The sequence below is a fragment of the Cysteiniphilum halobium genome (assembly GCF_003574425.1).
Lineage (GTDB): Bacteria > Pseudomonadota > Gammaproteobacteria > Francisellales > Francisellaceae > Caedibacter > Caedibacter halobius.
In genome coordinates, this window is the sequence record NZ_QLIU01000022.1 from 57,672 (window position 1) to 115,342 (window position 57,671).

Sequence of the window (57,671 nt, forward strand, 5' to 3'; positions counted from 1 at the left end):
ATGCCTTTTATAATATTTTGCCCGAAAAAACAAGACCAGCAAAAGACTCAGAAGCATTTCAACAGCAATTTAAAGAATCAGGTTTCTTTAAGTTGAGTAGTGATTTAACAGAAAAATTCATCAGACTCTTTCATTATCGTGAATCACTATTGTTCGGAAAGCAGCACAATATGCCTATCGATATGCGTACTGAATTTAAGGATTTATCAAGCACGGATGAATATAAAATTGCCGTTGAAACCTACTTTTTGACTGAACTTGATAAACTATTTGTTAATACATTTAAAGATATTTATGAGATTCATGATGAAAAGATTCAAAACGATAAAAATAGTTATGGTATTACAAGAGGCATTAAACGCTATTTTGATGACGTTGATCCGGATAGCTTCACGCAAAAGTTACAGGTGAACTTTTTGACTCAAGTAAGTAACTTTTTTGTTAAACAGATGGATGAACCAACTGTTTATGCACAATACCCTTATTTAGCAGCAAGTGCGCTAGGGCTTGCAACAGGTGCTTTGGCATTAGCTGTTGCACCAGCAGGTATTGCGTTTGTTTCAGGCGCTTTAATGGGTGCATTTGTTTATTATTTGCCGTCAAATATTGAGTCATTAATGTATAGTCATGGTAAAGAAGAGCGTCAAGCACTTAAGAAAATTACACAAGCAATTAATGACGAAGCAGTCAAACTTGAAATGCAAACCAAACAAGTCACACCCACCTCAAATAGTAGCGTCAGTCAATTACAAAATTATGTCACTAATCAATGTGATGGTTTTGGTCATGGCTTGAATTATGGTTATGGGTCTGGATATGCTTCTATTTTGGTTGGATCGACGCAATCCTGGCTTCAGGAATATGCTAAACGTTATCGCCATAGCAAACGTATTGAAACTGATCTGGGTGCAAAGGCGATTGAACCAATTAGCAAGACCGCTGATCGTCAAGCAATAAATTTTACCAAGTTACTCACGGCAAATATCAATGATCCCACATTTAAAAAATGTATCCAAAAAACTCAAGCATATTTAAGCAATCGTGACAACAGCAATTTTATCGAAAAATTTGGGGTAAAAGCAAAAGTCAAAGATCAGATATTAGAAATTGTTGCTACTTTGCCGAACGATAAAGTATTACCTCAGTATTTAATTGACTTCTATGTTAATGAGCTTGGTGGTATTGTTCATGATTTGACACAAATATGTCAGCTGAAAATAACTGGAGCTTTAACAGATGCGGCTAAAAATATTAATAAAGCTTTTGGCGATATACTTTCAGATAAGCAAACATTTATTTTAAAAGGAGATATCACGTTACGTCATCTTTTGGCATTGCCTGCAGACGAGAAATTGCCAGAGCTTGATGAAAATAATATCGATAATTACTTAACTCAGTCGAGAGATTTCTTATTTTCGTTACTAAAAAAGCCAGACATTGATTTAAACACAGAAAATCACCTTGAGCAAGCGTTTGACTATAGCAATGAGTTTAGTGTCTACCATACATTACTACTTAAACAATTAGCAAAGTTGATTGATCCAAATAATCAGTCAGTGAGTGATGCAACAAAGTCAAAAATACATCTCTTTCTTAAAGAGAAGTTGTTTGTTGACTATTCAGATTTGTTAAGTCAAGCATTTACTGATGCCTTATTAACTGGAAATAATCCAACGCTCGAAAGTATGAGTGAATCAATGCGTAATGCGATGGCTTATACTAGGCGATTCTACTCTCCTTATGCACTGATCATGGCAGAGGCAGGAGAGTTTGTGCATAATGATCGTTATCTACTTTTTGCGTTGCATAATAAGCAGGTTAATTTTATGCCTGAAGCATCAAAGGCGTATATAGATAAACTGAATAAAGCGATAGAATCAACGGCACAATTTATTGAAAATATCAAAGATAATCAAATTCTTGTTGGTACTGGCGCATATGGTATTTATCTATATGAAGCACAGCAGGAAATTACAAATACCATCAATAATATTAAGCAATATATAAAGGAAAACCCTAGCCACAATCAAGTCGATTTAAATAAGGTAGTTGAGAAATTAAATACCTATAAGCAGGAGATAGATCAGAAGCTTTCCTTGCAAAATATGCATTATGACAATCCGCAGTATTATCAGCTGATTGATGAGATGATAACCAAGGTGCAAGCCTATGAAAAATCTCAGTACGGTGCTATAACGCGCTTTATGAATGATACAAATAAAATAAAGATAGCAACAACTGTTCTTGAAAACCTTAAAGCACTAAAAAATAAACCCATTGAACAAGTTAAGTTTGATGATATTTTTAAGCTTTCTGAAACAACCAAGCAGAATAGCAAAGACCTTCAAGATTTAAAAAGTAAAGTTGGTGACTCATTACTTGATGGAATTAGCAGACTTTTAGAACACTTTAGGGTGTATATTGATCAGTTAGCGGGCGCGTCAAAAACTAACCAAAGTGAAATGAAGATGGTGAGTAGTGATGGAAATATCGAGACATTCTATGAGGCCAAGAGTAATGATTTCTCTGAGGATGATATCTATGAAGACTGTAATTTTGAAATAGGAGAAAGTTGGGAATTTATATCTATATTTGATCAGAGTCCATCTGATAAAGGCAATCAGTTAAAAAATAGTCAGTAAATAAAGGGATAGTATACTCATGGCAAACGATGTTGAAAAAAAGTCAACTCTCATTGAGCCTATTAAGAAGGGTGTAGACTATGCGAATAAACTAAACTTACCATTGGTAAATAGTACTATAAAACCTATTGTTCTTTATGGGATGTCTTTGATGATGTCTAGGATAATACAGGTTGTTTCTAATGGTTATTTACCAAGTGATAAAACACATGAAGCGATAGAAAACACCCTTACATTTTTACTGGGAAGTGTTGTCTCACCATTAGCCGCAAATCAACTATATAAAATAGTGGGGGATTTTTTTGCGATTAAAAATATCGATAAAACAGACAAAACTGAAATTAGTGATGCTGAGAGTCTCAGGCGTTTAGCTTTGTTTTCGAACTTAGCACTGAGAATCGATGGCTCATACCCTTACGTAAATAGATTGCTAGATTGGTCTTTAAATTTATATAACTTTCGGGAATGGATTTATCTGGTGACAGGAAGCCATCCATTGATGTTTGGTAAAACGTCCTTAGACGCTTTTGATATTGATTTTTTTAACTCACATAATCTAGATTATGCATTTGTAAGCTGCAAAGATGTGCAAGGGAGAACGTGTTTTGAGACCAAATTTAACGTACCTTTGATTGCAAAATTGTATCAGCATAAAGTAGGTTACCTACCGGGCAAATGGTGCAAGAATAATGATAAGTGGGTATTTGCAACAACGGTTTCAAAGGATGAATTAATTCGTGAGTGTGATCAAAGATACCAGCAAAGTTGGTTTACAGGAGGTGGCAAAATATCTGATGTGTTTGCACTAACGACGTTTGGTCAACCATGTGATATTCACTATTACAAACCTATATTGTTAACGAGGGATAGTGGAAAAGGAATCGAGGATTTAAATAATCTGGCAAATAGAGTGAGTTATCAATCATCAACACCTGTATTGGTTAAGTTTGACCAAACTAAAAAAATGCATGCAGCAAATAGCGATCGTTTTATTCATGACTTAAAGCAAGTTGCAGATAATAAATATGAAAATATTTTTTGGGTAAAGCAACAGGAAAGTGTTAAAGAAAAGACTTTTTCAAAGTGATGTTTTGGGAGTTAATTCATCAGATAATCAAATTGTCCAATCAAGAGACTATCTATTGAAACATTAAGTGATAATTTGTAACTTTAAGCATGCCTGTTTAATCACAGCGATCTAAAAATTAATCAAAAATTCATTAATCAAGAAATTATTAATCAAAGGAGATAAAGATGGAATATCAAAAACTGTTAGAAGCTATTAAAGCAATAATAACTGATGAGGAAATTAAAAACCAGGTAATTGATTCTGTAGATGAGTTAGAAGCAGAGTATAAATCTAAGTTAATGGACTTAGCTAAGGACAATAGTGATCTAGAAGAAGCTTTTAACGAGGCGATAAAGATTGCGGAAGAATACAAAAGCCAACATGAAAGTGACAATCAACAGATAAATGATCTTAATGAAGCCTTAATTAAGAATCAACAGCAATTTGATAAAGTAATTAAAGACTTTTATCAGGAAAATGAGCTACTTCAAGACAATAATTTCAAACTACAAGATGAGCTAAATAATATAGGAAATAAATTTAATAAAATGGAAAGTGTACTTAGCTTAAAAAAGGGAGAGTTAGAAACCGTCGAGTTTCAGCTTGCAGAAGTAAAGAATGAACGGCAAGAATTATTGACACAACACCAAAAATCAGAAAAAAAATTAATCAAAGACATTGAGGAAAAAAACAATAAGCTCAAAGAAAAAGCTGAGTTAATTGATGTTCTGGGAGAGAGAGTTGATCAACTTACTAACAGCAACCAAAAGCATCAACAAGAAGTGTTTTTAAACCAGAAAAAGGTTGAAGAGTTAAATAAGGAAAACAACGCTTTACGCAAAGAGAGCACTGATAAAGATCTTTTAATTGAAAAGTTGCGAAATGAACTTAAAGCATTAAAGGGTGATTTAGATGATACGAAACAAGCTTTAAATGATGAAAAGCAGGCAAATGCTGAAATGACTAAAAAACCATCAGAATCTAATGGTCTAACTTTAGATGAGGTTTTGAAAGAACAAAGTTATACAATAGAAAACGTTATACGTGAAAGTTTCAAAGCTCCTGACTCAATCAACACAGATTCTGCTGTAGGCAAAAACTTTAAGGAAGCTTCTGTAAACTTCCAAAAAGAGTTTATGAGTTCTCAAAATACTTCTCAACAAACAGGAGATTTTTGGAGCAGCTATGGCAGTAGTATAGCTGCTGTTATCAGTGCAGGTGCTGTATATGCTGTGGCAAGTATATTTGCAACTCCTGCAGTGGCAGGGCTCTTGGCAGGTGCATCAGGGATGGGTGTGAAAGCTTACAATGCGAGCGATAAAAATCAGAACCTAATGCCTAATGGTGCAGTGAGTGATGGTAACTTAAAAGATAGTCCTAGCAGCCAATCATCTATGAAAATGTTCAATGGTTATGAATCTACCAGTGATAATGTGGTTAAGCATGACCAAAGTCTGCAAATACGATAAAAAGTCAATATAGTAATGATCAAGGTGATGTTTTATCTATTCATACTACAAAAAGTGAGTACTTCGATGATGACAATGATATTTTTAACAAGACCATAGAAAGTGTTGTTTTAACCAATAACAATGCTGATCAAGGCATGCCTATGTTGTTCAATACGCCTAAAGAATGCGCAAGTAAAAAATAATTAAGAGGAAAAATAAAATGCTAAAAGTACTTTTAGTCCATAATTCATCTAATGAAGATGACAGGCAGTTAGTAGAAAAATTAGGTTTTAATTATCAAAGTGGATTGAGTATTAATGGCATAGATTTTCTGAAAATACATGATATGAGAATATGGACAACTGTTGGCGTAGAAAGATATGGCACTATCTCCAGACAGATGTTCAAAGGAGTAGGGCTTGTTGTGGTTTCACCGAATATGTCAGATAGAGTTCAGCGTGTAATAACTGAAAATTGCGAAAGGGATCAAATATCTTGTTGGCGGCTAAATGCAGGTGAAGCTAACCTTTCTAAAAATGAACTGCTGGAGTTAATGCGAGAAAGAAAGGGGGATTTTACGCAGGAAAAAGTATCAAATTTGCTATTATCTCAGTCCTTGAAAAGCAAAAGTAATAATGCTCCTAATGTCAAATACTCTGATTTCATAGCCTCTGAAATTACAGGTTTTATAGCTGATGTACCTATTAATTCAGATTTATTAAATAAATTGAAGGAAAAAAATCATAATATCCTAAAAAATGGGTTAGCAGTTCATAATGTTGAGGAAAGGTTAAAAAATTTGCTGCAATTTATTCACTCACATACTGACTCACCAGAAAGTGTTAATAGTATGTTAGGCACATACACTTATTCTGTAGAGTACAATGGCAAAAGCTATAATGTCCCTTGGAGTTTAATGCACGCTTATAATGCTAAAGTTATAGGTAATTATGATGATATAATGGTTATAAATGGCTTAAAGGCAGACTTAGCAAAGTCTAATGCCAGTGAAATCATTGCCGATAAACTGTGCTCACCAATGTATGGTGTGCTATACAACAATAAATATGGTGTTTCTGAGAAATATATGGACATAGTTAAATCTCCAACTGAATTGTATAAAAAAATCAAGTATTCGGATAAAAAAATTGAATCCAGTGACGGCTTTAAATTGTTTGATGGGGATAGTAATCTTTTAAAAGAGAGTCAAGAAAATTCATATCATTTGAAGTGATTTTCCGAAAATAACGTTCTTATTTGTGCCATTTTATGACAAAAAAATAATATATTTCACGTAAATAATTATAAAAATATATCATTAGACTTTTTATTACCCACCTAATTGGCAAAGTTATTTTAGGATGCCATGCGAGAAATTTTCTATTGGTAAAAGTAGAGGCTTGGGGTGTGCTTAAAAATAATATCTTACTATTTGGTCTGCATAAAACGCAGATGCAGCAATTAATTTTGAGCTTACCAAATTGCCGTTTCCTCATATGTCAGCACACTTTACAATTACAAAAACAGATTAAAACACAAAAAATTTCTCTTTTAGTGATGTCAGCATTTGATGGACATCAAACAAATATTGCTATATGCGATAGGCTCTGTAAGCAATGCGCCAAGCTTCCTGTCATTGTCGTAGGAGGTGTTGAGGATACTGAATTAGAAATGTCCTATTATTGTGCTGGTGCTGTCGATTACTTGTGTGGAGATATGAATATCAAAATACTCTCACAAAAAATTGAATCAACCTTGCGGGTATTAAAAGCTGATCAGCAATTTAACCAGTCCGAAGAAGTTATTATTGGCGATTATCGGCTTAATACGGATAGGAAAATTCTAATTGACTATAAGGGGGCTCAGTATAAGTTGACACAGTCAGAGTCATTAGCGCTTGATTTGTTGGCACAGCATCGAAATCAAGTTGTTTCAAGAGATGAGCTTTATTGGTGGGTATATGATCGCCCTTATGATGGAATGGATAGAACCATTGATGTTTTGATGAGTAAGTTAAGGAAAAAACTGCATATTCAAAAAACAAAGGAGCCATTGATTAAAACTGTTAACCGAGGGGGGTATATGTTGAATGTACCTTGTTGTTAACAAATGGGTACATTATATCAAGTGCATTTTAGATTTTCGAGTGTTGTAATTAATCCATAACGTTTGATGGGATTAGATGGATGAAATTCAGAAAATTGATTTTAGTTGGGCTTTTCAGCATGACAGGAATGGCATTTGCAAATATTGCTGTAGATAGTCTTTATGATATCTGGTCTGAAGATAAGCCTGCTTTTTCAAAGACTATTCATAATAATGATTCAAGTAAGACAGCCTATGTCAAAGTTGAGTTGTTGGAGGTGACGAATCCTTTGTCTAAAGATAAAGTCGAGAAAATACTATCTTCTAAGGAAATGTCAGAAGGACTGTTTATTACCCCAAGTAGACTAATTATTCCACCGGCGCAGTCCAAAAATATTCGTTTTTACCATCCAAAAGGCAGGAGTAAAGATCAGATTAGTTACTATCGTGTCAATATGATGCCAGTACTACCAAAAAAAGAAGATGGATTTGAGGTTACTGACAAAGAAGTATTGGCAGATAGCGAGATATCTGCAGGTGTTGGAATTATGATCGGGTTTTCTAGTATATTGGTCGTCCAACCGAAAAATACTGTTTATCGGACCAATGTCAAACTCAAAGAGAAGCGTATTGAAATTCACAATAACGGCAATGCACTGATTGAAGTTGTAGTTAAAGCACAATGTAAACCAAAAGAGGTGCTACAGAAGTTATCTGTAGATTTAAAGCATTGTGATACGCACAATGTATATGAGCAAACATACAGAATATATCCATCGATTCCTAAAATGATAGATACAGAACCTTTTGCTGACAGTGTTGAGATTGAAGTTTTTGAAAACGGCAAAAGTATGCGTAAGAAAAAGTATTCAGTTACCTAGTTAGGTACTAATTCAATTTTTATCAAACAGAGTTTTTAATTTATTTGGTAAGTCTTGTACTTGCTTAAAGGTTAGAGCTCATATTATCAAACCAAAAGGAGAAAGTGTTATGTTAAAAAGTAAGAAAATCTTAACGGTAAGTGTTATGACAGCGCTGTCAGGTGGTGCATCTTTTGCCAACACAGACGATAGCGTTACAAAACAGATTACAGTTGAGATTGAGGTGGGTCCAAAAACATTAGGTGATAAGTTAAAGATATCGGATGAGAAATCTGCTAGACCCATTGAGAAAAGAATTGCATCTGATATATCGAAAACAACTTCAGAGATTACTAGCTTTATTACGTGGCAAGATAGTACAACAGAAGGCATTGTTGTGACAGTTTCTGGGGAGAAAGAGGATGGATCATATGTCATCAAATCGGGTGAAAGCAAAATGCCTGTGGCTTTTACGATAGATGGTAAAAATATTGATGACACTTCTGGGGATGGCAAAGAGCTGATGCTAAACCCAGGTGATGCTAAAACGTTAACAGTGACCTATGGTGATGGCGCTAGCAGATATCCATCAGGCAAATACTCAGGAAACTTTACCTTTAGTATTTCCCAATCATTTGCAAGTTAAGAGACATAGTACTGGTTAAATATAACTTGAGCTTGTCCTAGTATGAACGTTGGCTGAGCGTAGTCGAAGCCATAGTACAATGTTATAAATCCGTACTTTTTATCCTTGTCATGGGAAATTATACCGTGGCGAGTTGTTCGGTGATGAAGAATGCAATCGAGAGAATTATTTAGATGAAATTAAAAAAGCTTAAGCAGCTTTTGTCATTTGTTTGGATAGGTTTGTTGCCTTTACCAATAGAGGCAACCTCTGCTGTTTTTTTGGATGATAAATTCAAAAAAGGCGTTGAAGGTCTAGAAACTATCCCAGAAGATTTTGCCTCACAATTAGCTGATGCTATTGAAGTGGATGTCTCTATCTTGGGTGTTGAATTGGGGCAGCATATGGTCCGACTAGATAAAGGTAAAATTTTCCTTGAGTCAGATGGTTTATTTGACAATGCCAGTGTTCGTCTGAAGGATGGTACGCGATTGATTCTAAATCAATTATTTTCTGAAGGGATTGATTCCAGTCAAACCATTGATTGTTCACCTACATGGGAGCAAAGTGGTTTGTGCCAGCGCAATTTACCTTTTATGATGACACAATTAGATTTAAATAGTATGCGTTTGAAGCTATGGTTGCCTGCTGAAGCATTTAGCTATCAGTCACAGCAAAATGATAAATATCTTAGTGCGCCTGAGGTTAGTCATCTAAGCTCATTCTTTGGTTATCGATTTAATTTTAATTATGCAGACCATAGAGACACCAATTATTACCTTGAGCTCAATAATGTTACAGGTTTTGGACGCAATCATTTAAATAGCAGTGTCTTTTTGCAACAAAGCAAGCATCAAAGCAGTGATCTTAGAGTGAATAATATCTATTGGCAATACGATAAAGAGAGAATTTATTCACGTTTAGGCTATTTTAACAATGCTAATTTCTATAGTGGCCAAAACACGTATAGCTTGAACTATATGTTTAATGGCAAAGGGGTGATCAGCGAGCTCGGTAGTTCTGATAATTTATCGTTGTCATCACAAAAAGCTTCACTTATTCCGATACCTTTGTTTATCAATGCCAACTCAGTAGTCAATGTCTACAAAGATGGTCGTTTGATTTCGGTGCAGAATTTCAGTGCAGGCAATCACTTATTACAAACAGAGAGTTTTCCAAGTGGTATTTACCCGGTCAGAATCGAAATCACTCAGGCAGGTCAAGTCGTTCAAACTGAGATAGCGATGATTAATAAGCCATCGTCTTTATCAAAACTTCACGATAATAATCAAAACTATCGTGTGTGGTTAGGTGTAGTAGCTAAAGATCAAGAGTCAGCAATTAAGGCGCCTTACTTGGGAGGTAGTTTTGCAACTGCGATCAATAAGGCAACAATTATGAACTTTGGTGGTTATGGTGTAAATAACTTGGTGGTTAGCGAATGGGATACCGAAGTTTATTTGCCTTTAAATACACAAATAACGCAAACAGTTGCCGTAGACTCTGGGGCTGACTATGGTTATAACCTACAGTTGTCTAATACCTATTTTAGATATTTTTCAGTGAGTGCTTGGTACAATACAAATAGCAAAAGTGATAATGCCTATAGCTCGTTTAAATCACGTTACAATAGAGTTGGGCTATCACCTTATCTAAATTTAGAATCGATCAAGTTAGGGTCAATCTCAGGTACTTACAGTTACAGTTTCCATACGAATAAGGATAATCTCAATGCATCGTATTTTCATACGTTGTATCAGCGACATAACTGGTATGTTAATGCATCGATAAGTTATGATAGAAGTTTTCAAGGGGACGGTGAAAAGCAGAATAACTATGCCTTTATGCTTAATATTTCTTATACCTTTGATAGTGGTAATACGCTAAGTGATTACGTACGTTATTCACCAAATGATAAGCAGATTTCTAATGGCTTAAGCTTAAGGCCAAATATAGAAAATCAGCATATAAAATATATCAATGCTAATGTTGATTACCGTAAAGATTATGTCAATGGTATGTTGTCAACAAGTCTGTCATCCAGTTATCTGCAAGGTGATTTAGCAACGTCGGTGGTCAGTCAAAATAATAATGAAAACTATTCTGCTTCAGGTAGTCTCTATGGCGGCATAAGTGTCACGCCACAAAGCATTGCATTGCACAACGATCACCGTAGTAAATCGGGTGTGATTATTCATCTGGATACAGAAGATAAAAAACACAAGATGGCAGCACAGATCAATGGTGTAAGTTATCCAATTTATAAGGGGAATAACTTCATTGCATTACCTCATTACAAACAATACAAGGTCTCATTGAGTGATCATCAAGATGAGGCGCAATTGCTACATTACTCAGATAAGCGTGAGCTTGTCAGTCTTTACCCAGGCTCTATTTATTATATGGCAAGAGCAGCATTTCCAGTGGTTGAAGTTGTTGGTCAAGTTGTTGATGGCAAAGGCAATCCAATTCGCGGTGCCAAACTATTCAGCTATGGCGATATGGCAACTTATAGCGACGAGTCAGGATTTTTTGTCACAAGTGTTAGTAAGGTAAAACCTGCGTTAACGATTGCAACAAAAGCCGAGAGATGTGCTTATGATTTAAATGTAAATGAAATAACAAGTGCTCAACCTGGTTATTGGGTTGGGGTATTTACGTGTTGAGGTGTGTGATGGTGAGAAAATATTCTAATATATTATTGGTAGGATATTTATTAATGAGTTTTTGCTATATAAGTGCCAATACAATAAGCATTAACGTTGATTTGTCTGAGAAAAAGATTACACAGACTGGGGGAATTGTAACTTCTCAGGTGACATTTGATCGTCAGCTAATTTTTGATGTAGGGCAGCTAGATTTAAATGGAAAAATAAATCGATCTTTAAATGGGTATTTTAAGTATTATTGCGGATACTACTTTTACAGTTATTGTAATTCTAACTCTAAAGGTACAGTATCTAACAAGATCAGTTTAAGTTGTAACAATGGTGTTGAGTTAACTGGTACAGTGACCTCAGAGGGTGATAATTTTTACTTAAAATCGTCTAATGTAACAGCATACGATAAGAGTCCTGATTACTTAAATATTCGTTCTTATGATTTATATCATATTAAGAAATTGCATTTTATATTTGATAATATTCAGCTTGCTGATTCATCAGGAATTTCAAGTTGCTCAGGTAAAATCAAGATTAATGGCAGCTTTTGGCTTGACCAATATCAAAATCAACATGATCGTAATCCGGAGGGGGAATCGAAGAAAATTAAAGTCGATAATCAAATACAGATGACGCTTAATTTTTTACCTTACATGAAATTAAAAGCATCGTCATTATATAAGGTTAAACTCACTGAAAATAGTAGCTCTGGTAATTATAATGCAACGGTTATTATACCTTATGTTACTAATGCCAATAACGTTATAGTCAAACTTAAAAGTTGTGACAGTCATCAAGACGGTTGTGCTTTGAAAAACGGTGATGGCGAACACATTCCATTGAAATTGAAAATAAATGGTCAGGAATTGAATAAGACGGATCAGGATCGATCGATCGCTATAAGCCAAGCCTCCAATGAACTAAATGTCGATTTAATTGCGGCTGCAGATGCGGTTAAAAAGGCAAAGCCCGGCAAGTACACAAATAAGATTGTGTTTGTACTTACGGCAAACTTTTAGGGAGAGATGGCAATGAACAAAATAATAAAATGGGTAGGATTTTTTATATTTCCGTTGAGTTGTATTGCTTCTAATACAGCAGAGATTACAATCGATAGCGAGCTTGAGGTAAAGCCTTGGTTTACTGTTCAAGTCAATGACCGCAATATTAATTTCACATCACAAGTAAAGGCGGTTACCCAAAACTGTTCTGTAGCTAATGAGGCTGGCTATGTTTATGCAGGTAAATCTTCAAATATAAGTTTTCTAAGCAATATTCCCAACCCTAATTATCGCATAAGATGTGATCAAGCAACGATGAACCATCATGGATCTTCACATACAATTACTTTAGAGAGTTATATTTGCATAGAAACCCAAGCGAAACCGTTAGGAAGTAAGATTAGTCCAGTGCTAAAAAAAGGCGCTGAAGTTTTGCTTCTAGTTAAAAAAGAAGATGGAGGAAATACCTCTTATCTAAAAAGGGGTGTCTATAAAGGGCAATTTGTTTGTCATGTTTCGGTAGACTATTAGGGGGAAGTTATGATGCGAAAAACGATTATTTTTTTAAGTGGAATACTGTTAGCACTTGTATCTATTGGGGGTTCACTTCCGCCACAACAGGTTCAGTTTAATTTAACGCTTGATACTAGTACAATGCCAACAATAGAAGTTGACCTATCCAATCAGCATATAGGCATGGGATTGCTTAAGCTTGATAAAGATCAGAAGCTACCTGCTTTTAAATCTGCAGAACTACAAGGGCAAGTGTTGTTAACTAATAGTAATGCACTTGAAGTTTCAATAACGTGCGAGAATCAAAAGGATGGAGCTTGTTTTTTGCATGCGGTGGATAGAGGAGGTGCATGTCCTGCTTGCAAGGTAGCGTATAAGGTATGCTTGCTTATTGATCATAACAATCCATTTTGTAATGCAAGTGTTTTAAATAACCAAACGATTACAGTCGCTCAAAATAAAATGATGCCATTTAGAGTTTATGTTTATGGTGATGGTGGTGATGAGATTACATTGCGTTCAAAAAATGAGAAATTTATCGGAAACTTTTTGCTGACATTTAAAGCCAGTTTTATTTAACACACATAAGGAGAAAAATATTATGAGAAAAAAGAGTGCTTACGCTTACTTATTATCAGGTTTAATGAGTATGAGCAGCATTGGTTATAGCAATAATATAGATAGTGGGGTGGATTCTGGTGAGCTTATTAAAATTCCAGCTAACTATACTTTGCATGAGCAAGTATTAGATCCAGACTTTGATAAGGAATTAACAAGAAAAACATACCATAAAGAGCAGTTAGATAATTTGCTATCTACGGATACAGGTTTTTTGTGGCTTCAATCAACAGCAGGCAAAAATTGGCTGGTAAGCAGTGTTGGTCATAACTGGTTTGTATCAGATTCGTTGGTTGTTAACCGTTGGTTAGATACAGAAGATGCAAAATCTTGGGTATTAACAGATAAAGGGCAGCAGTCGATGACTGTAAAAGTAAATTCGCTTTCGGATGAAAAAGAGCTTAATTTGCATTCTGTAGATGCTAAGTGGTGGCCAAGTTTCGCGAGTATTGTTGCTTATGGAGCAGCAGGAGTTGGTGGTGTTGCCGGCTACAAATACTATGATGGTGGCGTGAAACAAAAACTTACTGCAGGAGCTGCAATGGCGATAGCTGGATTAGCAGCTCTTAAACTAACTCAATCACTAGTAAATGCTTGCACCAGCTTTCAATCAGCCTTGGATAAAGTATTCATAACAAAAGCAGGGCAGCAATGGTTGTATACCGAAAGTGGTATTAAGTGGCTAGTGAGTCCACAAGGTTCTCAGTGGCTTATGGATTCAGAAGGTCAGGATAGATTAAGCTTATTGGAAGGAAATAAAAATGGTCACAGTGTTGCAAAGGGCATTATACATAATGGGAATCCTAATAAGATCAATCAAGTCGTACAACAAATGGAACAAGTACTACTTAACAAAGTCAATAAGACAAATGCAATCTCGGGCTATTGGTATGCTTCTGACTTAGATCAATTTTTATCTACTTATGTGGGTGGATTGTGGTTAGTAAGTTCCACAGGAGTGTCATGGCTGCAAACTTATAATGGTAGTGAGTGGCAGGTCGATGCAAAAGGTAAGATGCGTTCAATTTTTAAGGAATGGTTAAATAAAGATTCCACTGTAGAAGGAATTAAAACCAATGCAGATTTACAAAAGATCATTCTTGAGCATATTGAGGCTATGGATAATCATGATGATTCCAAAAACTGGTATTATGATTCCGAATTGTCGCAATTTATATCCTCAAAAGCTGCTGGTATGTGGTTAACAACTGATGTTGGTAAACAGTGGATGAAAGATAATAGTAACTGGCAAAATTGGTTAAAAAGCGCCAGAAATGGTTGGCTTTGGGAGCATTCTGTTATTAAATGGTTAAACACACAAGCTGCTGTAGAATGGATACAATCAAATGATGCAAAGACCCAGTTTGAAACTATTTTAAATCAGTGGAATGCTGAGAAGTGTAAAGATGGGTGGATATACAACTCTAGCTGCTCTGCGGTGAAAAATACAAAAGCTGGGAAGTTATATTTAAAATCTCAGGCTAAAAAATAATAAAACTGTTCATTCGACTTTGGACATACCAAAGTCTACGTCAAAAGAAGAGTCATTAATTTCATTTATTAACTATAATACCAACGGTATCTTTCAGTAACATATTTGTGGTCAAATTCTACTCGTAGCCTGATTATCCACACTCCTCAGGCTTTTTGAATCAAAGCATTGATTAAACAAAACTCAGCAATTTACCTTGATAAGTGTTTTCTATGCGGTCGTAGAAGAGTACACGGACTTAGCCCGTGGGTATCTATTGATAGAATAATAGGTTAGGTGTTGATGTTGCGCTTGGTGACATAGTCTAACATCTTGTAGCGTGACTTAAATAAGGGTCTATGCGTAAATGGTTATGGGTTGGTTGGTTTCTCAAGTAGTTATTTGATGTGGTAATTAAAGGGCTGATCATTGTTATGTTTTTTGTAGTTTAAGGGGAAATATGGGCTTTAAGTCTAAGCGCTGATTTATATCGGGATAACTCTATCAATATGTCCGATAGTGGCTTTGGATATTGAGTTTCAAATATGAGCTGTGTACCTTGGGCTTACAGGAAAATCGCACATAGCTTTTGATTAAATTAAGTGTTTTGAGTTCGTGATAAGGGTGCTGTTATAGCAGATTAATCGTGAACAAACCAAAGTCAACAAATGCTGATAAAACAAACTAATTTTCAAGTAATTTAGCAAACAAAATATAAGTAGTATTAAAACTAATTAAGAGTTTAACAACAAAAAGGAGAAAATAAAGATGAAAAAAATAAACAAAACAAATCAAACAAGCATGCAGAAAGGGTTCTCATTGATTGAGTTGATGGTCGTGCTCGTTATTATTGGGGTGTTAACAGCAATTGTGATTTCACAGTTTGCGAAAGCATCTCAGCGAGGAAAAATCTCTGAAACGGTAAGTCTTATAGGCTCTATTCAGTCGGCAGTCAATGATATTACGCAGGCAAATTCGCATGCCGTAATTAACGAAACGAGTTTAATTGATAGCAACCGTTTGCCAAGTAAGTATATAGAGGGAACAGAGCTATACACACCATTTGGTACAAAGCTTACTATGACCACTTCTACAAGTGGAAAAGATTATACAATTCAGTTTGCGTCTGCTTCAAAATTGGCGTGTGAGAACTTGTCTAATGCAGCTTTAATGGCTGATGCTGTAAGTATATCAATTGGTGGGACTGCACTTGTTGGTAACACAATGAATCAAACTGCTGTTAAACAACATTGTGATGGTTTAGCGTCTAATTCGGATTACGAACTTTCATTTACATTTAGAAAGTGATGCGATTGACTGCCAGAGGTAAAAAGGTCAACTCATGATAATAATCAGATTAGGCTAGAATTAAATCAAGTAATTATTTTAGCCTAATTTAAGGAGTCAAGGAGTGTTGTGATAGGGCCATTTGGACAACTCATTACTTATAACCATTACAGATGTAATTTATGAATTGTGATAAATTTTTATTGTAAGCGCTGTATATGAACTATATAAAATATAACTTCAATCAAAAGGCTGATGTTAGGAAAAATCAACAAGGCTATATTCTCATTTCATTAATGGCATCGTTGGTGATCTTGGGGATTATTGCAATCAATGAATATATGCATCTGGTTAAGAAACAGCAGTTGGATCGAGCAGAGACGGCAGCTACGCAGATAGTTAGTGTTATCAATAGCATCGGTGATGCTATTTATGAGCCAATGGAGATATTTAATAAAAATAATACAATAGAACAAGATATAACTAAAATTTGGACAAAATGGTATAGTGAAAGCAAAAAGAATGGTGGATGGGTAACTTTAAAGACATTTTATAATGAACCTCATGTATCTGCTGTTTGTGGTATTAGTCGTCCACCTGTTTCACAAACCAAGTCATTTAGATCTTGTGTTGATGCAAATAACCCAGTTAATTGGTCGAGTAATAATGGCAATTTATTTTGCCAATGTACAAATCAAAAGATCGCATATGCTGGATTTTTAAATCTAGAACCTAGCAATATTATGCTGCAGCCGATTGGTGAGAAGAATAATGAAACACCTAAATCTGTATTGTTAAGGGTGCCATATCCTGAGCTTGGCGGTATAGCCAATAGCGGTCTGGCATTAAGAATGCTGGCACATATAAAGAAAAATTTGATTGACACACCAAGGTTAAAGTTTGCTGTGTGTATGGGCGAGCTAAAAAACTCATTGGTAACACGTACTCAATTTGCATGTGATGTTGATGTTGATTTACCGAATGCTTTCGACTCAACACATCTTAATCAGCAGTTTATTTATATCCATATTGAAAGAAAAGTATAAAAAAGGAAAGGTAACAGTAAAGTGAACAGCAACAAAAATTGGCAGAAACTACCCTTTTTAGCATGTTTTTTAACTGTTTTATTGATGACTGCGCTGTTTTATCAACGTGCGCTAGCACAGGCGTCGGTCTCAGATAGTTATTTTAAAGTGGTGAGTCATAACTGTGTTTTATCTGAACATTGTGCTGAGATCGATATAAAGGAATCACAAGGCATGGCTAAGATTATCTCTGATGATGAGTATAACGGTTTTACATTGATTGTTGCTGCTAATCTAGTGGCAGATCTTTCAGTCAGTGAGATATACAAGATTTTTAGCCAAGAGCCTTCGCATTATATGGCTGGCATTAATCTTGAGGGTAAAATCGTTGCGATTGCGCAAACGCAACAAGAGGCTGATTTGTTGGCAAAGCATCCTCGAGAAGTTTTTTATGTCTTAAAGGGGCAAACCTTAAAACAGACGATTGAGCGCTGGCTTTCTTATCAAGAGATTAAACTGATATGGGAAGCACCTGTGGACTATAAAATTGCTGCATCCGCTGTGTTTGAAGGGCAACTTTTTGCAGCCGATGGTGCATTAAACAATCTGTTAAAGGCGTTTGAAGAAGCCGATCACCCATTACAGGCAGAGCTAAAAGCTAATCATGTGTTGGTGATTAAAGCCAAGTCATATTCTTCCAATATGGTTGTCATGCAAAATTAATTAAGGTTGCCTTATGAAAAATAATACAAAAATACTATATGGCTTGTTATTAAGCGGTTTGTTGCTATCACTAACGGCATGCAGTACTGCGATTTATAAAACTGTTGATAAAAATACAGATGATCATATTGCAAAAGCAAATGAAATGATCTCAAATTTGAAAAAGCACACATTGGAGCAGTTTGTTACGGTAAGTGATGAACCATATGTTCAAGGTGATCTTATTGATATTCAAGCGCAAAATGCTTTGCCTCAAATATTCCAACGCTCCTTTCAATATATTACTGCTGCAACAGGCGTCACACTGGAAACTTTAATCACAAAGATGCAGAAAATTACGCAAGCTAAAGTGATTGTTGCGGAAGGCGCGATTGCATATATTCTTGAGCGCGAGCATGCTGCTATGTCTGAAGATGATGTAGCGAAGAAAGACAAAGCTGCTTATGAAGTCGCAGATATTCAAGATGTGATGATACATTGTGACTATGTGGGTGATATTGCCGGATTCTTGGACTATTTTGCATTTAAGCTGGGTATTTTCTGGAAGTATGATCAAAGTAGAAACATGCTTGAATTTTTTCGAATGGAAACAAAGACATTCCATGTTGATATTTTAACAGATAAGATTAAGACAACAACTAAGGTTGGTAGTAACTCAAGCACCGGTGTTAATCAATCTGCTTCATTAAAGACAGAGAATGAAGCAGAGTATGATAACCCTTGGGCAGCTGTCATTAAAACCATTAAATCGATTATTGGGCAATCAGGTAGTGTTGACGAAAACGCTACACTTAATTTGATTACAGTCAAGACCACACCATTGTTGATGCGTCAAGTCTCTCAATATCTGGAAGAAATTAATCGCACGGCGAGAAAGAAAGTTGTTATTAGACTGGATGTATATGATGTCGATCAGAAAAATACCTCAGGTTACGGTTTTGACTGGAATGCTATTTATAAGACAACTAAGGGCGCGATTAGCTGGAATACCCCAGCGGGTTTAACAGACAATATTACGGGCATTAGTCAATATGGTACTTTAGCGGGTGCCATTTCATCGGGTCCATGGAGTGATTCAAAATTAATTATCAAAGCATTGCAGACCATTGGTAAAACCACACATGTTACAGGTACAACCATGTATACCGTCAGTGGGCGTCCGGTGCCGATTCAGGTATCAACAACAACAGCCTATATTAAAAAGGTTGATGTGGTAGTAACACCCAGTGGTAATGGGACTACTGTTCAGCAATCAGCAACGCCAGGGGAGTATAATGAAGGCTATGAAATTAAAGTTTTACCGATTGTTGTTAAAGGCAATGAAATTCTAGTTGATTTAAGTGTTAATTTAACCAATCTGGTACGTATGGATGAATCAAAAATTCCTGTGAGTGGAAGTAATGAGCCACAAACCATTAAACTGCCATCTATTCGTAACAAAAGTTTTATGCAGTCAGTGCCATTAAAGTCGGGTCAGACAGTTATTCTAGCCGGTTTTGAAGATAAAAAAAATAATACACAAACCGATAGTGTTGGTCCACAAAGCACTTGGATGCTAGGTGGTTCGCAAGCTGCATTAAATAACACAACGATTACAGTGATTGTTGTCACACCTTATCTAATACGTTAACGACTATGGAAAAACATATGATTATTGCTATAGACAATAAACGTTATGCCATTGGATTAACTTGGTTTATTGCCGATAGTGAGCGTAAGTTACTTGATGCGCTTTATCATATTGACTGTCAAGGTTTTGTGATGGACGTAAAACGAAACATTGCTGCAGCTATGGCTTCAAATGTAACACCAATTGAGGTGGTCGGCGCTATTTCACTTGCAGCAATTGTTAGTGAATTATTAGCAAAAGATGCTGTTTATATCTTTCGTTTGTCTGATGATAATGGCGAATCTATCGATAAATATTGGTTGTGTGCGGTAAAAAATGGTGTGATCTTACCAACGGCCAAACTACCTGTTAGTCAAGAGATAAGCCCTCAAAGTGGCGATATAAAGGCATCAAATAGAGAGATTGAATTATCTGGTGATATGATTGTTGATGAGGCTTCTTTGCATCAATGCTTGCGCTATTTAGAGAGAATTTTCTCAGCGGATGTATTTAGGCAAATTATACAGTGTGACACGCAGGTTGATAATTTGTTAATTGATAAGATTGCCTTAGATTTTGCTATTGATAAGACACTGATCAAAAGAAATGCACTCGCGCAATTATTGATAAATGTTAAAGACAAAGACTCACGTCAGTTTGCGATTAAGGCGCTGCCTAAACATGTCAAAAACCCAGATAGTAAGCCTGTTTCTCGCAAGGGGCATGCTTCTGTATCAAGACGTAAGCTCGTTAGTTACGGAGTGCTATCGCTAGTATTAGCTATAGGAGGATATATGTATTTTGCAAATAGTACATCAGCAAAAAGCGCTAACAATAAAGATGCCAATGAAATGAAACTACAGCAGGAAAAAGCGTATATTCAGAAAGTCGAATCAGACATTCAGCATAAGAATGCTTATCCTTTGATTATTAAATTTGTTAATGCTATCGGAAATTTACCTACCTCGGTATTGCAATGGCATATTCAAAAAGTTAGCTATCAGACGGGAGCATTGGATGATGTAAGTGTAATTTATGTGTTAAATAATAAAAAACATAAGGTCTCGCTAACAAAGGCAGAATTTGCTCATATTCAGTCATTGCAAGCAATTTCGGTGACTGAGGCGGCTGATAATATAACAGATGTGCACTTTAAGTTGATTCATGACGCGCATGCATCCACTGATCAGCCAATGGTACGTTTGAAAGATAGAGCCGCAGAAAGCTATCGCTTTAATCAATTTGTAGAGGAGTTAAAACTAAGGGGGATAGACTTCAAATTAGTCCCACCTCAGTCCTCTTATGGCATTTTTAAACACGGGATCACTGTGATAGGACTGAGTATGCGTGAGCTGATATCGTTAACAGCAATGGCAAAAGCATTAAGCACCTTTGTTTTAGTTAGTATTGAAATACAGAACAACCAAGACAAACCAGTCTCTTGGATTGTTAAAGGAGAAATCTATGAAGCATAAACAATCATGCGCTACTCATCTGCACTTTTTGAGATTTTCAACTTTCTTATTTGCATTGAGCGCAATCACAGTAACTGCTTATGCACAAACAAAAAGATCAGAACAAGCCTATGCTATTAATTCCAGTCATCACTATTATCAGAGCATTCAGGCACAGGATTATTTACATACGCAAATTCAGCAGCAGGCACTGGAAAATCAGGTGATGCAACAAAAGATAACAAATCATAAATTGCAGCGTCAACTAGCTGCGGCGAGTAAATCTAAGGGAGTGTTAAATACTGCTGCAGCCAGATATGGTCATAGTGAGTTAAGTGTCAGTGAGATCTCACAAGTTGGTGATATATGGGAAGCTGTTATATGGTTTCAGGCAAAAAAATACGAGCTTAGCGTTGGTCAGTTAGTTGGTGAGCGTTACAAAGTCAAGTCTATTCATGCTGATAGTGTGATTTTTGTGGATCTTGCCAATGATGCTAGAACCTTTAGCGTTGATATTAGCTAAATTTTTGGGTGTATACGGTTATGAGCAAGAACTATCAAACGATTGATGATATTTATGGTGGTATTTACCAGTCACTAGAAAATAGTAATGATCGTCCTGCTACTTCATTACATGAATTAGATTTTGTGATTCAAGATGTGATTCAAGCATCCGTTAAAAAAGAACAATATGTTTTTGCTAAGGCGCTTAAAAATGGACAGCAAGAAATTGCCGTTGTATTTATTTCTAATGAGGTTCCCAAAGCACGATATGAACATATTAAAAAGCAAGGGAAAAACTATCTAAAAGATGATCTGACCATTACGGTTCAGCCTGTTGTTGCTTCATTATTAGATGAGCTTATTACGTTGTCTTTGAGAGATGAAATTGACACGGGTATTTTAAGTGAATTTTATACTATCGTAAAAGAAGCAGTAGATCATAAAGCATCTGATATTCATATTGAAGCAACGGCGACACGCGTTGAGTTAAAGCACCGTATTAATGGATTGGTATATCTACATAAAGCGTATGATGCCGAGGTAATGCTTAAGATCTTGCGAGCAATTTATAATACCAAAGGGCATTATGGTACAGTTGATAAACAGTTAGATCTATACAATAAAGCACAACAGGCGGTTATTGATCAACATATCGCAGGTATGGTTTATCGCTTGCGTTTTCAAAGTACGCCACTATACCCTTACGGTTATAATGTTGTGATGCGAGTGTTGTCTATGGGGAAAAAACAGAGCCAGACGATACACTCATTAGGCTATGCATCTGAGCAAGTTGAGCTGATGGATAAGGCACTCGTTTCACCAGAAGGCGTGATTATTTTCTCAGGTGAAACTGGTTCGGGAAAAAGTACATCATTATCTGTGGTTCTGAAGTTAATGGTGGATCGTAGTCACCGTCAGAAAAAAATACTGACCATTGAATCACCGCCTGAATATATTATTGATGGGGCTTGTCAAATTCCCGTGCATGAAACAGCAGATGATACCAGTCAAATGACATTGGAGAAATTTAACCATACCTTTAAAGCAGCTATGCGTCTAGATCCAGATGTTATTATGGCTGGAGAAATACGTGATAGATCATCTGCTATATTATTGCAGCAGGCAGTGCAATCTGGCCATAAGGTCTTGACAACATTGCATGCTCAAAATGCATTTTTGTGTGTTGAGCGTTTAATGGGTATTGGTATTGACAAAGAAGTACTATTATCACCCAAGTTTTTGTCTATGATCGTCCATCAAACCCTTGTGCCAATTGTTTGTCCTGAGTGCTCTTGGAGCTATGATCAATATCGGTCGATTCATCCAGATTGTGCGGTATTACATAGATTAGAAGAAGTTAATCGTGGCTCTGGTCATGATTGCAAGGCACTGCAACATGTGCGCTTTGCCAATCGTGATGGATGTGACCACTGTGATCATAAAGCCGTTATTGGTCGTGAGGTTGTTGCTGAGGTGCTTATACCCACAGAAGCGTTATTGGAAAAAATGCGTTTAGGGAGAATAAGTGAAGCAAAAGAAATATGGTATCAAACCGGTGGGCAAAGTATGGCTATTCATGCTTTGTCAAAGGTGTTATCAGGTTTACTGTGTCCGGCGATGTATGAGTACAAAATGGGGCGTCTAGATCAAATGGAGGTGGGGCAGTGAGGGTGAAGTCAATATTTGAGCGCTTTAAGCTGAAATTTAGTCAAGATAAAAGCCAAATAGATAATCGGAATATTAAAAATTATTCTACTATCTTAATTTTTGTTTTGCGTTTATTTTTTTCTAATCGTGTGCGAGCCTCGTTATATCAAAATATTATTCTGGTGATGAGTAATAGTAGTTTGAGTATTTACGGCACATTGGTGGCTCTTAAAGAGAAGTATACATATTATCGATCAATTAATAATAGTGTTTTATCGATGATTTTAAGTGATTGGATTAGGAGAATTGAGTATGAGGGTATGACTTTTGATGAAGTGATTAAACGCTATATTCCGCCAAATGAACATATGATGATTAAGGCGAATTTTGATGATCCGATTAATGCACTTGATTATGCCAGTCAATTGACCAGGAAGTTTGCATTATTAACTAAGAAAATTGCAATTGGGATGATCATGCCAGTCATTGCAACACTGATTTTAATTGCAGTCATTATTGGTTGTTCGCTCAAGGTGATTCCAATGCTATTAGCGTCATTACCTGCTGATAATTTATCTGGCAATATTGCAGATTTTATTGCATTAAATAGTTATATCACGAGCCATGCTTGGCATATTGTATTGATTGCGATTGTATCAGCTATAACAATTCCAACACTTGTTAAGCGCTGGACTTTTCATGTGCGCTATCGTTTATGTGATAAATTATGGGGATTTGCCGAGTATAAAAGGATTCAGGCAACAAGTGTTTTGATTTCTTTGGCATCACTGCTTAGTTCGGGCAAGAGCTTTAATATGGCGTTTATGTTGATGGAAACAAATTGCTCATACTATCTTAAACCATATATTAGTAGGATGAGAGACATGATGTCAGAGGATGGTGTTTCAGCTGGGCGTGCGCTAGCAAGTGTGAACCTTTTTAATAACAATACATCGCTACTTTTAGATATTTATACCGATGCAGGTGCGATTGAAGAAGGATTACTCGCATTAAGTGACCGTGTTTTAGAAACAGAAATCAATGCGATTGTGGCGAAAATGAAAATGCTAGGATTTGTCATTTTAGCTTTATCGATGAGTTACATTGGCTTCTTTTATTTTTCAGTGGCGACATTATCAGACAGTATGCGTTAAAAAAATTCTTAAGGATGGGGGTATTTGTTATAGGGGAATTATTTTATCGGTGGAGAGTATTACTTTTACCATCATTACTAAAAATTCATTATGGGAGATGTTATGAAAAATATATGTAAAGTATTATTTACGTTAGGCGTAATGCCTCTAGGGAGCGCGATTGCCTTAGAGACTCAAGCAGTGGGGGATGAGATACGACGGTTGCATTTGGATGATAGCGCATTAAATACCCCAGAGGGTTTAAGTAAGATTAAAAACAATCAATATTTACAGAATTTGCTATATAGTCGTGTTATGACGATGGATAGGGAAGATCAAGATAATTGGTATCAGCATTCAGAGTTTGGTAAATTTATATTATCTCAAGCAGGTCAGCATTGGATAGAGACTTATGCTGGTGATGAATGGTTGAAACAGGCTCCATGGTTTCATTGGCTGCAAGAAAATGCAAAAAATACCTGGGTTTTTAACAATGCAGCCATTAGTTGGCTTAATTCCCCTGCTGCTTTGAGGTGGGTTGATAAACACGTTGGAAAAAATCAGTTTTCCAAATTAATGGCGTACTGTACTGATAAACAAATTGCTCAATATAAGTCAGATTGTGAGATATTAAAAAACACCAAAGCGGGCAAAGCTTTTTATAATCATTCAGAGTCAAGGTCTTCAGATCATTTATTCCCTTCTAATACCCTACAAAATCCTTCAACGCAAAGTAGAGGGCAAACTGATAATGGTTTTGATAATAAAGGCTTTAATGATGGTAAACCTTCTTTTGGGCAGTTGGATGATAATAACTACTCAGAATTTAAGCCATCACTACTCAATTCTGCTAATCTATCAATCTTAGGAGGAAGCGTGGCTGCAGTGGCTGCTATTCCAGCTGCTGTTAGCGTTGGCATAGCTAGTAGAAATATTCAGACAGATGTTATAAATCATAACGATACCGAATTGATGACTAATCAGTTAAGGCAGTGTGCAAATATTGCTAATGGCATAGAGTGTGATTTAGAGAGTGAACCCGATACGGGGACTTTGTTAAGAGATCTTGCACGATTGTGGGATCTTCGGATTAACGGTCAACCTTGGGTGGAATTGGTTAATCATCAGTTATTAGAAGGTATTGACAGAAGATATACTTTAGGTAATGAGATGACTTCTGATGATATGTCAGCAGCTTTAACCTTGATGTATCATCAAGCACGTCAGATAAGACAAAATGCACTAAATATACCACGTCCTGTAATTAATTCTGCTGGAATGGCTAATATTATTAGCCTTAGCCATATTGATGATGAGTATGGTAACGTATCTGAGCATACAGCAATTAATCATATTGTTGATATTGCTGATACACTTCCAATCAATCAGACACGATTGTTTCCAATGCTTCGAGATGATCATTTTTACTTGATTGCAATACATAGAGCTGAGGATCGTGGCTATCAAGTCTTAGTATTTGATTCAGCAGGGATAAATACTCAAAACTCATCTTTAGTCAGAGGTGTTATCACAAGACTACAACAGAGCAGTCAGCATGTCACAGCACTTGAATACTCTAGAGGAGTACAAGCAGGTAATGATTGTGGGTTCTATGTAACCTATCTTATGCATAGATTAATAAATACAGGTTTTTCGCGTGTTGTGCATGATTTGGGTCTGGCAAATAATTCGCAAGATAACTTATTTCGATTGAATCCACAGAGTTTACAGCGGCGTGATACAATGTCTATTTGGCTGCGTAATTACTTTACTCAGTTATACCGTCTGGTTCAAAATGACAATACTCCTTTGAGTGCAACTGCACAAAGTTTTCTCAATCATATTGCACGAAATAATGCCTTTACTGATGTCTCGCCTCTTGAGTTATTAAGTTACCAAAATGGTAATGACCCTTCTAGAGATAATGCGATTGATCATCATAGTATAAGTGAAAATTTATTGCAGAGTATAGGAAGTGTTCAAGGTAGAAACCTATCCAATGGTGAAAGACGCCTTATTTTGGAGTCACATCAAGGTGCTGTAGCACCGTTGACGAATCCTTTTTTGCAAAGTGCTTTTACAAGGGGCATTGAGGTTGGTCTAGATCAAAATAATAGAAAAATAGTTGTTAATGTGATTTTAGATAAAGATGACCCAAATAATAGTCATATTAAGTTAGATCTGACTATGCCGGTTATAGCTGGTGAAACGGGTAGTGCGGTTGGAGATCTCGCTGCTTCCACAAATATCTATTTCGAGCAAAAATCGAAGAAAATGACAAAGAAAAAACAACAGGGAAAATCAAAAAATCAAGGGTACCAAATTCCTGTTAGACAAAAGCTGATCTACAAAGATATAACTATGCGCTTTGAGGCAAAACCGGATAGTCGGCGTGTATAAAAATCCCTAGGACTGCTTGTCCTAGGGATTTTCCTAAAAAGAATTAGTGTAGCATAGCCCCTGTGATATTGCTGATGACTATGACTCATAAAGCTAATCTTACACTATAAGTAATTGAGCAAAATTTCAAATCCACGCACTCATAATCATCAATTCCATCAAACTGATGAGAATTTTTCCAAACGGAAGAATATTGATCGATTGAGCTTTACTATTTGTCGCCATGGAAGGTGTACTTAGTTTAAATATATTGTGAAATTAGCCATTTATTTATGCCGTGAGCGAATCATTTTGTACTGTCTAGCTACAAAGCAGTCTGTTAGAAATCTATTGAATGTTAGATGTATTATGCTGTCAAAATTCGCTTTAAGATGTGTAATTGTCTTAAGTGTTTTGTTGATGGTAAATATGGTACGCGCCAATGAACATATGATGGTCAATAATATTGTCAACAGCATGTTTCCATTAACACCAACTGATATTGAGCAGTCAAAAACTGAGATCAGCTCAAGACAAAAGGCTGCAGCTATTATGCCAGCTATGAGTAATGTTAATGGTGTCTCGCGTATTGTTATTGCTAACACGAAGCCCGGATTCTCAACTGCTCCACCTAATGTGAGATTAGGTATTGGTGTAGTGAGTTCACTGATTTTCACTGATTCAAAAGGTATTGTTTGGCCAGTAACAAGTTATGTAATTGGAGATGCAGAAAATTTTACCGTTAATTGGGATAAAAAAGGTGGAATTATTATGCTTCAATCAAAGAAACCCTATGCAAATACAAACATGGCCGTAATGTTACACGGGCGCACAACACCAATTACTTTAATGTTACAGTCAACCCAAAAAGAATGGGATTATGAGCTATATGTGCGTGTTACTAAACCTGAAGATGACGCGCAGCTTGGAAGCATTCAACAATCATCCTATCTATTGTCTTTACTATCAGGTGTTGTACCAGATGGTGCCAAAAAGTTATCTAACACGGGCGATCAAGGAGTTGGTAAATTCTGGAATTATAATGGTAGATATCTTATTTTGACATTAGGGACACTCATCTCTCCAGGCTATATTCATCATATTGAGGATAAAACGATGGGTACTACGCATGTTTATGAAATTAAGCCAACATCTGTAGTGATGATATCGAATGATTCAGGGTTACATAAAGTTAATTTAAAGGATGAGTAAACAATGTTGACATTTTTGAAAAATCATCCGCGATTGCGTGTATTGATTCTTTTTCTGATAATTATTGTGGCTTCAATTATTATGTTGTCTATGTGCTCTAAAAATAGTCAGACATACTTGCGTTCAGAAGTAAATGATAAAAAGATTGAAGCAAATCAAAAAAACCCAATAGCAGATCATAACCATCAAAAACTTATTGCTAAAGAGAGACAGCAACAAATTCAACAAGCTGAGCAAAGTAGTGGTAGTTATATTGAAGATGTTTTCTCATCATCAACTAAGGAAAAAACAGATAAAGATATTGATAATAGTAGGCAAGAAAAGCAGATGGATCCAGTCGCATTTTATGATTATAAGCATCAGCAGAAAAAAGCAGATGCTCAAAAGTCGCAGACGTTGGTTAAAACTGCAGATAATCAAGAAAATCAACTTCAGATTGATCCTAAAGTTGCACAAAAGAATTTTGAGGTTATTTTAAAAACTTGGAATAAGTCACCATCAATGAAAGATGAGCATAGTGAATTGAGCAATAGTAGTTTTTCTGGTGGCATGGCTGCCGATGGCAGTGATCTGATGGCAATGTTTAAAGCAGGTGATATTTTGATTGCTGTTATTGATACAAGTGTGAATAGTGATCAGCCAAATACACCGGTATTAGCGCATGTTGTTGTTGGTCCTTATAAGCATGCTAAGCTTCTGGGGAGTTTTGTCAGAGAAGAAGATAAGTTGGTGGTTAGGTTTAATACTTTATCGATTGACAGCCGTGCAAAAAGTATCTCAATCAATGCGTATGCTATTGATCAAAATACTGCCCAAACGGCCTTGGCAAGTGACGTTGATCATCATTATTTATTGCGCTATGGCAGTTTGTTTGCGGCATCATTTTTACAAGGCTTTGGTACTTATTTTAGTAATGCGCAAAATAATAATCGTTGGTGTTACACAGATCCAATCACGCGTCGAGAAGTTTGTCAGGGTAGTGAAGTTGAAATGAGCGCTAGAAATGCTGCTTATTCAGGGCTTGGACAGATTGGTACGGCACTAAGTAGTTCGATGTCAAAACAATTTGATAAACCACCGACTGTTACCTTGGATCAAGGTAGTGCCATTGGTGTATTAATCATGCAGGATGTTAATCCAGTAAAAAATTAATCACAACAATATACCATCATAAATCATTTTACTGTGTTCGGTTGTAAAGTCGTTTGTGATGGATCTCTATACCAATTTTAAAAATTTTGGGTTGTACATATAAAAAATGAGTAAAGCAAAGGATAAAAGTACATGAGTAATTATGATTTTTTTGAAGATGATGATAAGAAAACGCAAGTTGAAAATCATGAAGAAGAACCTAAGCAATCAGCTGAAGCTGTAGATAATAACGTGACATCAGGGTTAAGTGGAAGATTAAAGTCATTTAAGTTTGAAAAAATTTATCTTGTCTATGTTGTCGCAGGATTGGTGTTTTTATTTGGTGCATATTTTGTACTGGGGACTTTATTTGGCAGTGATGACAGACCTTCTAGTTCTGTAAAACCTCAAGTTAAAGCACAAGCTACTAATATGCCACCCTTTGTTAAAACTGAGTCTAAAGTGATAAGAACTGAAAATGCTGGTGTAAATGTCAGTCAGTTACAAGAAATAAAAGCACAGTTAAGTACACTTAATGCATTACAAAACAGCATGAGTAAACGTTCTCAGAAGACAAGCATTGAAATCGCACAGCACATTAAGAAATTAGAGTCTCGGCAAGATCAATTACTTAAAGATATACAAAAAATGACTTCTGTCATTAACAATATCCAACAGAATGATCAAAGCAAAACGTTAATCTCTCTTGTGAGCGAGCTGCAGCGACAACTGCAATATATGAATGCCAAAGAAATCAATATGAATGAGAAGCTTCATTTAACGGCCATTATTGATGGTATTGCTTGGTTGGAAGATAAAAAAGGTCGTTCATTCACAGTCAAAGAGGGATCACAGCTAGAAGGATATGGCAAAGTATTAAAAATTGATGGTCAGGCTTATAAAGTTTATACAGCATCTGGTTTTGTATTTGAGTAAATTAGAGATAAACAATGAATTTCTTATATAACACTGTCGAGGGAATGTTTTCCTGGTTAAATAGTATCAGTAATAAAAGTATCTACAACTATTGTGAGCTTGAAAGTGCTGATGATGAGAATACATTGATTACGAAAGATGGTAGCTTGGTCTCGGTGCTTGAAATTAATGGTGTAAAGCACATGGTAGGTAATGATGAGTACCATCATTTATGTGATGAAATCACAGCTACTTTAACACCATTACTTAAAAAGCAAGGCGTGAAGATTAAATGCTTTTTTCGCTATGATGCGCAAAGTACGTCTCAGGAAATAGATGAGTTATTGTTACCATCACAAAAAAGTGCTAAGCGCTTAAATCTCAATCTTGAAGACTACTTTGATGCTAAAAGAACAAAGTTAGAACAAACCTGTGTTTTTGAAAAGTGCTATTTGTGTATTTGGAGTTCATCTGATTTATTAACAGCACCTGCACAAAAGCAAGCGTATCGAAATAAACTGGAACAGTTTAAGAGTCAAAATGTAAAAATCTCATCAAAGGCACAGCATTTTTTACATGTAATTAATGAAGTGAGATTACAACATAATGCATTAGTGACTGTTTTGATAGAGTCATTTTTTGCTATGGGACTAAGTGTCAAATTGATGAAGGTTGGTCCTTTGCTAAAAGCAGTTAAGAAACAGATTTCACCAGATATAACAGGTAATGACTGGCAAGCACATTTGCCTGGAGATAAGTTACAACTAGGTTGTGAGGACAGTGACTGGACTAGTTGGCTGTGGCCAAGTTTAAGTTATCAATTGTTTGTAGAAGAAAGTGCCAATGTTAATATGTCAGAGTGTATTGTTGGCAATTACCGCTATGCCCCTGTAACCATTAGCTTGTTTCCTAAGCATATTCAGGCATTTTATGCATTATTCCGAACACTGAAAGAATATCAGCTACCTTGGCAGGTCTCTTTTTCGTTGGCACCTAATGGAATCAAAATCAGTCAAGTTAAGTCGCTTTTAGCACAGTTTCTTACGTTTAGCTCTCATGAAAATAAATTGATTTGTCATGCACATGATTTACTAAAGCATATTCAGAGTAATACGGATATGCCGGTTATTAGACTTTCTGTAAACTTAATTACATGGGCACATAAGTCCGATATCAATACTTTTCAAAAGCGTAAAGCCGCCTTACATAAAGCGATTCAGAACTGGGGAGGCGCGCAAACAACGGAAAACTTTGGCGATCCATTTGACGTAGTACAATCCAGTTTATTGGCTTTAAACCGTCAGAGTTTTCCTTGTGCTGTTGGTGCGCCATTAAATGATGCAGTAAAACTAATGCCATTTTTTAGACCAGCGCTTTCATGGGATCATGGCGCAACATTATTTCGTACACCTGATGGCAAATTATGGCCATATCAAAGTGGTTCGTCTAAGCAAGTGAGTTGGATTGAGTTAATTTATGCGCGATCTGGTTCAGGTAAGTCAGTATTATTAAATTCACTTAACCTTTCTGCATGTTTATGTAATGGTTTGGAGGAGTTGCCATATATTTCGATTCTGGATATTGGACCTTCTTCAAAAGGTGTGATTGACTTATTAAAAGCAGTCGGTGGAAGCGAGATTGCTGAGCATTATCAATTTACTTTTAGTCATATGGATGCAATTAACCCCTTTGATACACATCTTGGAGCGCGTTATCCCGGGCATGCACATAAAGCATTTTTAGTGAATTTTTTGACGGTATTATTGTTAGAAAATATACAATATAGTTTGCCAGATGGCATGGAAGCTATGCTAAGTTTAGTTATTGATGAAGTGTATAAACTTACCAGTGATCATCAACAGCCTAAGCGATATCAAGTAGGCATTAACCAAGAGATTGACAGTAAACTACATGAATTACATGTTGATGGTCAAGGTAAGTCATGGTGGCAGATAACCGATGTACTTTTTCAAAAAAATGAGATTCGTTTGGCGCAAAAAACACAGCGTTATGCCATGCCTTTGCTATCAGATTTAATTAATGCAGTGAATCAAACAAGTGTTATCGATTTATATAAAGGATTAAATTTGGCAAGTAGTGAAGATTATATTCAATACTTTTGTCGCAATATCACTACGGTAATAAAGAACCTTCCATCCTTGAATCTTGTCACACGAATAGATGTTGATGCAAGGGTTGTTGCATTTGATTTAGCATCAGTCATGTCGGCAGTGTCTGCAAATGATGCACGTATTTCAGTGATTGCCTACATGCTGGTACGTCATTTAACGGCGGGCTACTTTTTTGTGAAGAGTCAGGATGTAGAAAAGTTATCAGAAAGTTACCAGGAGTATCACAAAGAAAAACTGCAAGAATTATATAACATTCCCAAACGTATTGTGTTTGATGAGTTTCATCGCACACGAGGCTGCGCTCCGATTTTAAGGCAAGTGCTAACCGATATGCGTGAGGGAAGAAAACATAATGTACAAATTGCATTAGCCTCACAATCATTAAGTGACTTTAGTCATACGATGCTTGAGTTTGCAACGTCAATTTTTATCTTAAGTGGTGGAAACCAAAGTACATTAGAAACAACCAGATCACATTTTGGTTTGAATCAGACAGAGGCTTCTGCACTGAAATATGCAGTACATGGACCAACAAGTGAGGGGATGAATTTTATTGGCCAGTTCCATACGGTCAATGGTATTAATACCCAGCTACTTAATTTAAGTTTAAGTGCTTATGAGTTGTGGTTATTTACGACAACAGCAGAGGACTGCTACTTAAAAGAAAAATTATCTGAGCATATAGGTGTGATGCCAAGTTTATTGCTGTTAGCTCAGCACTTTCCAACTGGGAGTGCTAAAGCTTACCTTGAAACCCAATCAAACTTCCAAGTAGATAGATCAGTTAAAGAGATTGCCAATGGATTAATAGAAAGCTTTATTGAACAATATTACAGGAGTGTCAAACATGGACAATAGAGGTGAGACGCATCATTTTAAAGCAGAAATTATTAATTATTGGCATGGGTTTGGTAAGCCTGAGTTGGTGGATATGTTAACTGTTTATGACATTAAGGAACATAAGGCAAGCGAGCCTGAACTGTCAAATGAGATCTATGATAGGTTGTATGAGGTTTATATTGAGGCCTGTCAGCAGGAAGACCCTAATGAAGAATATGCTGATGCGATTATTCGTTTGTGTGACAAGCTGTCGACTGCGCTAATGATGTACATGATGCAGAATATCAATAAGAAAAATGGGGCTTTATTTAAGATGATTTATCAAAGACTTAGCAATAATCTGGATTATGAGTTGTTGTATCAGCGTTGCATGTCATTTGAGAAAAATTTGATTTTGGCCAGAGTTTGTAGTGAAGCTCGTTTATTAAAGGTAGAAAGTGTATTAAGCAAAGTACTGGATGAAGATTATGCAGACTAATGTACTCAAAGTAATTGCCAAAAGGGCAGAGTTTTATAAAAGTAATTTTAGGCTAATCACTAAAGTCTTATTTGTGAGCGTCCTATTAAATGTGATTTTATTCATTTGTTTATGGTATAGCCATAAGGAGGACAAACATTACTTTTTAGCAGTTAATGATCAAGGTATTGTTAAATCGCTAGATTTACCTAAAAAGATGGTAGTTACTGATGACATGTTGGTTAATTGGGTAAGCCAAAATGTTACTAAGTTATACAAATTTGACTTTTTAAATTATAAAGAGCAGATTTTAACATTAAAACCACTATTTACGAATCAAGGGTGGTATGCATTTAATGCGGCATTTAAGGAAACTGTCGATCAGGTAATTGAGCACAAAATGGTTGCAAAAGCTGCTTTAGATGGCGTACCTGTTATTACTGCAGCAGGGCATATTGCTGGCGTTAGAAGCTGGCAAGTGCAGGTTCCTATTCTGGTTACTTTTTCTCAAGGAAATGAAGTAGCAAATAACCATACCCTACTAAAATTAACGATACAGGAAAATAATAAGATGGAGGACTTATCAAAAGGTCAATATTTTGGCGTAGCACAGATTATTCAGTTAAATGACAAGTAATCCCTTGCATATATAAGTATTGCATTCATAACCACTATAAATAAGCATTGAGTATTGTTACATGAAAAAAGCAAAAGATAAGAAAGCTAAAGTTAGATTTCGCCGAACCAAACGTATGTTTCTAGTAGATGCATTTCATACACAACATCGTTTTATTGGTAATCTTTTTAAAAGTATTTTAAAACTAAAAAAAACTGAGTGTGAAATGACATATGAGGATTTGATAAAATCCGGTATTGATGATACGCGCATGGTTTATATTATCAAAAAATTTACCTTGCTATTGCGCTTATGTTTATTAGTTGCCGTTGCTATCTATTTTTATGCGCTTTATTTGTTTATCCAAGGCTATATATTGGTTGGATTGATTGCTTTATCACTGATCATGTTAATGCTTGCTAATGCATTTAAATATCATTTCTGGCGGTATCAGCTATATCGAAAAAAACTAGGGTGTACTTTTCATGAATGGTTTTCTGATTTATTTAAAGGAGAGAAATGATGTTGTCAGAAAATTGGAGTGCGTGGGACGTCTTAAATCAACTTTTCCATTTTCCGGTCCATAATACATCAGCTTCAGCAGTATTCACGGGTGAAATTAAGGATGTCGCTTTAAGAACGCTTATCTATTACTTTAACGTTGGCATTTTGATGGCAGTCATTGCCATTTATGCCTTTATACTGGTGATTGGCACAATTAATACAGCGAAAGATGGTACTTTTTTAGGTAAAAACTGGAGCTCATACTGGATTCCTTTGCGCGTTATTCTCGGATCAACGTTTGCCATCCCTTTAAAATCAGGATTTTGTATGGCGCAATATCTGATTTTTTTGATGGTATCGGTTAGTATTCAGTTTGCTAATGGTGTGTGGGAAAAAACTTATACCAAACTCGACCAAAATAAGGTGCCACCAGTGATGAGTTATGATATTGCTGATGGCGTCAAAACAGATATTGCTTTGTATCTTTTGGCTGGATTTTCAAGTGATATATTAACTAATCTTGCTAGTAAGGCAAATGGTAATGATCGATATGATGCCTATGACACACCTAAAGTTGATCAGGTGTCAATTGTACAAGCGGCAATGAAGATTGAGAGCAATATTAGTCAGCAGATGATAGATGATGGTCAATTGGATGGTATTTATATTGGAAAAGATGATAATGGTAAAGATACCATTAATACAGGCAATATTGAGCGCTTAAAGCAAGGTATGCAGCAATGGTCAATCCTTTCAAATGATAGTTATGAGCAATACTACATCTATAAAATTATTAATCATTATATCTTTAGGTTACCTGTTAGTCAGCCTAAGGAGAATGATGTCTCTCAAGCACTAAAGAACTATTGCCCTAAAGAACAGGAAAATGAAGTATCACAGTCAAGTTCTTGCTTCAATGCAGTTGGTATGATTACAGGTTTTTACAATGATAGAACGAAAATTGAATCCTATCTAAAAGATGATAATATAAAGGATAAAGATATAATTGCAACACTATCTCAATCGATTGCCAGAGGGTTTCAAGATCAACTAAAAGAAGCGGAAAAAACTTCACTACAAAGTAATGGAGCTGCAGATGACGATCAGAAAGAACGGGAGAATGACTGGTGGAATGCTGATCAGAAGTATTTTAAGTTAGATAGTAATTTTGAAGATGTGTTAAAGAAATTTCATGATAGTTTTGCGGTGTTTGATGACTTGCTATATAACGATCAGCGAAGTCAAATTGATATTTCTAAAGTAGGGATCACGCTACAATATCTCAAAAACAGCAAACCTCTTGGTGATTTGGTTGACAATGCAATTAATGGCTCTCTTAAATACAGTATATCTCCTGATATTTCAGAGGATCAGAAAAATCCACAGCACAGTAAAGAGGTTAAGCTAACTGATTTTACCGAAAAAGATAAAACCGATAAGTTTATTCAGTTGGATCTTAGTAAGCTCAAGCAGCAGGTGGTCAATGTTTTTCATCAAGCTTATAGCGACGGTGATAATCAGTATTGTAAAGCGCAATATCAGTCGCTGTTTGGTGAGAAGACACATATTATTAAGGATTTTAACTGTAAGTCTTTAGTAGATGCGATCATTCCTTCTTCTATTTCATCTGATATCGGTAAATATTTCTTAGTCATTCAAACTGCGCTGGATAATAGTGAAAAAAAGGCAGAATTAAAAGCTAATTATGTCACTCAATTTTTGTATTTGGTGCGTCTGTTTCAGTTAAATCATGTAAGCTTTTTCCATGAAGGTGCTGTGGTTGCTGATATTGCCTCACCAGCAGAGCAATTTATTAATGAAATTTTTCAAAAAATGAGTCTTGATGCGAATGCAGGAGGCATTTTAAACCAAATTTATAATATTGGTGAATCAGTTAGGCCTGGTGCTTCTATGGAGAATGCTTTTTCCTCATTAAAGCAAATTCAAGGTGTTGGACAGTCATTAATCAAGATGGTTATTGATACATTAGTTTCAATTACCAAAAAGGCAGATAAAGCGCTAAATGATGTTAAATGGGAAGTTGGCACTATTCAGGGAGTATCAAAGTCAGCAGCCTTGGGAGCGGCTGCTTTTAGTTACTTTACACCTGGGTTGCCTGGTGTGATTTCTTCTATTGGTGATTTTGGTGCGCAATTGGCAACGTTTATCACGATGACAAATTTAACTATGTCTTTAATATGGTTGCCACTTGTCTTTTTTGTACTGGTTACTTTATTTACCAACGCGGTTTTATTTGCTCTTGTTATTCCATTAACACCATTTATATTGTTTTGGGCAGGTAAAATTGCCTGGTTATTATTGATTATTGAAGCAGTAGTGGCAGCACCAGTTGTGGCACTTGGACTTGTTTATCCAGAAGGACACGAGGTGTATGGTAAGGCAGAGCCTGCAATTCAAATAATGCTTAACCTGGTATTAAGACCGGTATTGATGATATGTGGACTCATTACGGGGATTATTTTGACTTATCTTATTATTGCCGTCTCAGCAAAGGGATTTCATGCTGTAGCAACACAAATCAGCAATGTATACGGTGCTTCAAGCGATAGCTATGTCACAGGATCATTAAATATTTTATTAGTGTTTATGTATGCTGGGTTTATTAGTTTAGCCTTTTATAAATGTTTTTCGTTGATTTATATCCTACCAGATAAGGTTCTACATTGGGTGGGTGGTACACAAAATGAGCGTGCTGGTGAGCAAGATATGCAAGAGATGAAATCTTCAAGTGTCCAAAATGCTCAAGGCATGGCGCAATCAGGCGCACAATCTGTAGAGAAACACAATCAAGGGCGGCAAGAGCAAATGCAAGGAGTACAAAATTTGGGCTCCAGTGCAGGGCATGTTGGCACTTCGGTAGATAATTACAAATATCACAAAAGTCAAAAAGGTGGTGGTGAAAAAAGTGAAGGTAGTGCGCATCTTAGCAATCCAGTTAATCCAAATAAGCCTAATATTTAGGGATTGTTATAAAATAAACTGAATGTTTGCTTTGCCTATTTCCCTTCTATCTGTGTTGCTTAAACTTCGCCATAGCATTACTATGTCTGTGTTTAAGACGTGTTGATAGAAAGCAAATTTTCTTTGCAAACCTTTTACTTTATTTTTCTCCAATCCCATAGGAAACAATGCTATTGAGGTTAGGTTACATTTTTTAAAAAATAAGAAATAGGAAGATAAGAATAATGAAAAAGAGAGTTCAATTAGCACTGCAAATTATATCTTTGTTGCCAGTGCTAAGCTTTTCAGCTACTAGTTATCACATTAAATTTATTAATAAAACACCATATACCTTGGTAAATCCAGGAGTATGGGTGAATCATGGGGATGGATCAAAGACCTCAGAAAAAAAAGATATTCCTGCAAATCAAGAATATAATTATGATATATATGCGTTATCAGGGCCTGGAGGTGATACGCGTATCAATGGCGGTATCGCCTATAGAATTAATGAATTTAACAATGATCATTTTTTAGCAGGTGTTAAATTTGAAATAGATGCACATTCAGATCAAAATCCAAAATTGAGCGAGGATTATACGAATGGCGATGATAATTTACTACATGTTGAGTCTAAATTTACAAACGCTTATTACCTTGATGTCACTGTAACGCTTGTAGCCAAATTTTTCCCCTATAAATTTATTTCACTAGGGTTAGGAGAGTTAGATGTTACAGCATGTGGTCAGCATGCAGCACGATTAGCTGGTGGTTATTATCGTAATCCATGTAAAAGCACAGGCGGTGTTGATAATTACTTAAGCATTGGATTTGCAAATTCTCCTGATTTATGTCGTATAACATTGGACAGTGGCATGCAAATCAAGGAGGGGTCTTTAGCTTGTAATATGGGGACGGCGGCGCGCTACATTAAAGATAAATCTGCGATTGTTTTTGTTTGTCAATCGAAAGGCTTTGGAACAAGTGCATGCCCCTGGATCCATGGATACGGTGATCATTTCAATTCTACAGCAGGTTTAATCTATTGAGGTGATTGTATTACTATATCTATTTATTGGATGTAAATGTCATCAAATTGATGAATATGCAGCAACGATGTAGCCTCTTTGGCATTGTGTGCCTATAATTGCAGTATAGCAAATTATTATAGAAAGCACTCTAGGGGGAAACATGAGTGATAGTAAAGACAGAGCTAATGGTAAAGCCTTAGAAATGAAAGACACAAAGATAGCAGCAGATTCACAAGCGCACTATATGGTGAATATCATATCAGACAAAGTTGCACATGAAGCACTAAGAGAGACTTTTAAAAACGCTGCTAAACTTGAGCAAGATGGTATTAACAGTTCGTCAAAGCAGAATTGGTATACCCAGCTCCCTCAACAGCAGTTTGAGGCAGATCAGTACAATGGCAGAATGTTTAATAGCACTTTGAATGGTAATGTTGATAATACACCTAAAAAGTAGTAGCTGCCTAGCGTTTTGACACCTTTCAAAATATTTTCTTGACATTCATCGTAAGTCACTTTGCGATGGGTAGACATCACAAATCTATAGCAAATACAGGAGCTTTTTATGTCATTTAAGCTAGATAATACTGTTTTTTATGCAAAAAAAAACGATGGTAATAAATATACACTTTATGCAATAGCACACCATGATTTTTATGCTAAAGACAATTGGAATAATCAAACTCAAGATGCCTATTTACTCAATGTTAAAGCATTGCAACAGGAACAACGTAAAAAGGTACTTAAAAAAGGGAAAAACAACGAATTTGAATTAAGCAAAACAGAGTATACGGCAGAAGAACTAAAAGCTATCTTTGGTAAAACTTGGCAGGACGATAAGAATAAAATCGAGTTTGACAAAGAGATCAATTATAACTTTGCGAAGTTAACAAATTTAAAACATATTGATACCGAAAAAGAAGCGCAATCGCTGGTTGATATTTTGAATGCACGTTTGAAGGATAATTCTACAACTGATGCTGTAGAGGAGTATAAGCTTAAAAAATTCACTAAAGATCAAAAAGAAAATAAAGCGATTTATCAGTTAACAGCAGGAAGGCAAGAATATACAGTCATACAAAACCATGATGGATCAACCAATATTAAGTCAAATGGCGATCCCATTGAGTTTTCAAATCGACTGTTAGAAACAGCGGACCTATTGCGTGCCAATACAAAAGCCAATTTAAAATCACAGGTTATGGGTGCAATAAAAGACATCACAGATTCAGGTCAAAAGTATGAGATTGCGAAGAAAATGCTGGGTATCTTAACGCCACAACCTAGAGTGGCAAATGAGAAAATACGGAAACTGTCTCAACCTTCAGAGTTAGTCAGTGAAAATGATAAAAGTGGTAGGAAAGAGCCAGAAGCAGGTATGTCAGCACCGACAATTACTTTTGAAAATCTAGCACCCATATACAAAAAGAAAGATAACAACAAAGATGATGAATATTTAGACTATGAGAAATATCAGCAAATTGCCGATAATTGGCATAGAAAAGGCTATCGCATTAATGCGCAACAAATGATTGGACAAAAGGATGATCAAGGTAATTTTCTCTTCTCAGAGAATGCTCGCAAGGAGCTTACGGATATTTTTGATATTCATAACAAACGCAATGAAGATATGCTTAAAACATTTTGTGGCTACTATATGGGAGAGCAAGTTCAAGATGCGGTAGTGCGTTCAGATCTTAAGGTTGTCTAAGACGATAATCAAGCAAAAGAGGATTATTTATATGTCATTATTACAGTCAAAAATTAAGAATATATATCAAGAGCTACTACATCAGCGGCAACAATTCGAGTTTAAAAAGCCTTTGCTTGCCTTCTTAAACCAATTACATCAAGAGCACGATAAAATTAAGCATTTACAGAACCAATTAGATCAGCTATTGACTCGGTTGCATCGTTATCTTAAGGCAGCTGCATTAGCGCATCGTCACAACGAGACTATTAGTGAAGAAATGCAAGAAGCTTTAGATCAAAATCTTGAAGAGATCAAAACTTTTTATCAAGAATTAAGAATTGCTTATGAAGATAAGCGAGGAGAATTTCAGGAGCAGCTAAAGCAAGAGCGCGTTGATGCCATACATGCTGAAACTTTTAGCGACAGTGATAATCAAGTAATAGCATCAATGATGGATATTCCTAAAGATGCACCGATGACGATTGACCAGATAAAAGATTTTGTTGATGCACTAGATCGGCATACTCCTTGTCAGTTATCCTTTGATCTGACTGAGCATGGTTTGCAAAATACAATTGCAGTTGTGCGTGAGATGCTAAACTGTCAATGGCTAAAAGAGAATATTTGTTTAAATCCATGTAAAAGTCAGCGTGCTAAATTAAATAATAAATGCCTTGCGTATATTGATGAGTTATCCTGTATGCTATCACCAAATGGTGAGTATCAGCCTCAATATACTGCGTCGTTATTTAATAGTGACGATCAATTCCAGTCCAAATTGAATGTATTTGCTTGCACACAAGGAGGGTAGTTATAATACAAGCAAAGCCAACTTCGTTGGCAACTGAACTTTGTAGACGATGATTTTCTCATTTGCATTGAAATTATACTGAATGTGACGTAATATCTTCACATACCTATATTATCTAGCTTTAATTGAATGCCGTCGATACCTCTTAAAGGAAAAATGACTCAAGATGACAACACCATCACAATGACAAGTAGTCTGGAGTCGGTGAGCCAGTTTGCTTTGGAAGAAAAGCTTAAAAAAATAATGGATACTTTTAATTGCTGTGGCATTGATTATGCATTGATTAATGAGTCCTTTACATGGTGTGCGCCTTTGCAGCTGCATAAATATGCTTATCGCTTTCACAGCAATAACCAATATCGCTATGAAGATCCTTATTTTAGCTATGATTTGATTGGACTGCTGCCACGATTTTGTCATTTATCTGAAATTGCGGTTCACGCACAAGCCTGGCAAAGTTTATTTACACCTAAGCAGTCTAAGTATGGTGATTGTTATGCAGTTTCTTATTATTTTTGGTTGGAGAGTAATGCACACCGTTTTGTCTTATATTTTGATAGTATACATAACATAACTTCACTTTACTTAAAGATAGCAGAGCTATACGCCATGCTATATGATCTGGTAACTGATATTGCGCCTTTAACCATAAGATATTATGATCAGTTTGTGATACATTCTGAAGATCTTTGCCTTCTCACCTTACCTCCACACTGGCTTAAAGCGCCAAAAGATAAAAATATTCAAGTGGCACTTGATTTAAGTGATAAAGAGATGCAGTGTTTTACGCTATTAGGTCATGGTATCACTGAGAAAAAAGCATTAGCTAAGAACATGCAAGTCTCTCATCGAAGTGTTGATAATTACACACAGCGTCTTAAGCAGTTACTTGGGTTGTCAGAAAGTTATGAGCTATTTGAATATGCAAAGCGCTATTGGTTGTTGGCGTAAAGACTATAACTATTGTAATTGAACTCTACACAGTAGAGGATTAAGTTGAGGCAGATAGTATTATCAATCACATACATGATTTACTATAGTCTGTTACTGAAGAGTTTGAGATATTGACATTTGATAGTATCTGTTTATCTTCATAAGGAGGGAAGCTACCGTTATTAGCTAAATTGCTGATACACATTGTAGAGTTAGAGATATAAACTCCTTTGGCTGCGCTTGAGAACCAATAGGCATAGACATCAGCAGGGTTAAAATGGTGTGTAAATTGACTTCCTTGTGCAGCCCAAATAACAGATCTTTCTGTGTCAGAAACAAAGTGGTCAAATTTCACTTTATAGCTCCTACCACTCGTGATGGTGCCTAGATTATCTTGAACAAAAACAGAGTTATCTCCGCCTGAGTAGTGGATGTTATTAAATGTGAAACTATACTTTGGCGTATCAGAACTTTCGCTTACCAATTCAACCATTGCTGATATTATGTCATTTCTATTAGTTGATACAGATGCATCATTAATAAGGTTTAGGTTACTTAATTTTCCCGGAGCATAAAGTATAATTTGATCGTTGTAGCGCGCATCTCTATAACGATGTAAAGATGCTTTGTTGTCTCCATCAATGACTATTCCTGCTGGAATATAAATGCTATGATCAATGATGTACTCTTTTGGTGCAAGCTTAATAATTACCGGATGATCTGCATCAAGCTTTGGGTTAATATGAGGGGAAGTTTGTGCTAACTTAATTAGTTCGTCTAAAGATTGCCAATCTTGGGCCTTGATTGTTCTATCGGCAACTTCATCCTTAATAATGTTATTTAAGTCATTAATTTGCTTATTTAAGGCAGCAATTTTCCCTGAGTAGATTTGATCCAGCTCATCAACGTTCTGCTGTGCTTTAGTTGCATCATCACTTGCTGTTTGAGCCTTGGCTTTTGCATCTTCTGCAGTAGTTTTAGCGTTTTCAGCATTATTTTCTGCATTGGTAATCCGTTGATCAAATTGATCCACTTTGTCGGCGGATTCTTTGGCTTTTGTTGCTATATCCTTAGCCTCTATAGCGCTAGTTTTTGCCTCTTGTGCATCGACACTTGCCTGTTGTGCTTTATTCTTAGCCTCTATAGCGCTAGTTTTTGCCTCTTGTGCATCGACATTTGCCTGTTGTACTTTACTTTTAGCATCCGTAGCATCAGTTTCTGCATTAATAAGACGCGTATCAAAGGTTGCAACCGTTTTTATTGCCTGTTGTGCTATTGTATTTGCACTATTAGCGGTTGCTGCTGCAGTGTCGGCTTGAGTCTTGGCTGTTGTCGCTGTTGTTTCAGCGTTATTGGCATGTGTTTCAGCATTTGCTGCCTGTGTGGAAGTTGCATTAAGTGGATCTTCCCAGCCATTAAGTGCTGTAATTAAACTTCCAAGTGATGGTAAGTCATGAGGGTCAAGATGTGGAACGTTAGCATTAGCAATGGTGCTAACCCCTAGTGTGAACCCACAGATCAATACTTTAATTTTCATCGAATTTTCTCCTGTTGATATGATATTTTTTATGAACTATAAAATAATTTGTTGGTGCTAGTGATGTTGTTAAAAATGATATCCAATGCTTAATGACAGATTGAATATATTAGGCACATAGCTACTGCCGTAATATGGTGAGTAAACATCTTTACCAATTCCAAAAATATATTGTGCTTCCAATCCAAGTGTTAATGAATATGGCAATAAATATTGATAACCTACTGCAACAAAAGGTCGGATGTTTGTGTTGTTTATCTTTTTCAACGCGGGGTTATCATAACTGGCAATAGTAGTTGTTGGATTAAACTGAGAGAAAATAATTGCCGGGCCACTGGATAATATGACCTCACTGTTAATTGCAGGAAGAGGTAAGCGTGCGCTTACTAAAATATTAATTCCAGAAAAGGACATTTTAATGTCACCATTGGGGAATTTTACCTTACCATTACTATCCCTCAGTTGAGCATCGGTATTGAATGTATTCCAATATCTTATACCAAATGTTAGATATCTCCACGGCCGTATTCCAAACTCGGCAGCAAAATAAGGAGAGTAACGTTTGGCTGGCTGGTAAATATCATAAGTCCCAACATCCGAGCGAAAAACAGCTTGTTCAGATTTTGGGAAAGCTTTATAAGATAGCCCGCCATAAACATTTATATAAAACCAGTCATTTGCAGCAAGCGCGGTTCTGCTGTCATCTTCGCTTAATGATATTTGGATAGCAGTATCTAACTCAGATACTGAATTAATGGGTTTACTATTTGCATAGCTTATGCTTTGTATAAAGAATAAAGCCGGTAATATAAAATAAATTTTTCTCATCAAAAATCTCTACTAGGTTATAAAACAGAGGCAATTATTAGGGAAAAACATCATCGGAGCGATGTTAGTCTAAAAAACCGGACAGAATGATGATTTTTTTAACAAAATGCTGCTTATTGTTGTAGTGCCGTAGGGTGGGGCAATCTTGATTGAGTAGACAGTGTTTAATTATTATGTATAATATGCCCATGATATCACCGTCATGCATAAATAGATGCCAACGATTCAAGAAGTGCACAAATGGAGCTTTGCAAAACATAGAAATGCGTTAAAGAGATTAATGTACCCTGTGATTGATAAATTATATGCTACTGGGTTGTCTTATACGAGATTATTTGCAAATGGAGAAGTCATTAACGTACCGGTTCTAGAGCATGACATATATGGTGCCTGGTTAGAAGGGAGTCCAACTAAAGATCCTGCATTTTGTTTAAGCAACCTCACCAAAATTCCAAAAATGATATGGTATCATGAATTAAGTGCTTTTTTATGCAGTGACGATCAATCTAGTTATGCTTTTATTAGAAATATCAATAAATTTGATTATTGTTTGACTTACCTTAAATATAATGACGATAATTCAATTAGCAGACTTTCAGTGCTGACTTCATATACTGTTATGGGTTTTTTTAGCGATAAACAGCTTTTGTTAGATCAATGCATAGCGGCAATTGAATCCTATTTATTTGACTGCAAGACACGTATTGCTCTAGAGTTTGATATTTCAAATGATATTTCTCCTATTATTTTTAAGGGGACTAATGAGAATATAGTTGTTGAGTTTTTATCTAGATTGACAACTCAAGAATTAGCTTGTCTTAAACTAATTTATACTGGATATTTTGAATCAAAGGAAATTGCATTGAAATTGCATAAATCACCTAGAACAATTGAAGGAACAATCGCGCGACTTTCACAGAAGCTCAGTTGCAATAACAAATATGAGTTAGCGGTTAAAATAAGTAAAATGCATGATGTGATGCGTTGTTTGATGATGAAAGGCTGGTAGATAAAAGCAAATAGCTATTGTTTTAATAATTACAATAAAACTAGAATATAAATCAACCTATGGAGTTCTAATGGAGTTTGCAAATCAAAAATGTACCTTGCAAGACATACATCACTATCATTGGAAAAAACATGAGCATACCTTTAATAAGATTGTTCAATCTATGAATCTACCGTTTGATATTGAGGGTTTGACTTATACGGAAACTTTTAATTCAGGAGTAGCAATTACTATTCCATTAAAATACCTGGAGAGCTTTTATGATTGGGCTCAGTCTGAAAAAGCATATATATCTTCTTTTCTAAACGTACTTAATCGCCCAAAAGTTGTGACATTAGAGGAACTAAATATTTGCTCCAAAGATAGTTATCCATATCACTTATCCCTTGTAACACAAGAAGCATTTAACATTTTGCCTATTCAGTATCTCAAGATAGGGAATCAATCAATCGCTAATTTATGTATATTCATTAAAAAGACTAACTACCTTGAGGTTAGCATTCAATATGCGCATCTTAATGTTCTTGCTTTAACGCGAAAACTATTTGATTCATTGCGCCAAGAATATCATTACTTAGTTCGTGATTTTTTGGTTAATACAAAACAGGGTCAACTGTGTTTTAAACAACATAACATGCCAAAAATATTTCCCGATTTAACAAGATCAGAAAAGTCATTTTTATTGGCAATATGTCAAGGGCTTTATGAGACAAAGCAAGTTGCGATATATTTAAATCGATCTGTTCGAACAGTTGAAGGTTTAATGCGTAGTGTTTTAGATAAGTTAGAGTGTAAGAATAGATATGAACTCTTTGTGAAAATAGGAAATGATTATTCATGTTTAAGCCACTTAATAGCCGGTAATGAAAAGTTATCTATGTGTTAAGTCAATTTATTCTGGGTGAGCTATATCTACGTGTGCTTATGGAGCAGCAAATGAATACAGTAGAGGAAATCTACACAAAAAGTTACAAAAGGTATGTATGTAAATTAAATAAAATCTTAGAGAGTGCAAATTTAGCTTTATCTGTAGAGTCGTTAATATACCATCGTTGTTATTCTCATGGTGGCGTGTTGGCACTACCGTTATTGGTAAATGATAGCTTGAGCGATTATTATACTTCGCCTGAGGCGGATAAAAGAATTTTTCTTGATTTTGAAACCTTGCTATTATCTCCTACGATTAATGATGTTGGTTATAAGAATGCAGTATATCAATCACATAATAATTCTTTTTGTGTTGATCATATTCTTACCAAGGAGGTAAGGCATGCTTTGCCATGGCATTTGCATTATCACCATGACTATTCAATTAGTTTTTTGTGTATATTTTTAAAGAAAAAAGATGCTCTTATTGCAAATAAATTATTTTATGGAGGACATTTTAGGCAGTTACATCAAGCGCTTGATCAATTGGTGTCGCAGAATACTATGGATATTGATTTAGATGCATTCACATTCAAAAATGTAAATCCATCCAAAAATTTGCTTACAAAATTTATACCCACCCCTCAGTTTAGCGAATTGACGTATACTGAGAATCTATGCTTTTTAGCTATTTATAATGGTCATTATGAGGTTAAAGCACTTGCATTATGTGTTGGCCGTTCACCGAGAACCATTGAGGGATTGATTGCTTCAATGGTACAAAAGCTAAGAGTGAACAACCGTTATGAACTCTTTGTTAAAATATCCCAATCACATGAACACAGAAGATACTTAGCATATATCAATTATATGAACTGAGAGTTTTTTATATTCAATCTATTGCACAATTAGTATTTTTCTTCATCATTAATGATTTTGAGAAAGGGTAAAGTAAATGAGAAATTGGATCCTTCAAATAAATAATCGATTAATTGTTCATCACCTTTACAAAGTAAATTAGTATAGTGCTTAGCTAAAGCAAGCTCATATGCAAATCCGTGCCTATCCATCGCAAAATTATTATTTTGTTCATACATTAAATACTCTGCTCGGATTGTATCGTTTTCCAGTTCTAAAAATGGCATATTGCCTTTAAATTCAAATGTCACATAAAGTTTGTTATGCACTCCATCTTTGCCGGTAATTTTTAAGTTAATATCGCTTTTTAGAGAGTGTTTATTAATTCCTTTTGTATAATTAGCGAGTAGCGTTCTAATAATGTGGCGAAGTTTTCTACAATCAACATTTAACTTTTGTTTTGACTGTTCATCCATCTCGAATGACACTTTAACATCATATTTAGCATTAATTAAGGCATTGGCAATACCAATTTCTGGTGCAATTAAATCTTCTAAGTACATAGGGATGCTATTTTCTTGGTTAGTGTGTTTAAGATCTTCATCTTCGCTGATAATTGTGCTATTAATCTTTTGATACATGGTATACATTTCAGATAAGCTTTCGTTGATTTTGTAGAGTTGATTATTCACAGCAATTTCAAGGCTTTCTGGAATAGTAGTAGACTCTATTAATTTTTCCCCAATAGTATTAATGGCAAGCGAAATATTTTTAAGAGCATCTATCCACTCATAGCCGTATGATCTAATGTAATTTCGTTGAAATGCTAACTTTTTCTCCAATTGATTCTTTTGTTTTATGGTTTCTTCTTCAAGGCGTTTACGTTCGGTGATGTCGATGGAAATACCGGATGTGCCAATAATGTTTTTATTGGCATCATATAGTGGGATGATAGTAGCATCAAAAATCTTCAACTTACCATATTTTTTATCAACAATAGATTCTTCAAAATTTAGTTTTTTTCCTGTTTTTATAACCTCTCTATGGTGTGAAATAATTTTATCGGCCATTTTTTTAGGATAAAGGTCATAGGGTGTTTTTCCCAATACCTGTTCTTTGGACTCTATGCCAGCTGCTTTTGTTGCAGATGAACTAAAGCCAATTATTCTCTGTTTTAAATCCAGCCAATAAACTGGCTCTGGAATCAATTCAGCAAAAGATTCAAATTCTGGAGTAGCATCAGTATTTGTTGACATATTGTGATTCCTTAACTGTTTATATCTGCAAACTGTAGCATAGCAGTAATATCTAAAAGCTCTAAAGTATAAAGCAATGGTGCTATAAGCAACAATCCACCAATAAGTGATGAAATTGCTTTTTTATGTGATTTGAAGAATTGCAGTGTTTTTAGTTGCATTGCATTTATAAATTTCCTAGTGTTTCCTCGATGTTTCTCTAATTCAAAAAACTGGGATGAATTTTCTAAACCTGTATTAAAAATTGAGTTTAATTTTTCAATATAGACTTTTAACTGTTGGTCACTGGATATTGTCCATTGAAAATCTATCATCTTAAATATGGATTCCGTTTTGTTTTGCAAAATAGCAGTACTGTTACTTTTAATAAAATGACCATTTTTACTGTCAGTGTGCCATCCCATGCGTAATAAAAATCGTCCAATTAAATCACAGTCATCATTGTGTTGTAAATAGTTAACTAGTCTGTCAATAAAAGTTTCAAAATTTACGATGGTGATTGTGTGATTTTTCGCACTCAGCATTTTAGATAATTTAATTTTATTTGGATTAAATAGATGATGAGTACGATTGCTTAACTCACATTTATCAAACATTTTCACGATAGCTGTTGCCGTTACATCGGCAGGTGAAATCTCAACTTCATTCATATTGTTAGCTATACAACCTAATTTGCGGATAAAGATAATATAGGTTGCAAATGCATTGTCTTTAACATCTTCCTGTACTTTGCTATTGTGTTGCATAAAGGCTAAGTTACCAACACGATAAACACTACTGTTAATTCCTCTTTCACGCCACTTAATGGTATTGATTTCACCGAGGTATTTGGTTTTGGTATATGGTGAGTTACATTCACCATCAAGGGTTAATTGATCATCCTCAGTGAGAACCGTTTCATTGGCAATGCCTGTCATGACAGAGTAAGTGGAAATATAATGGAAATCTTTTAAATGAGTTAATTCACAAAGTTTAAGTAAATTGATGGTTGATGTGACATTAGCGTTATAAAATACTTGTTCAATACCATAGTGTTTTGCTAACGCAGCACAATGGATAATGCTATCGATATTTTGCGTTAGTTGATGATATTGATCATCTGATATGCCTATTTGCCTTTTTTCTAAATCACAGGGGATATAAACCACACGACCAGCAAAGTTATCTTCTAAAGACATATCAAAGTAAAATTGGTATTTATGCGCTATACGTTCCATTGCATGTGTCTTATCTTTTGCTCTAATACATAGGAAAACTCTATAGGTTGTTAATGTTAATAACTGATTGAGCAGGTTGCAACCCAAAAAACCAGTGGCTCCAGTTAATAAGACGTTATGAATCGGTTTGGTCCTATATTTTACTGTTGGCGTGCTGGCTATTTTAGATAAATATTGCTCTTTTTTAAGCAATCGTGCTGAATTAAGCTTTTCATGTTTTTTGATCCGTTGGTTGGCATATTTTTGTTTGATTTGTTCTAGCTTAGAAATCAACAAATCATGGGTAATTCGCTTATTATGCGCGAGCTTTCTTGGTGTACGTAAATCAAAAATTTCAGCGACATCGATCTCAAGATTTGATTGTAACACGATTGACAGTTGGATTGCCTTAATAGAATTACCGCCAAGCTTAAAAAAATCATCCTCAATGCCTATTTTTTCAATAAGCAGCACATTAGAAAATGCCTGACAGACAATTCTTTCTTGCTCTGTTCTTGGTTTAATATAAGTTTGAGTGCTTTCAAAGCGAATCTCAGGTAAAGCATTAATATCAATTTTGCCATTAATAGTTAATGGTATCTCATTAATTTGCAAGGCAGCAATTGGCACCATGTAATGTGGCAGCTTGTTAGTCAGCTTATCTAGTATTGATTCAGGATTAATTTGTTGATTCGCCGTGTAATAAGCAAAAAGATATTGTTCATTATTAATTGCTCTATTGATAACAACAGCTTGTTGAATTCCCGTGATATTGCTTAAAGCATATTCAACTTCAGACAGCTCAATTCTAAATCCGCGGATTTTAACTTGCTTATCCTTGCGTCCAATGTACTCTAAATTACCGTCAGGTAGCCATCGAACTAAATCCCCTGTTTTATACAAATGGTTATAACCATTGGCTTTATCTGTTTCAGTAGCAAATGGATTCGGAATAAATTTCTCAGCAGTTAACTTAGGGTTGTTAAGATAACCACGTGCCAGGCCTGAACCACCAATATATAATTCACCAATAATACCGATTGGCACAAGGTTGTTACATAGATCAACAACATAGCATTTATTATTGGTAATTCCCTTGCCAATATTTGTACTGGATTTACCATGGTTGTAGTGATGCATAGTAGTACATACTGTTGTTTCAGTTAATCCATAAGCGTTAATGAAATTTCTATTTGGCGACCATTTATTTACTATTGAATGATTACATGCTTCTCCACCTGTGAGTAAATATTGTAAGCTATTCATGTTATCAGTTGACAGTATCCCAAGCATAGTTGGTGGTAATAAAGCAGTCGTGATTTGATGACTAGTAATATATTGGCTAATGTAGTTTCTGTCAGTTTTTGCTTCATCTGAGATGATGTATAATTGAGCGCCAAAGCTTAATGCACCAAAAATCTCCCATACTGAGGCATCAAAACCAATAGATGCAAATTGCAAAATTTTTGATCTTGTATTGATATTTAAGCTTTCCTGCTGTGAAAATGCCATATTACATAAACTTTTGTGCGATATGCAAACCCCTTTAGGTTGTCCAGTTGTTCCCGAAGTATAAATCACGTAAGCCAAATCATTTGCTGTGCTTATCGGTATTAAGTTCTCAATTGGTAAGCCTTTGTAGCAATGACTATCAAGCGCAATGATATTTGCATTTGAAATAGATGATAATCTTGAGACATACTGTGATTGTGACAGTACCAAAGACGCTTTGGTGTCATCAAGTATGTATTTAACTCTTTCATCGGGATAACTCAGATCAATTGGTACATAAGCAGTCCCTGATTTTAAAACACTCAAAATACCAATAACCATTTCTAAACTTTTATCTAAAGCTATCACGATTAAAGTATCAGGCTCAATGGTGGCAATTGATCTTAAGTACCTTGCCAGTTGATTGGCTTTGACATTTAACTGAGCATAGCTAAGTTGTTCGTCTTCAAAAACAATGGCGATATTATCTGGATTTTTTTTGACTTGTTCTTCAAATAATTGATGGATCGTTTTATCTTTTGGGTAGGGCTTATCAGTATTATTCCAATTACAGAGCCGTTTCTTTTGATCAGTTGACATTAACTCATAGCTGGATAATGCTCTATCTGTATCAGCTAAGACTGCATTGATCAAATTTTCAAAATATTCAATGAAATAGTTAGGAATATAGTTTGCATCATAAACGATTTCATAACACAAAGCAGTTTTATCATATGTAAAACTCAGCGTAGTTGTTTTGTCACCATAGAAAAATTCTAAATGCTTAACTTCAAGATTATTCAACTGCATGGGGTGAGAGAAAATACAGGTTTCGATGACTGATATATTTGGCTTTATATCAAACTTTAATGCTTTCTGTATTTCCTCAAATGCAATTTCTTGATAATTTCTATCTTCTTTATACTGTTGTTTTATATTATAAAGCAAGTCAGCAAAAGTCATATCTGGCGACAATTGCACACGCATAGGAAATATGCTTACAAAATAACCGATTATCTTGTCAAATTTATTAGGTCGTATGTTTTTAGGGTAAGATAACAGAATATCTGTTAAGTGAAAGCATTTAAAAATAAAGACACTCATCAATGCATTGAGAAAGATAAATGGGGTTATTTCATGTGCTTTAAGCAGATTTTTTAGGGCTTTAGAGTCGATATTTAGCCGTTTACGATTAATTTTCCCTGTTTCATCATGCATGTATTTAGCCAGTTCATTTTGCTGACACCCTTTAAGGTAGTTTTGCCAGTAGTCAACTGCTTCTTTTTTCTTGTTAGCGATTATTGATGCTTCATATTGCAAATAATCTGCTAAAGGATAGGTTTTGAATTGGTTAATGGCTTCTAAGCCATCGTTATAAAGTTTTTCAAAGACTTCACTAAAGACAATCGCTGTGAGTCCATCTGATATAATATGATGCCAGACAAACTGAAAATAATGTGTGTGATCATCTGCTTGGATTAAAATGGCTCTAAATAACCAATCTTTTTCAAGGTTAAATGGCTTGGCTCTTAATACTTCAATTATATTAAGGGCTTCTTGCTCAGTTGCATTATTAAGTCTCTGATAAATCAATTCACCAACAAAATGATCAAGTATGACTTGAGATGCTTTACCATCCTTTTCAATAAACCGTGTTTTAAATGCTTCAAAATGATTACCAATCGTCAGATAAATTGATTTAAATTTCTCTTTATCTAAGCTGCCCTCAACACGATACGATACAGAAATATTGTAGTTATTTGCCTTTGGATCGAGTTTGTATGCGTACCATAATTCATCTTGTTGTTTTGTTAACTGAAGGCACATCACTTCCTACCCCACTCTTACGTTTAGTGCTCTTTTTTATGTGTAATAGCATATCCACAAATAGTATCATCATGCCAGTAACAAGTAGTAATATAATCTCTCAAACAAGGTGAGATGTTGTGAGATAGGTGCGATTTTAATTTATGAGTGAAAAATTATTGCAGGGTCAAAAAGCTTTAAAAGTTCAAAACTTGGTAGCCAACGCAGGTGAGATAGAAGTGAATGATTCTTATTATAAGGTTTCAGTAATAGTCCAAGTTGATCTTTGAAATCTGTCTTAAATCCAATAATCTTATCTATTAATTCTGATCGCTCCGACAATTCAGAAATTGCTTCCTGAATGGCAAAAATATTCTGTTTTTGTTTAATCATATTCTGCCATTGATGATAATATCGATTAAGCTTCTGTTGAGATGTATCAGGTAAGTAAATAATGTATTGCATTAGATGTTTGTATTGAGCACTTAAATCTAAATGCTGGACATAGGCACAAAAATGGCAGGCAAGTGCGAGATTGCTGAAATGATTATTGGTATAATCAAGATCAAGATTGATGATATAAAGCTCAGTGTCTTGTTGTTGGCAGAAATGGCAATATGACGACTTTTCAATCAGTTTTTGTTTGCAATCTTTGTATTTAGGAGCATTAAGACGTTTTAAAAAGGAATGACTATTATTGGAAGAAGCCAGAAGTCTTAGTTTAATATCAGGATTTATCATGATGTAAAGACTCGTAAAGTTGATATTCTTGTTGCAATGCTTTTGTCACATTATCAATCATGGGTGAAGAAAAAGGCATCTTTAGTGAAAGCTCAAACTGCCAATGTGAGATAATGGCAGCCCCTTCACTGAAAAAAGTTTTTCTACCAACATTATTTAGGGCATACCATAGGGTGCGGTTAATTGTTTTTAACCACAAAAAAGATGAAGCGGGCACAATGCCTCCTTTTCTTGCGGTGTTTAACAGTGAACACAACACGGTATAAGTGTAGTGATGTCCTTTTATAATTTTCTGAATTTCATCGTGGGCAATACATTCCACCGCATACTTATTTAAATGTTGATTTAATTTATATCTGTTGATAAAGTTTTTAAGCCTATTTTTATGATGACTAAACTCGAAGTTTAAATAACTCAAAAGCTTATCAGCCTGTTTACGTTTATCCAGTATATACAGGGAAAAAGCAGTAGCTAATCCAGATACTTCAAGGCTTTCCTGTGCTACATTGCCACAATGCTTACCAAGTTGTTGACTTAAATTGTTATGTAGCGCTGTTAGGTTGAGTTGCTTATCGACGATTAAAGAATGTTGTTGCAAATATTCAATCGGGGTTAATGCTGTGCTGAGATTTATATTGGGTTGTGTCTCATTTTTTGGCGTATAAACTTTGCTAAAACGTTGAGCAATAAATTGAGATAAGCTTTGCATTGCAAAGGTTTGTCGATATTTTCTATTAGGGTGGAAGAAAAAGGTAATGGTAATAAGTATTATGCCAATGCTCCAAAAAATAACTGTTAAAGCCTCGCTAATGTTGTAACCTAAATATTTGAGCTGTTTGAGTGTGACAGTTGACTCTAATACATGATTACACCAATTCATGAGCATGCCATAGTGTCCATCCCAAAGCATAATGATGGACAACTCAAAACGTTTTACTACAAATATTGCCCTAATCAGTTGGTTATGAAAAATCCAGTAAAACAATAATAGCGCCAATAAAATGATGGCAATGATATAGGTTGGTGTCATGCCGTCATCATTACTGCTATTAGCAGAGTTAGTCATTATTATCCCCCAATAGTTGATCAATGTTGATAACGCCCTTATCAATTAGGCTAAGTAAAGTGTCATAAATAAATAGAACCTGTATTAGATCGAATTGTGTGTCGCTAATACTTTTTGTCATTGAGCTATCAAAAACATAAAGATAGTTGTTATCAGCTTGTGAAATTAATGTTTTGATAAAAATCTCTATGTGAGTCAATTTATCAAAATCTTTTTGTTGTTGATTCTCAATAAAGATCAGATGATGCTCTTGAGTGAGATGTTTTATGATATTGGTTAAGGTCATCATTTGGCGCTCTTTTTAGATGTTGTGTTGGTATTAGTTGGTGTTTGTTGAAATAAGTCCTTCAAGGTAATTTGTGCTTTTTGCTGCGAATATTGCTTTGAAAGCTGGCTGATATGCTTAAGTTTTTCAAGAATTTGTACTTTATTTTCACTCAGCTTAATACCTAGCATTGTATTGAGTTTATAAAATAGCTTTTGTAACTCTTGAGCATTGATCAAATGCAATGTCATATTTGATTGTGTCAAATCAAAATAATCGTTATTGAGTTTATCTTCTAGATCAATAGCATCAAATAGCAAGCTACCCTTTAGAATAGAGTTGAGGTCGTTAATAGTATCATTTTCATTATTTCTAACCTGGGTATCTTTTTCCTGCAAAATATGATGGCCTAGCTCAGTGTCATCGTCTAAAAATGGCCTATCCTCTGAATTTAAGTTATGCATATTATTTGCCATGCCTTCTTGGAGTAAGGCTGAGCTTAACGGTAATGCATCTAGTTTCTTATAGTGATGCTTACCAAATGCAATTTTGGCAGATTCAATAAACGCAATGCTATGAGGTTCAACTTTCAGAAAGTGATTGATCGCAATGTATTTTGTTTTTTTAGGTGCAGCATAAAACGATCGCATTCTGATAATATTTGATTTAAAAAATACATGTGCTTCACCTGGTAATTGATCTTTTAAATCCATAAGGTCAAGTCGGGCTCGTTTCTCAATACCTGCTTCTTTAGAGTCTTTATAACCTAAGCTGTTACCATCTTGTCCCATATTATAGCTTCTAACAGTTGATACATAGGCTTCTCCAGCGGTTTTGTTAAAAAAGTCCCATGTCTCAGTAGGGTCTTCTAATTTCATACATAGCTTGATGTTTGTATTTGCAAAAATTGAAGCAGCCTCTTCTTTGGATGCTTTTTGGAAAGCAGGTATATCTTGTCCTGCAAAGACGACAGAGAAACCAAGTGATCGTGCTTGAGCAGGAACAACCGCAAATCCTTCTACAGCATAATAGCCATACTCATCTAGAATACATAAGAAAGGTGTATCAGAATTAGAGGGTTTGGATTCGATAACTTTTTTATACTCACCTTGTATTTTTGAGCCCAATCCTGCAGCAAGCATTGCTTTTAATGAAGCAATAATCAACTTCCCTAGATTTGAGAGTTCATCTGGTGACTTCTCTAGTGCGGGTAATAAAACGACTAAAATACGGCGATTTAGAATAACGTCACTAAAATCAACATCTGCAAGATTAGTACGCATAATATGTGCATAAACATCTGCAAGTGAACCGAATATACGAGTTAATTGCATCGTAATGTAGCCATGCTGTTCATATGTTTTATCAGATTGCTTGCCTACGTTTTTTTGCTGATAACCAGGTAGTGTTGCAAGATAGTTATACATTGGGTCAGTAACGTCAGCAGGAAGTTTTTCTTGTATGACAACTGTATTATTATTGTGATCAAGAATTTTTTGTTTATGAAGTAAATCTTCGACAACATCAAGGATAAAATACCTACGAATAGTATTGGCCTCAAGTAGTAGATAACCTTTGTCTCTAAGATAAACAAGTAAACGCATTAATGCTTCAACAAAAGAGATCGCCCTTCCTTTCCACATATCCCCATCACCTCCACCGCTATCTGAAGAGGACATCATGCTAACAATTAATTGTGATAGCATGCTTGAAGAGCCCAAGGCAAAGGGATTAAGTGTGTTAGAGATCATATCTTTTTGTGGCCCAATGATATCTTCAGCACCAGTCATATAGTTAATTACTAGTAAATCATCTTCACGACCCATGAATTTAGCCATTGAAAAAACCTGAGCATAGAGTGAGTTATCACCTTTCCCATCAACATAAATAAAACCTGAACCTTGAGAGAGCGCATTAAAAGCGATTGAAAGTAAAGTTTGTGTTTTACCTGAGCCTGTTGATCCAAGGATTAATGCATGGGTACGCATATCCTCATCACTAAACCAGATTTCTTGTTTGCTGGCAATTTCATTACCAAAGAAATAGAGCCCAGAGGGTTTGGATATTTTTTTTTGTGCTAGATTACTATTTGATAAATCGGGATGCTTGGCACCTAAAGGTAGACGAAAAGGGAGTTTTGGTATTTGCCAAAAGGCATTCCAGAAAATAACTAGAATAAACACAAACAGCAAGTCACTGATTAGTGGTAGCCAAGTCAAGGTAATCAGTGATAACAAAATCAAGCAGATACTTCCTAGGCGTGATGAGCAAAGTTCATAAAGTTGAAAAACTAAGCCTCGAGTATCACGAACGCTTTCACTTGGGCGTGCTTCTTGTGCACGCGAGAGTCCTCTTAAACCTTTACTCATTTGGATAATATTTTTCGGTTAGTTTTTCACGACCAAACGACCATTCGCGTAAATTCAATAGAAATACCCATAGCGTTATTTGATAGCGGTTTAGTATAAAAAGGAGAATACAAGTTCCAATACTCAAAGATACTGTCCAAATCCTAAAATGAAATAAGCAGAGTAAGATTGGGATAAATACTTGTGCTTCAATAATAAAAAATTTTGGCTTTCTGCCTGAATCTCGCCAGTGAGCTTGGGTATTGTACATTTGTAGATCTCTTTAATCAGTTGTGGTGGGGTTGACAATACAAATTGTAAGTTTGTTCATTGATGTATCCTTTGTGCAATAATTTGGTTGCATCATGGGTCAGAGAGGTTTGGTTTTGCTCCATCGCTTGCTTGATAATA

General features: G+C 35.5%; 47 protein-coding genes (2 of these 47 cut by a window edge). 37 read left to right on the forward strand and 10 right to left on the reverse strand.

The genetic code is table 11. The features are described from left to right. The 34 genes from DNK85_RS04990 to DNK85_RS05155 form a co-directional block, all read left to right on the forward strand. Positions 1–2,642 carry the 3' portion of a hypothetical protein gene (locus tag DNK85_RS04990; protein WP_119328471.1) on the forward strand. 373 nt of this gene lie to the left of the window's left edge, so only the last 2,642 of its 3,015 coding nucleotides appear in the window; its start codon lies off the left edge, out of view; the stop codon is at positions 2,640–2,642. Between the two features lie 19 nt (positions 2,643–2,661). After that, entirely contained in the window at positions 2,662–3,729 is a 1,068-nt protein-coding gene (locus tag DNK85_RS04995) for a hypothetical protein (RefSeq protein ID WP_119328472.1), read from the forward strand. A gap of 167 nt (positions 3,730–3,896) precedes the next feature. Next, on the forward strand, positions 3,897–5,180 hold the full coding sequence (locus DNK85_RS05000) for a coiled-coil domain-containing protein (protein ID WP_119328473.1): 1,284 nt from the start codon (positions 3,897–3,899) through the stop codon (positions 5,178–5,180). 202 nt (positions 5,181–5,382) lie between these two features. After that, complete coding sequence (locus DNK85_RS05005; RefSeq protein ID WP_119328474.1) at positions 5,383–6,396, forward strand: hypothetical protein; 1,014 nt, start codon at positions 5,383–5,385, stop codon at positions 6,394–6,396. A 173-nt stretch (positions 6,397–6,569) separates the two neighbouring features. Further along, a complete protein-coding gene (locus DNK85_RS05010) occupies positions 6,570–7,268 on the forward strand; it encodes a response regulator transcription factor (RefSeq protein ID WP_208123136.1) in 699 nt (232 codons plus the stop codon). A gap of 80 nt (positions 7,269–7,348) precedes the next feature. Further along, a complete protein-coding gene (locus DNK85_RS05015) occupies positions 7,349–8,128 on the forward strand; it encodes a fimbrial biogenesis chaperone (RefSeq protein ID WP_119328476.1) in 780 nt (259 codons plus the stop codon). Positions 8,129–8,237: 109 nt separating this feature from the next. Then, positions 8,238–8,753, forward strand: coding sequence for a hypothetical protein (locus DNK85_RS05020; protein ID WP_119328477.1), 516 nt, complete (start codon positions 8,238–8,240; stop codon positions 8,751–8,753). Between the two features lie 173 nt (positions 8,754–8,926). Beyond that, positions 8,927–11,398, forward strand: a complete 2,472-nt coding sequence (locus DNK85_RS05025; RefSeq protein WP_119328478.1) for a TcfC E-set like domain-containing protein — start codon at positions 8,927–8,929, stop codon at positions 11,396–11,398. 53 nt (positions 11,399–11,451) lie between these two features. After that, complete coding sequence (locus DNK85_RS05030) at positions 11,452–12,411, forward strand: hypothetical protein (protein WP_119328479.1); 960 nt, start codon at positions 11,452–11,454, stop codon at positions 12,409–12,411. 12 nt (positions 12,412–12,423) lie between these two features. Continuing rightward, positions 12,424–12,924, forward strand: coding sequence for a hypothetical protein (locus DNK85_RS05035; RefSeq protein ID WP_119328480.1), 501 nt, complete (start codon positions 12,424–12,426; stop codon positions 12,922–12,924). Positions 12,925–12,933: 9 nt separating this feature from the next. Further along, the gene (locus tag DNK85_RS05040) at positions 12,934–13,485 is read left to right on the forward strand and encodes a hypothetical protein (protein WP_119328481.1); all 552 of its coding nucleotides are present in this window, start codon (positions 12,934–12,936) and stop codon (positions 13,483–13,485) included. Between the two features lie 22 nt (positions 13,486–13,507). Beyond that, positions 13,508–15,016, forward strand: coding sequence for a hypothetical protein (locus DNK85_RS05045; protein WP_119328482.1), 1,509 nt, complete (start codon positions 13,508–13,510; stop codon positions 15,014–15,016). Between the two features lie 747 nt (positions 15,017–15,763). Continuing rightward, positions 15,764–16,303 carry a pilin gene (locus DNK85_RS05050; protein WP_119328534.1) on the forward strand — a complete coding sequence of 180 codons (540 nt, stop codon included), beginning with the start codon at positions 15,764–15,766 and terminating at the stop codon, positions 16,301–16,303. 197 nt (positions 16,304–16,500) lie between these two features. Further along, positions 16,501–17,328 carry a pilus assembly FimT family protein gene (locus DNK85_RS05055; protein WP_119328483.1) on the forward strand — a complete coding sequence of 276 codons (828 nt, stop codon included), beginning with the start codon at positions 16,501–16,503 and terminating at the stop codon, positions 17,326–17,328. A gap of 21 nt (positions 17,329–17,349) precedes the next feature. Then, complete coding sequence (locus DNK85_RS05060) at positions 17,350–18,030, forward strand: TcpQ domain-containing protein (RefSeq protein ID WP_119328484.1); 681 nt, start codon at positions 17,350–17,352, stop codon at positions 18,028–18,030. Positions 18,031–18,043: 13 nt separating this feature from the next. After that, the gene (locus DNK85_RS05065) at positions 18,044–19,660 is read left to right on the forward strand and encodes a hypothetical protein (protein ID WP_119328485.1); all 1,617 of its coding nucleotides are present in this window, start codon (positions 18,044–18,046) and stop codon (positions 19,658–19,660) included. A gap of 17 nt (positions 19,661–19,677) precedes the next feature. Continuing rightward, a complete protein-coding gene (locus DNK85_RS05070) occupies positions 19,678–21,114 on the forward strand; it encodes a hypothetical protein (RefSeq protein ID WP_119328486.1) in 1,437 nt (478 codons plus the stop codon). Beyond that, positions 21,104–21,616 (forward strand): hypothetical protein, encoded by a 513-nt coding sequence (locus DNK85_RS05075; protein ID WP_119328487.1) that lies wholly within the window; start codon positions 21,104–21,106, stop codon positions 21,614–21,616. Before DNK85_RS05070 ends, DNK85_RS05075 begins: the two co-directional genes overlap by 11 nt. A gap of 20 nt (positions 21,617–21,636) precedes the next feature. Continuing rightward, a complete protein-coding gene (locus DNK85_RS05080) occupies positions 21,637–23,265 on the forward strand; it encodes a GspE/PulE family protein (RefSeq protein WP_119328488.1) in 1,629 nt (542 codons plus the stop codon). A 2-nt stretch (positions 23,266–23,267) separates the two neighbouring features. Further along, entirely contained in the window at positions 23,268–24,398 is a 1,131-nt protein-coding gene (locus DNK85_RS05085; RefSeq protein ID WP_119328489.1) for a type II secretion system F family protein, read from the forward strand. 102 nt (positions 24,399–24,500) lie between these two features. Beyond that, positions 24,501–26,777: a hypothetical protein gene (locus tag DNK85_RS05090; protein WP_119328490.1), complete on the forward strand. Its 2,277-nt coding sequence runs from the start codon at positions 24,501–24,503 to the stop codon at positions 26,775–26,777. 399 nt (positions 26,778–27,176) lie between these two features. After that, positions 27,177–27,968, forward strand: a complete 792-nt coding sequence (locus DNK85_RS05095; protein WP_235842375.1) for a DotH/IcmK family type IV secretion protein — start codon at positions 27,177–27,179, stop codon at positions 27,966–27,968. A gap of 3 nt (positions 27,969–27,971) precedes the next feature. After that, on the forward strand, positions 27,972–29,120 hold the full coding sequence (locus tag DNK85_RS05100) for a TrbI/VirB10 family protein (RefSeq protein ID WP_119328491.1): 1,149 nt from the start codon (positions 27,972–27,974) through the stop codon (positions 29,118–29,120). A gap of 132 nt (positions 29,121–29,252) precedes the next feature. Beyond that, entirely contained in the window at positions 29,253–30,035 is a 783-nt protein-coding gene (locus DNK85_RS05105; protein WP_119328492.1) for a hypothetical protein, read from the forward strand. 14 nt (positions 30,036–30,049) lie between these two features. After that, positions 30,050–33,004, forward strand: a complete 2,955-nt coding sequence (locus DNK85_RS05110; RefSeq protein WP_119328493.1) for a hypothetical protein — start codon at positions 30,050–30,052, stop codon at positions 33,002–33,004. Further along, entirely contained in the window at positions 32,994–33,464 is a 471-nt protein-coding gene (locus DNK85_RS05115) for a type IVB secretion system protein IcmW (protein ID WP_119328494.1), read from the forward strand. The genes DNK85_RS05110 and DNK85_RS05115 overlap by 11 nt, the downstream gene beginning before the upstream one ends. Continuing rightward, on the forward strand, positions 33,454–34,080 hold the full coding sequence (locus tag DNK85_RS05120; protein ID WP_162896536.1) for a DotI/IcmL family type IV secretion protein: 627 nt from the start codon (positions 33,454–33,456) through the stop codon (positions 34,078–34,080). Before DNK85_RS05115 ends, DNK85_RS05120 begins: the two co-directional genes overlap by 11 nt. 61 nt (positions 34,081–34,141) lie before the next feature. Next, positions 34,142–34,582, forward strand: a complete 441-nt coding sequence (locus tag DNK85_RS05125; protein WP_119328496.1) for a hypothetical protein — start codon at positions 34,142–34,144, stop codon at positions 34,580–34,582. Beyond that, positions 34,579–37,545, forward strand: coding sequence for a DotA/TraY family protein (locus DNK85_RS05130; RefSeq protein ID WP_119328497.1), 2,967 nt, complete (start codon positions 34,579–34,581; stop codon positions 37,543–37,545). Before DNK85_RS05125 ends, DNK85_RS05130 begins: the two co-directional genes overlap by 4 nt. 224 nt (positions 37,546–37,769) lie before the next feature. Beyond that, the gene (locus DNK85_RS05135) at positions 37,770–38,573 is read left to right on the forward strand and encodes a hypothetical protein (protein ID WP_119328498.1); all 804 of its coding nucleotides are present in this window, start codon (positions 37,770–37,772) and stop codon (positions 38,571–38,573) included. 142 nt (positions 38,574–38,715) lie between these two features. Further along, the gene (locus DNK85_RS05140; RefSeq protein ID WP_119328499.1) at positions 38,716–39,012 is read left to right on the forward strand and encodes a hypothetical protein; all 297 of its coding nucleotides are present in this window, start codon (positions 38,716–38,718) and stop codon (positions 39,010–39,012) included. Positions 39,013–39,120: 108 nt separating this feature from the next. Continuing rightward, a complete protein-coding gene (locus DNK85_RS05145) occupies positions 39,121–40,266 on the forward strand; it encodes a hypothetical protein (RefSeq protein WP_119328500.1) in 1,146 nt (381 codons plus the stop codon). Between the two features lie 31 nt (positions 40,267–40,297). Beyond that, the gene (locus tag DNK85_RS05150; RefSeq protein ID WP_119328501.1) at positions 40,298–41,059 is read left to right on the forward strand and encodes a hypothetical protein; all 762 of its coding nucleotides are present in this window, start codon (positions 40,298–40,300) and stop codon (positions 41,057–41,059) included. Positions 41,060–41,215: 156 nt separating this feature from the next. Beyond that, positions 41,216–42,010: a hypothetical protein gene (locus DNK85_RS05155; protein WP_119328502.1), complete on the forward strand. Its 795-nt coding sequence runs from the start codon at positions 41,216–41,218 to the stop codon at positions 42,008–42,010. Positions 42,011–42,077: 67 nt separating this feature from the next. Here DNK85_RS05155 and DNK85_RS05160 read toward each other — a convergent pair whose 3' ends face one another. Continuing rightward, positions 42,078–43,529, reverse strand: a complete 1,452-nt coding sequence (locus tag DNK85_RS05160; RefSeq protein ID WP_119328503.1) for a hypothetical protein — start codon at positions 43,527–43,529, stop codon at positions 42,078–42,080. Positions 43,530–43,598: 69 nt separating this feature from the next. Then, positions 43,599–44,357, reverse strand: a complete 759-nt coding sequence (locus DNK85_RS05165; RefSeq protein WP_119328504.1) for a hypothetical protein — start codon at positions 44,355–44,357, stop codon at positions 43,599–43,601. A gap of 214 nt (positions 44,358–44,571) precedes the next feature. Here DNK85_RS05165 and DNK85_RS05170 point away from each other — a divergent pair, with 214 nt between their 5' ends. From DNK85_RS05170 to DNK85_RS05180, 3 genes are all read left to right on the forward strand, one after another. Then, positions 44,572–45,366: a helix-turn-helix transcriptional regulator gene (locus DNK85_RS05170; protein ID WP_119328505.1), complete on the forward strand. Its 795-nt coding sequence runs from the start codon at positions 44,572–44,574 to the stop codon at positions 45,364–45,366. Positions 45,367–45,436: 70 nt separating this feature from the next. Beyond that, on the forward strand, positions 45,437–46,252 hold the full coding sequence (locus tag DNK85_RS05175) for a helix-turn-helix transcriptional regulator (RefSeq protein ID WP_119328506.1): 816 nt from the start codon (positions 45,437–45,439) through the stop codon (positions 46,250–46,252). 50 nt (positions 46,253–46,302) lie between these two features. Further along, entirely contained in the window at positions 46,303–47,112 is an 810-nt protein-coding gene (locus DNK85_RS05180; RefSeq protein WP_162896537.1) for a hypothetical protein, read from the forward strand. A gap of 29 nt (positions 47,113–47,141) precedes the next feature. On the opposite strand, the gene DNK85_RS05185 is transcribed toward DNK85_RS05180, so the two are convergent. The 8 genes from DNK85_RS05185 to DNK85_RS05220 all read right to left on the reverse strand — a co-directional run. After that, entirely contained in the window at positions 47,142–48,347 is a 1,206-nt protein-coding gene (locus DNK85_RS05185) for a PAS domain-containing protein (RefSeq protein WP_119328508.1), read from the reverse strand. An 11-nt stretch (positions 48,348–48,358) separates the two neighbouring features. Beyond that, on the reverse strand, positions 48,359–52,861 hold the full coding sequence (locus DNK85_RS05190; RefSeq protein WP_119328509.1) for a non-ribosomal peptide synthetase: 4,503 nt from the start codon (positions 52,859–52,861) through the stop codon (positions 48,359–48,361). A gap of 141 nt (positions 52,862–53,002) precedes the next feature. Further along, complete coding sequence (locus DNK85_RS05195) at positions 53,003–53,581, reverse strand: hypothetical protein (protein WP_119328510.1); 579 nt, start codon at positions 53,579–53,581, stop codon at positions 53,003–53,005. After that, entirely contained in the window at positions 53,568–54,647 is a 1,080-nt protein-coding gene (locus DNK85_RS05200; RefSeq protein ID WP_119328511.1) for a secretion/conjugation apparatus DotM-related subunit, read from the reverse strand. Before DNK85_RS05200 ends, DNK85_RS05195 begins: the two co-directional genes overlap by 14 nt. Next, entirely contained in the window at positions 54,640–54,936 is a 297-nt protein-coding gene (locus DNK85_RS05205) for a hypothetical protein (RefSeq protein WP_119328512.1), read from the reverse strand. Before DNK85_RS05205 ends, DNK85_RS05200 begins: the two co-directional genes overlap by 8 nt. Next, on the reverse strand, positions 54,933–57,281 hold the full coding sequence (locus tag DNK85_RS05210; RefSeq protein WP_119328513.1) for a type IV secretory system conjugative DNA transfer family protein: 2,349 nt from the start codon (positions 57,279–57,281) through the stop codon (positions 54,933–54,935). The genes DNK85_RS05205 and DNK85_RS05210 overlap by 4 nt, the downstream gene beginning before the upstream one ends. Beyond that, complete coding sequence (gene icmT, locus DNK85_RS11765; protein WP_119328514.1) at positions 57,274–57,531, reverse strand: IcmT/TraK family protein; 258 nt, start codon at positions 57,529–57,531, stop codon at positions 57,274–57,276. Before icmT ends, DNK85_RS05210 begins: the two co-directional genes overlap by 8 nt. A gap of 16 nt (positions 57,532–57,547) precedes the next feature. Further along, positions 57,548–57,671: the 3' end of a type IV pilus twitching motility protein PilT gene (locus DNK85_RS05220; RefSeq protein ID WP_119328515.1), read on the reverse strand. 998 nt of this gene lie beyond the right edge of the window; the window shows 124 of its 1,122 coding nt (coding positions 999–1,122); its start codon lies off the right edge, out of view; its stop codon occupies positions 57,548–57,550.

Coding starts and splice junctions, on each gene's coding strand:
- DNK85_RS05145 (WP_119328500.1), top strand. CDS start 39,121: ATGTCATTTAAGCTAGATAATACTGTTTTTTATGCAAAAAAAAACGAT.
- DNK85_RS05160 (WP_119328503.1), bottom strand. CDS start 43,529: ATGAAAATTAAAGTATTGATCTGTGGGTTCACACTAGGGGTTAGCACC.
- DNK85_RS05065 (WP_119328485.1), top strand. CDS start 18,044: ATGAAAAATAATACAAAAATACTATATGGCTTGTTATTAAGCGGTTTG.
- DNK85_RS05005 (WP_119328474.1), top strand. CDS start 5,383: ATGCTAAAAGTACTTTTAGTCCATAATTCATCTAATGAAGATGACAGG.
- DNK85_RS05075 (WP_119328487.1), top strand. CDS start 21,104: ATGAAGCATAAACAATCATGCGCTACTCATCTGCACTTTTTGAGATTT.
- DNK85_RS05040 (WP_119328481.1), top strand. CDS start 12,934: ATGATGCGAAAAACGATTATTTTTTTAAGTGGAATACTGTTAGCACTT.
- DNK85_RS05100 (WP_119328491.1), top strand. CDS start 27,972: ATGTTGACATTTTTGAAAAATCATCCGCGATTGCGTGTATTGATTCTT.
- DNK85_RS05115 (WP_119328494.1), top strand. CDS start 32,994: ATGGACAATAGAGGTGAGACGCATCATTTTAAAGCAGAAATTATTAAT.
- DNK85_RS05175 (WP_119328506.1), top strand. CDS start 45,437: ATGGAGTTTGCAAATCAAAAATGTACCTTGCAAGACATACATCACTAT.
- DNK85_RS05015 (WP_119328476.1), top strand. CDS start 7,349: ATGAAATTCAGAAAATTGATTTTAGTTGGGCTTTTCAGCATGACAGGA.
- DNK85_RS05170 (WP_119328505.1), top strand. CDS start 44,572: ATGCCAACGATTCAAGAAGTGCACAAATGGAGCTTTGCAAAACATAGA.
- icmT (WP_119328514.1), bottom strand. CDS start 57,531: ATGTACAATACCCAAGCTCACTGGCGAGATTCAGGCAGAAAGCCAAAA.
- DNK85_RS05120 (WP_162896536.1), top strand. CDS start 33,454: ATGCAGACTAATGTACTCAAAGTAATTGCCAAAAGGGCAGAGTTTTAT.
- DNK85_RS05205 (WP_119328512.1), bottom strand. CDS start 54,936: ATGATGACCTTAACCAATATCATAAAACATCTCACTCAAGAGCATCAT.
- DNK85_RS05110 (WP_119328493.1), top strand. CDS start 30,050: ATGAATTTCTTATATAACACTGTCGAGGGAATGTTTTCCTGGTTAAAT.
- DNK85_RS04995 (WP_119328472.1), top strand. CDS start 2,662: ATGGCAAACGATGTTGAAAAAAAGTCAACTCTCATTGAGCCTATTAAG.
- DNK85_RS05095 (WP_235842375.1), top strand. CDS start 27,177: ATGGTAAATATGGTACGCGCCAATGAACATATGATGGTCAATAATATT.
- DNK85_RS05165 (WP_119328504.1), bottom strand. CDS start 44,357: ATGAGAAAAATTTATTTTATATTACCGGCTTTATTCTTTATACAAAGC.
- DNK85_RS05180 (WP_162896537.1), top strand. CDS start 46,303: ATGAATACAGTAGAGGAAATCTACACAAAAAGTTACAAAAGGTATGTA.
- DNK85_RS05210 (WP_119328513.1), bottom strand. CDS start 57,281: ATGAGTAAAGGTTTAAGAGGACTCTCGCGTGCACAAGAAGCACGCCCA.
- DNK85_RS05195 (WP_119328510.1), bottom strand. CDS start 53,581: ATGATAAATCCTGATATTAAACTAAGACTTCTGGCTTCTTCCAATAAT.
- DNK85_RS05055 (WP_119328483.1), top strand. CDS start 16,501: ATGAACTATATAAAATATAACTTCAATCAAAAGGCTGATGTTAGGAAA.
- DNK85_RS05020 (WP_119328477.1), top strand. CDS start 8,238: ATGTTAAAAAGTAAGAAAATCTTAACGGTAAGTGTTATGACAGCGCTG.
- DNK85_RS05130 (WP_119328497.1), top strand. CDS start 34,579: ATGATGTTGTCAGAAAATTGGAGTGCGTGGGACGTCTTAAATCAACTT.
- DNK85_RS05045 (WP_119328482.1), top strand. CDS start 13,508: ATGAGAAAAAAGAGTGCTTACGCTTACTTATTATCAGGTTTAATGAGT.
- DNK85_RS05025 (WP_119328478.1), top strand. CDS start 8,927: ATGAAATTAAAAAAGCTTAAGCAGCTTTTGTCATTTGTTTGGATAGGT.
- DNK85_RS05070 (WP_119328486.1), top strand. CDS start 19,678: ATGATTATTGCTATAGACAATAAACGTTATGCCATTGGATTAACTTGG.
- DNK85_RS05190 (WP_119328509.1), bottom strand. CDS start 52,861: ATGTGCCTTCAGTTAACAAAACAACAAGATGAATTATGGTACGCATAC.
- DNK85_RS05185 (WP_119328508.1), bottom strand. CDS start 48,347: ATGTCAACAAATACTGATGCTACTCCAGAATTTGAATCTTTTGCTGAA.
- DNK85_RS05050 (WP_119328534.1), top strand. CDS start 15,764: ATGAAAAAAATAAACAAAACAAATCAAACAAGCATGCAGAAAGGGTTC.
- DNK85_RS05035 (WP_119328480.1), top strand. CDS start 12,424: ATGAACAAAATAATAAAATGGGTAGGATTTTTTATATTTCCGTTGAGT.
- DNK85_RS05080 (WP_119328488.1), top strand. CDS start 21,637: ATGAGCAAGAACTATCAAACGATTGATGATATTTATGGTGGTATTTAC.
- DNK85_RS05140 (WP_119328499.1), top strand. CDS start 38,716: ATGAGTGATAGTAAAGACAGAGCTAATGGTAAAGCCTTAGAAATGAAA.
- DNK85_RS05150 (WP_119328501.1), top strand. CDS start 40,298: ATGTCATTATTACAGTCAAAAATTAAGAATATATATCAAGAGCTACTA.
- DNK85_RS05135 (WP_119328498.1), top strand. CDS start 37,770: ATGAAAAAGAGAGTTCAATTAGCACTGCAAATTATATCTTTGTTGCCA.
- DNK85_RS05125 (WP_119328496.1), top strand. CDS start 34,142: ATGAAAAAAGCAAAAGATAAGAAAGCTAAAGTTAGATTTCGCCGAACC.
- DNK85_RS05155 (WP_119328502.1), top strand. CDS start 41,216: ATGACTCAAGATGACAACACCATCACAATGACAAGTAGTCTGGAGTCG.
- DNK85_RS05000 (WP_119328473.1), top strand. CDS start 3,897: ATGGAATATCAAAAACTGTTAGAAGCTATTAAAGCAATAATAACTGAT.
- DNK85_RS05105 (WP_119328492.1), top strand. CDS start 29,253: ATGAGTAATTATGATTTTTTTGAAGATGATGATAAGAAAACGCAAGTT.
- DNK85_RS05030 (WP_119328479.1), top strand. CDS start 11,452: ATGAGTTTTTGCTATATAAGTGCCAATACAATAAGCATTAACGTTGAT.
- DNK85_RS05090 (WP_119328490.1), top strand. CDS start 24,501: ATGAAAAATATATGTAAAGTATTATTTACGTTAGGCGTAATGCCTCTA.
- DNK85_RS05200 (WP_119328511.1), bottom strand. CDS start 54,647: ATGACTAACTCTGCTAATAGCAGTAATGATGACGGCATGACACCAACC.